Source organism: Rhizobium sp. 22-785-1, from assembly GCF_053521965.1.
Genome location: NZ_JBNWDI010000002.1, coordinates 113823 through 171493 on the forward strand (window position 1 = coordinate 113823; position 57671 = coordinate 171493).

The window sequence follows — 57671 nt, forward strand, 5'->3', positions numbered from 1 at the left end:
TATAAGAAACGATGCCGCTCAAGGCTCGCGACGATAATGCCGCATCTGCCTGTACGGGATTGCCAAAGCCAGCACGCGTATTGCCACCGATGATGGCGATCGGACGTCCTGCTTCTGCGCGTTCACCAATGATACCTGCCGCCTCTAATTCCGATTGGGGCGTAAAAATGGGGTATGCGGTTTCCATCAAGCTCTGCTCTCCAAAGGGAAGACCTTGGACGGGTTCAATATCCAGTCTTCGTCAAAGGCGGCGCGAACTGCCATCTGCTGCGCCAGATCGGCGTCTGAATATTGATGCCGCATCAAATCGCGCTTCTCGATGCCGACACCATGCTCCCCGGTCAGACAGCCGCCTGCATCGACGCAGAGTTTAAGTATCTGGTTGCCCGCCTCTTCGGCGCGCGCCGCATCGTCTGGATCATTGGCGTTGAACAGGATCAGTGGATGCATGTTGCCATCACCGGCATGGAAAACGTTGGCGACGCGAAGGCCGAGCGCGTCGGTGATCTCGCTCGTCTTCTTCAGCACATGAGAAAGCTGGCTGAGCGGCACCGTGCCATCCATGCAGATATAATCGGCAATCCGGCCAGTTGCACCGAAAGCGGATTTCCGGCCCTTCCAGATCGCAGCCGCCTCCATCGCCGACTGACACTCGCGCACGGTCTTCACTGCATGCTGGCGAGCAATTGCGACGATATCGGCCAGCATGGCATCCATCTCATCTTCAGAGCCCTCAACCTCGACGATCAAGAGCGCGCCGACATCGAGCGGATAACCTGCGTGGGCAAAAGCCTCACAGATTTCGATGGCCGGCTTGTCCATGAACTCGATCGCCACAGGAATGATCCCGGAACCGATAATGTCGGCCACGCAGGAACCAGCCTCTTCCGAGCTTTCGAAACCGAAGAGCACCGGGCGCGCGCCTTCGGGCTTGGCGATCAGGCGCACCGTGGCTTCGGTGACGATGCCGAGTTGACCTTCCGAGCCACAGACGAGACCCAAAAGATCATAGCCTGATGCGTCGAGATGCTTACCGCCAAGTTCCAGCACCGTGCCATCCACCAGCACCATTTTCACCCCAAGCAGATTGTTGGTGGTGACACCATATTTCAGGCAATGCGCTCCACCGGAATTCATGCCGATATTGCCGCCGATAGTGCAGGCCAATTGCGAACTCGGATCGGGCGCGTAGAAGAACCCTTGCGGACTGGCTGCATCGGAAATGGAGAGGTTGGTGACACCTGCTTGGACGGTTGCGGTGCGGTTGAACAAGTCCAGTTCAAGGATCGAAGACATTTTCGAGAGGCCGATCACCACCGCATCTTCCTGCGGGATCGCACCGCCGGAGAGCGACGTACCGGCACCTCTTGGAACGACGGGTATGCCGTAGCGATGACAGTATTTCAAAACAGCGGAGACCTGCGCCGTGTTTCTTGGAAGCGCTACAGCCAATGGCAGCCTGCGATAGGAAACAAAGGCGTCCGTCTCGAAAGGTACGAGCTCTCTCGGCTCGTGGACGAGACACTCGGGGGGAAGCAGATCGGCAAGATCGGCAATGATCCTTCCCCGGCTGGAGAGCACAGAGGCGCGTGGCTTCAAGAATTCTATTGCTTGTGACATGATTTGCCGATGCCTCCCTCATCTCACCCATCCTATGCGGAGTTTAGGCCTTGGTGGCAAGCTGCGCAAATGCTAGAGATTATTTCCAATTTGGAAAGAATGGCTGGGACCGATGACAAATCTTGGTGATCTCGAGGTCTTTGCCAGCGTTGCTGCCTCCGGCAGCATGTCGGTGGCAGCGAAGGAACTTGGCTACTCGCCCGCCGTGATTTCAAAGCGCATCAAGCGTCTGGAGGAAAAGCTCGGCGCGCGGCTGTTTCAGCGCACGACACGCCAGATCTCGCTAACAGAGGCGGGCCAGGGATTTCATCAGAGAATTCTATCCGTCCTGGAAGGGCTGGAGGAGGCGGAAGACTTCGTCTCAGGCCGGTCAAACTCTCTGGCCGGAACGTTAAAAGTGTCAGCCTCCACCTCGTTCGGGCGAATGCATGTGGCACCGCATCTCAAAGGCTTCATGGACAGGCATCCATCGCTCTCCATCAACCTGACGCTCAGCGACGACTTCATCGATATCGTTGCTGGTGGCTACGATCTCGCCATCCGCATTGCCGATCTCTCGGATTCCAGCCTTGTCGCACGACGGCTTGCACCTGTCCGCCGCGTGCTGTGCGCCTCGCGATCCTATGTTGAGGAACACGGGCTGCCCGACACCATTGAGGATTTGAAGAACCATCGCTGCCTACCAGCACACAACAACGATCTTTGGCGGCTGGAAGGACCGGACGGAGCGTTCAATTTGCGCCCTGAAGGCCTGCTTGTGACCAATTCGTCGGAGGTGATACGCGAGGCGGTAATTTCCGGGCTTGGCATTGCGCTGCGATCCACCTGGGATATCGGGCCGGAGTTGAAATGCGGCGCGCTCATTCAGGTGCTTCCGGCCTATGAAGGATCGAAGAACGTGGCACTCTCGGCGGTCTATTCCAGTCGCCGGTTCCTGCCAGCGAAGGTTCGTCTCTTCATTGATTATCTGGCGAACCTCTATGGTCCCGTTCCCTACTGGGACACGGATGCATTTTAGGGTCAAAACCTGATCAGAATAGGAATCTCGGTCTAATGCGGAGCGTCCGCCGCGTGGTGCTTGCGGATATTGCGCACCACCCACCATACGCCGATCACGGCAATGGGAACCGATGCGCCGGTGATCACGGCCGGATCGATCGGCAGCAGGTCATGCGTCACTGCCTTGGTGAGATAGCCGATCAGCCCGACGACGTAATAGGATATGGCAGCGACAGAAAGGCCTTCGACTGTTTGCTGCAGCCGCAATTGCATGGCAGCACGCCTGTTCATATTGTTTAAAAGCACGCTGTTCTGCCGCTCCAGCTCGACATCGATCCAGCTGCGCACCAGCGATGTGGCACGATACAGCTTTCGAGACAGGTTGGCCTGGCGTTCCTCAACCGACTGGCAGGTGCGCATGGCAGGCGCCAGCCGCCGTTCCAGAAAGGTGGCCATCGTTTCGTGCCCATGGATCGGCGTTTCAGCCAGTGTGCGAATGCGCTCGCGGACAATGACGTCATAGGCGCGGCTTGCGCCGAAGCGATAGAGGCTAAGCGCCGCGTTGGCCTCCAGTTCTGCTGCAAGGCGGGTCATTTCGGCCAGAAGCGCATCGGCTTCTTCTCGCGCACCGTTCTTCATCCGCTGCGTGATCGCGGTCAAACCGTCTTCTATACGACGGATTTCCGGCGACAGTGTCTGAGCCAACGGCAATCCGAGCATGGCGAGCGTCCGGTAGGTTTCGATGTCCAGCAGACGCTGCACGATACCCCCACGCGCCGAATCGGTCAGGCCTCTGTCGAGCAGAAGAAACTGCGTCAGCCCATCGCGATCCTGCCGAAAGTCGGTAAGGATGGACGCCTGCCCTTCGCGAACGGTGCTGTGGCATAGACTGATCGGATCGAAATGGCTTTCTGCGTTGGCGGTTTCCGGTCCATCGTCACGAATTTCGAGCCTGACCGCAGAGATCAGTGAGCCGGGGGGCGAAAAGCCATCTCCAAAAGGATCGCCAACGATCTCGCCGCCAACCTTCTCCGGCGCCGGCCCATCCCAGAACCAGGTAGAGAACTCGGTATGTCTTTCCCATCTGAGCGTGCCCAGGCCGCAAGGCATGGCGTGGTGACGGGCATCGCGTTCCGGTGGCGCGACACCACGGCTACGCGACATTTCCGCAATCGCCGAATGATGTACGGAGGCGCCACCATCCATCATGAAGGCCAACTGGATGATAATGCGTGACGAGCCGAGCAATACGGTCGGCCTCGCATGAATTTCCCCTAGCGCCAATGACCTCTCCGGCGCACTGGCAAATGCAAATCGTCCCCTCGCCATCAGCCCTCTCCGTCTCAATCATACAGATTTATCAAATCGCAAGCCGCATGGGCAGATGCCGAGTTGCCGCAGGCGAATTGCTAAAACACCCCTTGCCCAGAGATATAGTCTTTGGCGACTGAAGAAAGAAAATCCTATTAACGCAATTTTTCCGGGAACTTTATCAACTTTGAAACGTTCTTGACGGGTTATTGGAAAATTCTACCAAGATGGGACGCTATGACTACCACGAGCGAAACTGAACGCTATCCGCGGATAGCACTCATATCGACGCATGGCTACGTCGCCGCACACCCGCCGCTTGGCGCAGCCGACACGGGAGGACAGGTCGTTTATGTCCTCGAACTTGCAAAAAAACTCGGTCAACTCGGCTACACGGTCGATCTATACACCCGCCGCTTTGAGGACCAGCCAGAGATCGATGAGGTGGACGAACGTGTTCGCGTCGTGCGCATTCCCTGCGGCGGAAAGGAATTCATTCCGAAGGAATATCTCCACCGCCACCTTCTGGAGTGGTGCGAAAATGCGCTGCGCTTCATCAAGAAAAACGCCCTCACCTACTCCTTCATCAACAGCCACTACTGGGATGCGGGCGTGGCCGGCCAGAGGCTGTCTGAAGCGCTGAAGATCCCGCATCTTCACACGCCACACTCGCTCGGTATCTGGAAAAAGCGCCAGATGGAAACCGACTACCCGGAGAAGGCGGATACGTTCGAACTCGAATTCAACTTCAAGGAACGCATCCAGCACGAGCTGATCATCTACCGTAGCTGCGATATGGTGATCGCCACGACGCCGGTACAGCTCGACGTGCTCCTCGAAGACTATGGACTAAAGCGCAAGCAGGTCCACATGATCCCACCGGGATATGACGACAACCGCTTCTTCCCCGTATCGGAAGCCTCACGGCAGATGCTGCGCCAGCGCTTCGGCTTCAGGGGCAAGACCGTGCTGGCACTGGGAAGGCTCGCGACAAACAAGGGTTACGACCTACTGATCGACGGCTTTTCAGTTTTGGCCGAGCGTGAACCCGATGCGCGCCTCCATCTTGCCGTCGGCGGCGAGAATATGGACAACCAGGAAACTACGATCCTCAATCAACTCAGGGAGCGAGTGAAGGAACTCGGAGTTGAGGAGAAGGTCGATTTCTCCGGTTACGTCTCAGACGAGGATTTGCCCGATATCTATCGGGCAGCCGATCTTTTTGTTCTGTCGAGCCGCTACGAGCCTTTCGGCATGACGGCGATAGAGGCTATGGCGAGTGGTACGCCCACGGTCGTTACGATCCACGGCGGACTGTTTCGCGCCGTGAGCTACGGGCGTCATGCACTTTTCGCCGACCCCTTCGACAAGGAAGATCTCGGCATTACAATGATGAAGCCGTTCAAGCATGAACGCCTTTACGGACGACTGTCACGCATGGGCGCGCACAAGGCCCGCAGCCTGTTTACCTGGACCGGCATTGCCCAACAGTTGCTCTCGGTCATCGAAGGGCGTCCGATAATGCCCGTGCTGGAAGAGTCCGATTGGGCCGAACCATGGAATGATGGCGATTGAAACCTGTAAGGCTTTTTTCCTCCGATCTCGACGGGACTCTCGTCGGCAATAACGAGGCGACGGCACGCTTTCGCGATTACTGGCATTCGCTTCCGGATGCCGAACGCCCGCTGTTGGTTTTCAACAGCGGTCGACTGATCGATGATCAACTCGATCTGATCGAGACAGTGCCGCTGCCCCGCCCCGACTACATTATCGGCGGCGTGGGCACGATGCTGTTCTGCTCCAATGACCCGACACTGTCGAAAGATTATGTGTCTTTCCTCGGATCGGGGTTCGACCCGCATGAAATTGCCCGCGTGATGCAAGGTGTGCCCGAGATCCGTCGACAGCCTGATCAGTATCAACATGGACTGAAGTCGAGTTGGTATCTACACGACGCGGATCAAGGGATGTTGACCGACATCGAGCGGCGTTTGAGTGACAATGGAATCATGGCGCGTATCGTCTATTCCAGCGATCGCGATCTCGACATCCTGCCGCGCGCAGCAGACAAGGGTGCGGCAATTCGCTGGCTTTGCGATCGGCTCGGCATTGAGCTTGGTGAAACCGTCGTAGCAGGCGACACGGGAAACGACCGTGCTATGTTCGAACTCCCTGAAGCCAGAGGCATCGCCGTCGGCAACGCGCTTCATGAACTGAAATCCTACGCAACCGGAAGACACAATGTAGTGATTTCGGTTGAAGCAGAAGCGGATGGCGTTATATCGGGACTAAAACACTGGATGAACCCTGCCACCATGCATCAGTAATTACAAAAATACTGGTGCAAGAGCAGCAAATCCGCATTGACCCGACTCCTTCGGAAAGAGAAAATGAAACTTGCCGAACACGGATCGGCTCGAGATTTCATTCACGTTCTTCGAAAGGAATACTTAGCGTTGAAGCTCCTGAGCCGATTGGCCAAAGATGTCAGCTTGATGCTGCGTCGTCCCCCACGCCAGCAATATGGCGCCATCTGCCACCGCCGTAACAAACACAATGGCGATGTGGAGGTGCTGTTGCTGACCAGCCGGGACACAGGTCGGTGGGTTATCCCCAAGGGTTGGCCAATGCAGGGCAAGAAGGCTCATGCAGTTGCCGAGCGCGAGGCCTTCGAAGAGGCTGGCGTCCGGGGCAACACACAGAAAGAGCCTTTCGGATTTTTCCACTATGAGAAGAAGCTGAAAAACGGTGTGAAGGTTACCTGTCTTGTTCAGGTTCACCTTCTGGAAGTGACGGATCTTATCAAAAACTTTCCCGAGAAGGAAAGCCGGACACTCGAGTGGGTTTCGCCTGAGGAGGCGCAAAAGCGGGTCAACGAGACCGAGCTGAAGCAGCTTTTCGTCGTATTCGGCAAACAGATGGCTCGGGGAACGCCGTCGGCCCTGCAACACGCTGTCGGCTCTCAATGACGACGATGTGGTGCCACTACGACAGGCACTCGCGACCATTGGCGCCATAGAGCGTTTCCATGGCGCAATCACCTGAAAATCGCAAAAAACCAACGCTCGACAAGGATCTCGACAAGATGACCCGCGTCGAGGAGGCGGTCAATCATCTTGGCCAGCGATTGGTAGCACCGGGCGCTGCACTTCTGTTCCTGGTCGTGACCGCGCTGGTCGCCAGTTCCTATGCCGGCAGTACGCCAGGCGCGGTCATCACGCTCGCCGCAGCCATCATCGGCGCCTATATGGCGATGAATATCGGCGCCAAGGACGTTGCCAACAATGTGGGACCGGCCGTCGGCTCAAAGGCACTGCCGCTGACCGCTGCTCTCATCATCGCCGCAATCTGTGAAATCTTCGGTGCGCTCGTCACCGGTGGTAATGTTGTCGAGACGATTGCCAGCGGCATCGTCGATGTCAGAACCGTACCAGACCCGCATGTCTTTGCCTGGGCGATGCTCGGAGCCATCCTAGCAGCCGCTCTTTTGGTCAATATTTCCAACCTGCTCAAGGCGCCAATTTCTACCACGCACAGCATCGTTGGCGCGGTGGCAGGTGCCGGCACCGCAGCCTTCGGCATTGGTGCGGTGGACTGGACGTCGCTGCTCGGCATTGCGCTGACCTGGGTGCTCACCCCATTCATCAGCGCCTTCTTTGCCATCGCCCTTCTCGCATTCATCAAGGAGTTCATCATCTATCGCGATGACAAGATCGCCGCAGCCCGCAAATGGGTACCGGTGCTGCTTGGCGTGATGGGAGGAGTGATGACCTCCTATCTGATGCGCTTCGGGCTGCATCGGGTCATCGATGTTCCAACCGGCGTATCGCTCGCAGCAGGTCTTTCCGTTGGCCTCATCGGCTGGCGCCTTTGTATTCCGCTCATCCGCAACCAATCCGAGGGTCTGGAAAATCGCAATCAATCGCTTCGCACGCTGTTTCAATGGCCGCTGATTTTCGCAGCAGCACTTATGTCCTTCGGTCACGGCGCCAATGATGTGTCCAACGCTATCGGGCCAGTGGTCGCCATCGTGCGTGCGGATTATGGCAACCTAACCGAGGTTTTTGCACCGGCACCGCAATGGGTCATGCTGATTGGTGCTTTCGGGCTGTCTTGCGGCATCCTGCTGTTTGGACCGCGCCTGATCAGGCTCGTCGGCGAGCAGATCACCAAGCTTAACCCGATGCGTGCCTTCTGCGTGTCCACCTCGACGGCACTCACCGTTCTCACAGCCTCGCATTTCGGCATGCCGGTCAGCACAACGCATACTGCAATTGGCGCTGTCTTCGGGGTCGGCTTCTTTCGCGAGTGGTATACGCAGCAGGGCCGAAAGCAACAGGAAGCGCTGCGAAAGAGCCTTGCGCCAGCCAATTCTTCCGCGGACGAACCAGACGAAAACACCTCGGAGACGCGGCGGCGTTATCTTGTCCGCCGGTCGCATTTTATGACGATCATCGCCGCCTGGGTCGTAACGCTGCCAGCAAGTGCGGCCTTGGCAGCAACGCTCTACGCAATCATGCATCTTCTGTTTATATGAGCGGACAGATCATCAACCTATCGAAGTACCAACATGCGCGCCAATTTCAGAATGCAGCGGCTTTTCGTCAGCCAGTCCTTGCGGCTCGGCGAGCCCGTGGAAGCAGACAGCTACCAGTTCAACTACCTCGCTAATGTACTGCGCATGGGCGATGGCTCAGAAATCCTCCTCTTCAACGGTCGCGATGGAGAATGGAAGGCCAGCCTGTCATTCCCAACGCGCAAGAAGATCGTGCTGAGACCTTTCGAAGAGACACGGCCTCAGCCGGAAACACCCGACCTGCATTATATCTTTGCGCCGCTGAAGACCGGACGCATGGACTATCTCGTGCAGAAAGCGGTGGAAATGGGTGCCGGCTTTCTGAGGCCGGTTTTCACTCAGCATGTACAGGGCAAGATCACCAATCTCGACAAGCTCAGGGCAAACGTCATCGAAGCTGCGGAACAATGCGGTATTCTGGCCGTGCCGGAGGTCGAAGAACCTGTCCGGCTGAAAGACCTGCTTGAAAGCTGGTCGCCTCACCGCCGTATCATCTATTGCGATGAAGGCGATACCGGGCAAAATCCCCTGCCCGCGCTTCGAGCGATCAACGAAAAGCAACTGGCCCTTCTCGTCGGACCGGAGGGCGGCTTTTCAGAGGAGGAAAGGCAGTTGCTGCGCAGCAAGGCCTGGGTGACGCCCATACCACTCGGACCCCGCATATTGCGGGCCGATACGGCAGCGGTCGCAGCGCTTGCAGTCATTCAGGCAAGCATCGGCGACTGGGAATAATCCAGCGGAAGATGTCGCGCTCGTACAAATTTCCGGCATGAATTCATGCTTAAAAGAAATTCATTTGCTTGCACCGTGGCGGCACCCTATCAGCGATGGCAACATCGCTGCGCAGGCGGCAAAGACAACAAGGTAATTTCATGGCCCGCGACACCACTGACCAGACGCCGATTTCCTCCGTACAGGAACTGACAGACTATCTGGCCGAAGGCTGCAAGCCGAAAGAGAAATTCCGGATCGGTACGGAGCACGAGAAGTTTGCCTTTTTCCGTGATGGCAACAAGCCAGTACCCTATTTCGGTGAGGCCAGCATCTCCGCACTGCTGAAGGGCATGCAGGAAAAGCTCGGCTGGGAGCCGATCATGGATGGGCACAATATCATCGGCCTTGGCGAACCGAGCGGCATGGGCGCAATTTCCATCGAGCCCGGCGGCCAGTTCGAGCTGTCCGGCGCGCCGTTGGAAAATCTGCACGAGACCTGTCGGGAATCCAACCAGCACCTGGCGACCTTGCGCGAGATCGCCGAACCGATGGGCATTCGATTCCTCGGCGTGGGCGGCAGCCCGCTCTGGACATATGGTGAAACACCGCAGATGCCGAAGTCGCGCTATGCGATCATGACCAACTACATGCCCAAGGTCGGCACCAAGGGTCTGGACATGATGTACCGGACCTGCACCATCCAGGTTAATTTGGACTTCTCCTCGGAAGAGGACATGCGCCGCAAGATGCGCGTTTCGATGAAGCTTCAGCCACTTGCAACCGCGCTTTTTGCCTCGTCGCCCTTTACCGAAGGCAAGCCGAACGGGCTGCTCTCCTGGCGCGGCGATATCTGGCGCGACACCGACAACCAGCGTTCCGGCGTTCTTCCTTTCACGTTCAAGCCGGATTTCGGCTTCAAGGACTATGTCGAATGGGCGCTGGACGTGCCGATGTACTTCATCGTGCGCGACGGCAAATATCGCGACTGTACCGACATCACCTTCCGCCAGTTCATGGCGGGCGCGCTGAAGGGTGTGATTGCCGACTGGGAACCCAATCTGGGTGACTGGACGAACCATCTCTCCACGCTGTTCCCGGACGTGCGTCTCAAGCGTTTCCTCGAAATGCGCGGCGCCGATGGCGGTCCATGGCGGCGCATCTGTGCGCTGCCGGCCTTCTGGGTCGGCCTCCTCTACGACGACGATGCTTTGGCTGCAGCCGACCAGTTCACCGCGGACTGGAAAGTGGATGATGTGATCGCGCTTCGCGATGCCGTTCCAACGGCAGGCCTGAAGGCGACGATCGCGGGACGCGACCTGCTGGACGTGGCACGCGACGTTGTAGCGATATCCCGCAAGGGCTTGCAAAGCCGGGCGCGACTGAACCGTGATGGACAGGATGAAAGCGTCTTCCTCTCACCGCTGGAAGAGGTTCTTGCCAAAAAGGCGACGCTCGCAGACGACATGCTGGCGCTCTACCATGGCCGCTGGCAGCAGTCGGTTCTGCCCGTATTCGAAGACTATCAGTATTAAGTGCGCTGCCCTCACGGGCAGCGGCGCGACATTCACGATCCGGACGAAAAAAAGCCCGGTGCGGCTTGGGACCTGACACCGGGCAAAGGCAGGGCTATTGGCAATCACCCTGCGGGGAAACTTGATGCCGGGATCCCGTTCTCGGCATGGGACGTCACGGCTTGCGAAGCCGCGTAAATCGCGTACCTGAATGGGTCCTGGCCGCCCGCGCCAGATGCATACTTGGATCATCTAGAAAGCCGGCCTCCAGCGCGCTCACCACATCGCCACGCGTCAGTCCGATATCTGTGAGCTGCTGATCGGTCATGTCCGTCAGCTTGTTCACGGCCATACGGTTCATGATGGAACGCGCGAGTTTCGCCACGCGATTGAGAGCCACGTTCCAACGCGTCTCAATCGAGACTCCGGGGGCGACAATCTGCAATTCCATTTTCCGTTCTGCCGTGCGCATGACAAGGTCCTTCCGATTGGGCACGTAAATATATTGCTTCATGCTCTCGCACGAAGACACTGGTGAGGTTGAGGCCGCCGCTCGAAAGCGTTGACCGGGTTGATCGGATGTCTTGAGCGTCAAAATGTCGCAAGTCTATTGATCAGTCCAACGAATGTTTCTAATGTCAGATATCAATTGCTCTTATGGATGGCCGCTTTGACCGCTCCGCTCGATATTGACCAGCTTCATACGTTCATCGCCATTGTTGATACGGGCAGCTTCACCAAGGCCGCGGACAGGGTATTCAAGACACAATCGGCAGTCTCGATGCAGATGCGAAGGCTCGAAGAGCGGCTAGGCAAGCAGCTTTTCGCCAAGGACGGGCGTGGCAACAGGCTGACGGCGGAGGGTGAGAAGCTGATGCATTATGCTCGCCGTATTATCCGCCTTAACAACGAGGCGGTTGCAGCCTTCGATGACAACCGGCTGGAAGGGACGTTACGCATTGGCACGCCTGATGATTATGCCGACCGCTACATGCCCGAGATCATAGGACGCTTTGCCAAGACGCATCCGAATGTCGAGCTCTATATCGTTTGCGAGCCGTCGATCAGCCTTGCGGAGAAGATGGCGCGAGGCGAACTCGACATCGCGCTGGTGACGCATAATCCACGGACGCGAGTATCGGATATCGTACGTACCGAGCCTCTTTGCTGGGTCACGTCGGCAAACCATCCCTTGCGCGATGATGCGCCCGTGCCGCTCGCTGTCGGGCGACGCGATTGCCACTGGCGGCAGCTTGCCTGCTCGGCTCTCGATGCTGATGGCCGGGATTATCAAGTCCTGTTCACCAGTTGGTCTTCCACCGTGATTGCCGCTGCCGTCCTTGCCGGCATGGCGGTCTCGGTTTTGCCGGAATCAACACTTCGAACGGGCATGCGGGTGCTGACGTCGGCCGATGGCTTTCCGCCTCTGCCGCCGGTACAGATCGGCCTGATGAAGCGTCCCGGGCTGTCGCCCTCGCTCATCAATGCCATCACCGATCACATCACTGCGTGCCTCGACAATATCACGCTCAGCCCTCTCCCTGAGGAGTTGGACTCACGCGTGAAGATGCTGCCCGGTATGCAAAAGCTCAAATCCACCTACGTCGCACCGGGCTGGTAAGCTCTCGCGCCTCTTTCTTGGTTGATAATTCCAGCTTTCGAAGATGAGCTTTTATTGATAGGAAACTCCTATCATGCTTACGCTTAGACAGATGCGATATTTCGACTGCCTCGCACGCACCCTGCATTTCGGCAAGGCGGCGGCCGAAGCCCATATCAGCCAGCCGGCGCTTTCCGTGCAGATCATGGATATGGAGGAGCATCTCGGTGTCAAACTTGTGGAGCGCAGTCGCGGCGATATCACCATCACCCCCAAAGGCGACGAGGTCTTGCAGCACGTGCGGGCCATTCTTCTGGAGGTGGAACGGCTGGAAGAAGCGGCGCGAAAAACCTCAGGCGCCCTGGAAGGATTGGTTCGAATTGGGATCATTCCTACCATAGCGCCCTATCTCGTGCCGAAACTCGTACCGCATCTTCGCGCGCATCATTCCCTGATCGAGATCGAACTGAAGGAGACCGTCACCGACCGTCTTTTATCGGATCTTTCCGCTCGCAAGCTCGATGCGGTGATTGCCGCAATTCCGGTGGAAGGGGAAGGGCTGGAGACGTGTCACCTGTTCACCGATCGCTTCTTCATGGCGACAGCAAAGAGCGACGACAAGGTTCTTGTCTCCCCCGTCAATGAGGGACAGGTCGACATGGACCGGCTGCTGCTGCTGGAGGAAGGGCACTGCCTTCGCGATCAGGCACTGGCGGTCTGCGGCACCGCGGGCAAGCGCAGCCTCGTCAACTACGGCGCAACCTCGATGGCGACATTACTGCAGATGGTGTCGCATGACATGGGAATGACGCTGATTCCGGAAATTGCCATTCCCACGGAGACGATGCGAAACAATCTCCGCATCGTTCCCTTTGCCGATCCGGCCCCAGCAAGGGAGATCGGCCTTGTCTGGCGCATGGCGAGCGGACGCAAAGGCGACATCGCCGCTCTTGCCGATGCCATCAGGCAATCTATCCGCTAGGCTCGCAATTCCTACTCTAGCGCGAGCCAGATGAAGAGCCATCCCCACATCAGAAGCAATGCCACGAAACCTGTGATGAAGGCCGGACCGCGGTAGCGCAGCCGGTTGCTGGTGACGTGGATGTAGGAATGGAAAATGCGCGACAGAACGAAAATCCAGCCGAGCACGATGGTAACGATATTGTCCGCATCCGTGATATATAGCAGCAGACACGCCGCGTGGAAGAGCATCGGCAGCTCGAACTGGTTGGCAATGTTCTTGTTGACCAGCTTGCTTTCCGGCGCCTCCTCGCCCGCATCACGGAAACGGCGCACGGCGTCGCCATCGACAAAGGTAAATTTCTTGCGGCGATATGCCAGCAGCCCATAGAGCCAGAACACCAGAAATGCGTGAGCGATCATTGGCCAGAACATGGCAGTCGTGGGCGACATACTTCTTCTCCTATCAACAAAGACGCTCTCCAAACAGGGTTTGGAGAGCGTTCAAATCATCTCAGTCTTTTACCCGAAGCAGGCAGCAGATCAAACAGCGCCCGGATAGTTCGGGCTTTCGCGGGTGATGGTCACATCATGCGCGTGGCTTTCACGCAAGCCGGCGCCGGAGATGCGCACGAAAGTGGCACGCTCCTGGAAATCCTTGATTGTGCCACCGCCGACATAGCCCATTGCCGCCTTCAGGCCACCAGCCAGCTGGTGCAACACGCCGGAGACAGGACCCTTGTAAGGAACCTGGCCTTCGATGCCCTCCGGCACGAGCTTCAGCGTATCACGCACTTCCGCCTGGAAGTAACGGTCTGCCGAACCACGCGCCATGGCACCTACGGAACCCATTCCACGATAGGCCTTGAAGGAGCGGCCCTGATAGAGGAACACTTCGCCTGGGCTTTCATCCGTACCCGCCAGCAGCGAGCCGATCATCACGGCGGATGCGCCTGCCGCTATTGCCTTGGCAAGGTCGCCGGAGAACTTGATGCCGCCATCGGCGATCACCGGAATGTCTGCCGCATGCGCTGCTTCGACGGCGGACATGATAGCCGCCAGTTGCGGAACGCCAACGCCTGCGACGATGCGCGTTGTGCAGATAGAGCCTGGGCCGATACCGACCTTGACGGCATCCGCACCCGCATCGATCAGCGCCTTGGTGCCAGCCGATGTCGCAACGTTGCCGGCAATGACGCGAACCGAGTTCGACATCTTCTTGACGTGGCTCACCGCATCGAGAACGCGCTGCGAGTGACCATGCGCCGTGTCGACCACGAGAACGTCAACGCCTACCTCGATCAGACGCTCAGCGCGCTCGATGGCATCGTCACCGACGCTGATGGCTGCTGCGGCACGAAGGCGGCCCTGCGCATCCTTCGTGGCATTTGGGTTCAACTGCGACTTCTCGATATCCTTGACGGTGATGAGGCCAACGCAGTTGCCCTTGCCGTCCACCACAAGCAGCTTTTCGATGCGGTGCTTGTGCAGAAGGCGGCGGGCTTCCTGCTGGTCGACGCTGCTTTCCTTGACGGTGACCAGGTTTTCGCGCGTCATCAATTCGTAGATCTTCTGCGCAGGGTCGGAAGCAAAACGCACGTCGCGGTTGGTCAGGATGCCGACGAGACGACCAATCTTATGGCCGCCGCTGCCACCATTTTCCACGACCGGAATGCCGGAAATGCCGTGTGCCTTCATCAGCAACTGGGCTTCAGCCAGCGTTGCATCCGGGCCGATGGTCACGGGATTGACGACCATGCCGCTTTCGAACTTTTTAACCTGACGAACTTCTTCGGCCTGTTCGATCGGGGTCAGGTTACGATGAATGACGCCGATGCCGCCGGCTTGCGCCATGGCGATCGCCAGGCGGCTTTCGGTGACCGTGTCCATCGCGGAAGATAGAATGGGAAGGTTGAGCTCGATATCGTGCGCAATGCGGGTCGCGATATTCGTCTGGCCGGGCATGACTTCGGAGTGCCCCGGCTGGAGGAGAACGTCATCGAACGTCAGCGCGTCGAGACCAGTGGGAGTTTCAATGATGCGTGCCATGGCCAAATTCCTTCAGTATGAAATGCATGGCCGATCCGGAACGAATGTTCACCCCGACGGTCCTGCAAAGGATTGCTTGGAAGTTGGCGAGGGCTGGTAACACGGTTATGACGGGAAGGGAATAGAGAAAACCGGGAAACATGTGCGATGCACCATGTTGCCGATAAGCCGCGGCTTTGTCGACCGCGGCTTAGGAGTTCTCTCAGATGCGTCTGCCGATCAGATGTCGAACTGGTAGGATTTGGGCACGAACCTGTATCCAGTCTCGAGCTTCTCTACATAGCCGACAGACGGGAACGGCATGTGATAGCCGAGGAACGGCACGCGATCGGTCGACACCATATCAAAGACTTTCTTGCGGGTCGCCGCAGCGGCGGCTTTATCCATATCGAAGCGGACTTCCCAATCTGGCCGCTGAAGCGACAGGACAAAGTGGTTTGCCGTGTCAGCCGTCAGGATCAGCCGCTTGCTGCCGGATTCCACGTTGAAAATCATATGGCCCGGCGAGTGGCCAAAGGCTGCGATGGCGGTGATGCCAGGAACCACCTCAGCGCCGTCATCGATGAATGTCGCCTTTTCCGCCAGCGGCTTCACGTTAGCGAGGACCGCCTTGTGACCACTTTCAGCGGGCGTGCCGGCACGCTTTTCATCCGTCCAGAAATCATACTCTTTCTGGCCGAAGACATAACGGGCCTTCGGAAAGGCTGGCTTGCCCTTCTCCATCAGTCCGCCGATGTGATCTCCGTGCATGTGGGTCAGGACCACGACGGTGACGTCGTCCGGAGTATATCCCGCAGCAGCAAGACCCTCGAGCAGACGGCCATTGCCGGCTTCGCGGCCCTGTTCGCCGAAGCCGGTATCGAAGAGCACAAGGTCCTTGCCCGTATTGATCATGGCAGGAGAAAAGCTGTTGACGAACTGGTCGGTGGGCAGGAAATTCTTTTCCAGCAACTCCGCTACAGTTTCCGGGCTCTGGTTCGTTCCGAAGGTTTCACCCGGCTTGCCGGAAGGACGAGCACCATCCTTGACAACCAGAACTTCAAATTCTCCCAGCTTGAAACGGTTGGTTTCCGGCGGCATCGCGTGATTGATCTCCATAGATGTCTGGGGCTGTGAAGTCTGAGCAACCGCTGCTCCGCTCAATACGAACGGCGCGACGGCGCCCGCCCCTGCCGTTCCCAGAAGTGTGCGTCGGCTGATATTCATCCTGTCCATCGTGAAAGTCTCCGCTTGTGGGGTCCAAGGAGCTTAACGAGCGTCTAGGTATTTCGGTTCAGTGGCAAGCTCTCACAGCGTCGTGAAGGCGGTAGCGTGTCAATCCTTGCCAAATGTTTAGTTGGCAAGTCGAGATACCAGGAGTAGTAAGTGGTTCGAACTTTTGCCGGTGCGGGGTGGGCCGCAGTCAAGCCATGAACAGAATCATTCCGCTAATCCTTGCCGTCGCCCTTTTTATGGAGCAGATGGATTCCACTGTCATTGCGACCTCACTGCCTGCAATTGCCAAGGATCTGAATGTCGGACCCATCACGCTGAAGCTCGCACTGACCGCCTATATGGTTTCGCTTGCTATCTTCATTCCCATCAGCGGGTGGATGGCCGACAAGTTCGGCGCAAAGAAGATTTTCCGTTTTGCCATCGCAATCTTCGTGGTCGGTTCGATCTGTTGTGCGGTCTCAGGCTCTGTCGTCGAATTCGTCGTATCACGTTTCCTGCAAGGCATGGGCGGCGCGATGATGACGCCGGTCGGTCGTCTCGTTCTGCTGCGCACCACCAAGCGCACCGATCTCGTTTCCGCCATGGCGCTTCTGACCATTCCGGGTCTTGTCGGCCCGCTAACGGGACCACCCGTCGGTGGCTTCATCACCACGTACTTTTCCTGGCACTGGATTTTCCTGATCAATGTCCCGATCGGCATTATCGGAATCTGGCTTGCGACGATCTACCTGCCGGAAATCGAAACTACCAATCCGCCACCGATGGATATCGCCGGCTTCGTGCTGTCCGGCCTTGCGGCCTCCGGGGTTGTGTTCGGCTTTTCTGTGGTCAGCCTCCCCGCTCTGCCGCCCTTTGTGGGCATTGCCTCCATCATCATCGGCTTCGTCTGCGGCGCGCTTTATGTTCGCCATGCAAAAATCCATCCCGCGCCGATCCTGGATTTCAAGATCTTTCACAACGCCACATTCAGAACCGCCTCGATCAGCGGCACAGTGTTTCGCATTTCGACCGGGGCTATCCCGTTCCTAATGCCGCTGATGTTGCAGATCGGGTTTGGCCTCAACCCGTTTCAATCGGGCATGATCACCTTCGCGGGCGCCATCGGCGCGATCACCACCAAGTTCATGGCACGGCGTGTTTTCGCCGCAACCGGTTTCAAGGGAACCCTGCTCAGCGCTGGCATCGTCGGCGCCTGTACAACGCTTGCCAACAGCTTTTTCACGCCCGAGACGCCTTATTCGCTGATCATGATCTGTCTGGTAACGGCAGGTTTTGCTCGGTCGTTCTTCTTCACTGGCACCAATGCGCTCAGCTATTCCGATATCGACGATCGTCAAGCCAGCCAGGCGACATCGATGGCGTCCGTTTTGCAACAGATCAGCCTGGCGCTTGGCGTAGCCTTTGCGGCATCGATCCTTGAGGTCAGTGCCTACTTCTCAGGTCGCCACCTCGAGCTTGCCAACTTCCATCTGGCATTCATGATTGTCGCGCTGGTATCGCTGTTTGCCACACTGCCGCTTATGGCGATGGATAAAGGGGCGGGCTCTGAAGTGTCAGGCCACAGACGCAAAGTCTCACAGCCTGCAGAATAATTCTAAGCGTCCGTCGCCTCTGACGTGACCGTCTTGCGGCCCTTGAAGTGCTTGGCGAGCAGGAACATCTCCACCGATTCGGACCGCGACGAGGCGGGCTTGATGTGGATGACCTGCTTGAAGTTCTGCTTCAGCATATCGAGCAGCTGCTTCTCCGTGCCGCCCTGAAAGGTCTTGGCAAGAAAATGCCCGCCTTCGGCCAGAACCTGAACGGCGAAATCGGCTGCGACCTCGCACAGATGCATGGTGCGGATGTGGTCGGTCTTCTGGTGGCCGGTGGTGGGCGCTGCCATATCGGAAAGCACGAGATCTGGCGTGCCGCCGACGGCTTCCATCAAAAGCTCCGGTGCTTTCGGATCGAGGAAGTCGAGTTGCAGAATCTTTACGCCAGGTATGGGATCGAGTTCCAGAAAGTCGATCGCGGCAACACGGATATCATCCTCGGTGGAATCAGTCACCTTGGCAGCGATCTGCGACCAGCTGCCCGGCGCTGCACCCAGATCGATGATGCGATGCGCATCCTTCAGGATCTGATGCTTATCGTTGATTTCCAACAGCTTGAAAGCCGCGCGCGCACGGTACCCTTCAAGCTTGGCGCGCTGCACGTAAGGGTCATTGATATGACGCTCCAGCCAGCGGCGAGACGAGGCCTTCAGCTTCGTCTTCTTCACCTTCTGGCCAATCTTGCGTCCGGTACGGTTGGTGCTCGTGGGCGCCTTGCTCATATCAACCCTTCCGCTCTGTTCTGCCATGCGTCTGTATACGGCGTAACCTGTTACGGCGCCATGCGCCATCATCTGCCATCATATCGGTCAACAGGCCTTCGCGCAGCCCGCGATCTGCAACCCGCATGCGCCGGGCGGGCCAGCGTCTGCGGATCGCTTCCAGGATTGCGCAACCGGCCAGAACGAGGTCTGCACGATCCGGCCCGATGCAGGCATTGGCAGCGCGACCGGCAAAGTCCCAGGCCAAGAGTTTTTCCTGCATAGCCGTGACTTCGGCATCGGATAGCCACAGCCCATCGACCTTGCGGCGATCGTAACGCGGCAAGTCGAGGTGAACTCCGGCAAGCGTCGTCACCGTGCCGGACGTACCGATCAGATGGAAGTCATCAGGCGTCGACTGATCTGAAAGCGGCGGGCAGTGAAATGCGCCGAGCAGTCCTTCGACTTCCGTTACCATCGCCTCAAAGACTTGAGGCGTCACATCGCGACCACCATGGCGCTCCGAGAGCGTCACCACGCCGACCGGCAATGAGGTCCAGTGGGTGATGTGGTTGGCAAGCCGGTTCGAGCGGTTTTCGTTCAACCGAATGACAGCTATTTCCGACGAGCCGCCGCCAATATCGAACAGCACGACGGAGCGGGCTTCACGTCCCACCAGGGAAGAGCAGCCGGAGACGGCAAGGCGCGCTTCCGTCTCACGACTGATAATTTCGAGGTTGAGGCCTGTCTCACGCGTGACACGTTCGAGAAACTCTTCGCCATTCGTCGCCGCACGGCAGGCTTCGGTGGCAATCAGCCGCATGCGACGGATAGGCCGTCCGGCAAGCTTTGACGCGCAGACCTTCAAGGCTTCAACAGCCCTATCCATCGCGTCATCGGAAAGGCGACCGGTGGAAACCAGACCTTCCCCGAGGCGAACGATTCTCGAAAAAGCATCGACCACGCGGAACTGGCCCGGGCGTGTCGGCTGCGCAATCAGAAGGCGGCAGTTGTTGGTGCCGAGATCGAGCGCGGCATACATGTCGGCGCTGGGTTCGAAGGCCTCGCGTCCGCCCGCATGCCGCGAATGCGCAAAGCCTGTGTGCTCGACTGCCACCGCTGCACCATTGGCGCCTGCGCCATTCTGCCTCGCAACAGGCCGGGGCGCCTGGCTCGGCACCAGTGGCCTTCCCTGCGGATCACGATGCGGGCGCTTGCGATTGCGCGATTTTTTCTTTCCGGATGGAAACTGGTCGGTACGCGCCGATAGGTCCGGCTTCAAACCGTCTGCCGCAATGCCTGGATGTGCTTTCTGAGCGCCCTGCCCGCCGGAACGCCGGCGGCGTTTGCGTTTGCGCGGCTCCGTTCCAGGCTCGATACCGCCTGGTGGTGGAGCATCCTGACGGGAGTCGGCAATATGCAGCTGCGGCAAAGCAGACGCGGAACGGTTCTTGCCGCCTCGCTTGCCCTTGCCACGACGGGAACGCTTCGCCTTCCCTTTTTCTGCCACCGACGCCCCTGGTTCCGACGGCTTTGAGCCGTTGCCGGGGTCAATCACTGTTTTTTCCACTCCGCCGCGCAAAAGCCCGAAGGCATGCCGCTGGCGTTCATAAGGTTACGTTGGGGAGACCTTACCAGTATGTGACATTCTAGCCAACCGATTTTTGGTCGCGCGCAAAATCGTGCATGTCATTTCGGACAAGGATGAACAGTCTGCAGGGGATAGATCAAAAAGAAAAATTCTCTTCTCCCCGCAAGTCGGTGTGACGAAATGACTAACGGGGAGAAGAGAATGGTACGGTTGAGTGGGGTCGAACCACCGACCTCAGGTGCCACAAACCTGCGCTCTAACCAACTGAGCTACAACCGCACAAGAGACGCTTTCGCGTTACGGGGCTCACATACGGGGAGTTTTTCCCTTTTGCAAGTCCTTCTCTAATTTTTGCGAAAAAACCCATGGAAAGCAAGTCTGTTTTCCCGGGTTGGGCCATCACCCGCAACGGTGGAGCTCCGGTCCATGTGATATTAACTCTATTTCCCAATTCCCAGCGGCGATTATGGACCCAGCGGCCCTGTGAAGTTATTTAAGATTCTGTTAACGTCACGCCGATGCAGGCTGTGTTGTGCCTCATGAGGAGGCCGTGCGGCAGCGAAGGTCACGTAGTGCCAAAGTAGGTTCCGACATGCCCGCCGTTCAGTACCCGTTTATCGACATAGCCGTGCATGAGCGCGTACGGGAAAAGTTCGCCAATGGCGAGGCGCTTGCGCTGTTCTCCATGGACCTCAAAAATGCGCTTTGGGCCAATGGACGCGGTGCTGCTCTTTTCGGCGCAGCGATGATCTATGATTTCATCGAGCATGGGCCGAAGGTGCAGGACGTGGCGTTCCGGCAGGTCGCCGGTGCGGCAAGCAGGCTGCATGCGATCGGTGATCGTCAACAATTCATGATCCGCATTCTATCCGGCTTCCGCAGCGTGGCGGTGTCTGCGGCTCTCGAAGTCATCGAAGTGGGGCCGAAGCAGCCGCTATTGCTGTTTTCGGCCGTGCTGGACCAGTCGATTTCGTCGCTCGAAGATCGCGCGAAACGGATGATCGAGGGTTTCGACGATCCCGATATTCATATGGCGGTGATGGATGATACCGGGGCGACGATCGCTGCCTCGCCCAGGTTCGGCGATCTTGCGATCGCGCCGCAGACCGCCCGAACGCTGATCTCCATGGCGGCGCGCCACGGGAGTAAACTGGTGAAGCGTCCCGTTCCTACCGGCAAGGGATATATGCCCGCAGCGACCGCGCAGTTGACACAGGACCCGGCCCTCAATCTGGTCTTCGTGGTTGAAACCGCGCTCGGCACGCTCGACCCGTCCTCCGATTTTATGGAGGTGCGGCCCGAACCCCAGATCGAGGTTGCCGAAGAGAGAGCGGAAACAGCGCCAGAACCATCGCCGGAACCATCCCTCGCGCAGCAACTGGCGTTCGAAAGCGTTCTCGATGCAGTCCAGCAGATCGAAGAAACGGACGAAGCGCGGCAGGACACGGATGATGACGGTATTGCCGACGCGCTATTTGACGAGGACGACCTGTCGGTTTCACTGGCCTACAAGCAGGATACGGACGAAGAGTTGGAGGTGTCTGAGAGAGCTTCCCCCGCAGACGATGTTGCGACGGTAGACGACGACGAGCGGCAAGTGGCTACGACACGCGACGAAGGTTCCAGCTACAGCGAGCCTGTCAGTGTCGACGAGGATATGCGGACGCCGGAAGAAGGCTCTTCTCAATCGGAGAATGACAAGGCGGTTGAAGATGTGCCGCCTACGGGTGCGCGGGCCGAAACGCAAGTCGATGACAAAGGTCCGGCGAGCTCTTCGCGCTTCGAGTTTGACCCCAGCGGTCGAGCAAGTCGCTTCGTCTGGAAAATCGACGCAGCCGGATGCTTCAGTTCCATTTCGCATGAATTTGCAGAAGCCGTCGGACCGAAGGCGGCTGCCGTCGAAGGCATGAGCTTTTCCGATCTCGCCGCGCTCTTCAATCTTGATCCGGAAGGCAAGATTGCCGAGCTGCTGAAGCGTCGCGACACGTGGTCGGGCAAGACGATCTTTTGGCCGGTGGAAGGCACTTCCCTCGCGGTCCCCATCGATCTAGCAGCGCTTCCAACCTATACTCGCACGCGCGAGTTCGATGGCTTCAGAGGATTTGGTATCGTTCGTGTCGCGGATGCGGTCGAAGATCCGCATGCGGCAGGGCTTGCCTTGAGTGGAGAACCCTATCCGGAAGATCAGGAAAGTGAGGAGACCGAGGAGCGCACGGTCGATACGGGTGCATCTGAAACCGTTGAGTCACCAGCTCAATCTGAAACCGTTCCTTCCTCTTTCGAGAGAGAAGCAGATGACGTTTCGGCTGAAGCGGAAACCGGGCACCCTGTTCAAGCCACGCAGCAGAAGCGTTTTCACCAACCGCCGGAGCATGAGGTTCCGGTGCTGAAAATAGCTGAGACACAGGGCCGGCGCTATTCCGACAAGGTCGTGCGCATCGAGGAGCACCGCAATCGCCGCGATGGTCTGAGTGCCAGCGAAGAGGCAGCGTTTCGTGAAATCGGACGGACCTTGAAGCCCGTCGAGGCTGAGGACGATAAAACTTCTGTTTCCCAAGCGGCAAAGTCGGATTCTCCTCTGAGCGAAAATGCGGTCGAAGCAGCTGTTGACGACGCCGTCGCAGCGTCGCCAGAGGTCGAAGAGCCGCATATCGAGGCGGATGATAACGCGCCCATCGACGTCATTGCCGACGAAGAGGCAGCGACGAAGACCGATGACGATGCGTTCAAGGACTACACGCGCGGCGACGCGCCTGTCGCTTTTACTCATCCGCCAATCGGAAACCGCATGATCGGCAAGGATGGCGACAGCGAGGAAGCGCAGGTCGCGCCAGACAATGAAGAGCAAGGCCATGGCGAAGATGAAGTAGCAGTCGCGCTATCCTCTCGTTTGACGACGGGATTAACGGCCGAAACCGTCGACCAGATGCCGGTTGCTCTTCTCATCCACAGCGGCGATCAGTTGATCCACGCCAATCCGGAATTTCTGCGTCTAACCGGCTATGGAGATGTTGAGGAACTGGCGGCGCTCGGCGGCCTGGATGCGCTTCTTCAGCGGGATGAACTGGAAACGTTTTCCGAACAGAGCGGTGGCATGGTGGCCGTCAGTGCCGAGAACGAACTCATCCCTGTGAGGGCAAAGCTCCAGTCGGTCCGGTGGGAAAACGCCAGCGCCCTGATGCTGTCTCTCATCCCGTTTGAAGGCGCGCGTGATTCCGTCACCCCGCTCGAGGCTTCTGCGCCTGAAGAGGCACATGATGCCGCGCGGATGAAGGGAGAAATCGAGGAGCTTCACTCCATCCTCGAAACGGCGACGGACGGCGTGGTTCTGGTGGGCGAAGACGGGAATATTCGCTCGCTCAACCGCTCTGCCAGCGCCCTCTTCAATTACGACAATGCCGAAATCGCCAACAGGCCATTCGTTACGCTGTTTGCGCATGAAAGCCAGCGCGCCATTTTGGATTATCTTTCGGGCCTTGCCAATAACGGTGTCGCCAGTGTGCTGAATGATGGTCGCGAAGTCATTGGCCGCGAAGCCTCCGGTGGCTTCCTGCCATTGTTCATGACGATCGGTAGGCTCAAATCCACCAACGGATATTGCGCAGTCATCCGCGACATCACGCAATGGAAGCGCACAGAGGAAGACCTGCGCAACGCAAAGCGCGCTGCGGAAACCGCCAATGCGCACAAGACCGATTTCCTGGCCCGCGTCAGCCATGAAATCCGCACACCGTTGAATGCCATCATCGGCTTTGCCGACATGATGGCGACCGAGCGGTTCGGACCGATCGGCAATCCGCGCTATATCGAGTATTCGAACGACATCGTGCGGTCCGGCCGCCACGTCCTCGATATCGTCAACGATCTCCTGGACATCTCCAAGATCGAAGCCGGGCAGATGGATGTGGACTTCAAGGCGGTGGTCCTCAACGAAACCATAGCAGAAGCGGTTTCTCTTGTTCAGCCACAAGCCAACAATCAGCGTGTGATCATCCGCACGGCATTGTCGCAATCGGTACCGCCTGTCGTGGCCGACCTGCGCTCAATCAAGCAGATTCTGCTCAACATCCTGTCGAACGCTATCAAGTTCACGCCGTCCGGCGGCCAGATCGTCGTGTCCACAGCCTATGAGGCAAATGGCAGCGTGGTCCTGCGCGTCCGCGATACAGGCATCGGCATGACGCGCTCGGAACTGGAACACGCCATGAAACCGTTCCGTCAGGTGTCGGCATCCAGCAGCCGGGTGCGCGGCGATGGCACGGGTCTCGGACTCCCTCTGACAAAAGCGATGGTGGATGCCAATCGCGCCAATTTCGCCATCACCTCGACGCCGAATGAAGGAACTCTGGTGGAAATCAGCTTTCCATCGCAGCGGGTTCTTGCGAATTGACACGGTGAGGGACTAGCAACATCCGTGGTCGACGAATGCACGACCACGGAAGGACAAACGCCTTGCAGCCATCCGAACATTCAACCCTCGCATCGATGCGGAGTGGACCGCGTTTCAGCCCGCTGACGATCGCGGCGATGCTTCTCTCTGCGCTGGTCGCAATGCCGCTCATCGCCATTATCGTCATCGCCCTTACGGGCGGCTCCGTTGGCTGGCAGCATCTGCTCGTCAACGTGCTGCCTCGGTCGGGTGAACAAACGCTCCTCCTGCTGGCGATGACCGGTGCCTTCACCACGATTGTCGGCGTGACGACGGCCTGGCTCGTCACCATGTTCGACTTTCCCTTCCGGCGGCTGCTGTCGTTTGCTCTGGTGTTGCCGCTTGCGATCCCATCCTACCTCGCAGCTTATGCCTTCGGCGAGTTTCTGGATTTTGCCGGACCAGTGCAAAGCGGTCTGCGCGCGCTTCTCGGCTATCAGACCATCCGCGATTACTGGTTTCCCGATATCCGCTCGCTCGGTGGGGCCGTGCTGGTGCTGGGCTCCGTGCTCTATCCTTACATCTACCTGTCGGCGCGTGCGGCCTTCGGGTTGCAGGGGCGGTTCGCAACAGATGCGGCAAGGACACTTGGTGTGGGGCCGCTACGGCTTTTTCTATCGGTGCAGTTGCCGATGGCACGCCCTGCGATCATCATCGGCTTCGCGCTGGTGATGATGGAAACGCTGAACGATATTGGTGCCGTGGAGTATCTCGGTGTCCATACGCTGACGTTTACGATTTACGAGACGTGGCTGAACCGCGGCAATCTTGCAGGTGCAGCGCAAATTGCCGCGTGCCTTGTCTTCATCGTCGCGGCTTTGATCGTCATCGAGCGCAGAGCCCGCAGACAACAGCGCTTCGCCGCCGGCAAGGCGACAACGATGCATCAGCGGGCGGCCAGAGTTAAGCTCGCGCCCATGAAAGCGTGTCTCGCCAGCCTCGCCTGCACCCTGCCCTTCCTTTCAGGCTTTGCGGTTCCCGTACTCGTTCTCGGCAGCTATGCGCTCAAACGCCTGGATAGCATCACCGATCCGAAACTGTTCAAAGCGCTCCTCCATAGTTTCGAGGTTTCCATTCCCGTCGGGCTTCTCACTCTTTTGGGCGGATTTCTGTTGGCCTATGCGCAACGGGAGCGTCCCGCATGGCCAACACGTTTTGCGGTTCGCCTCGGTTCGCTTGGATACGGCATTCCCGGCACGGTACTGGCGATAGGCGTATTGATCCCACTTGCCGGTCTGGACAATGCCGTGGACGGACTGATGCGCGCCGATCTTGGCATTTCGACCGGCCTTCTCCTATCCGGCACGGCCTTTGCCATTATCTATGCCCATGGAGTGCGTTTCATGACGCTTGCAGAAGGCACGGTCGATGCCGGCTTCCAGAAGCTGTCGCCGCATCTCGACATGGCATCGCGAACACTTGGTCGCACGCGGCTTCAAACATTGTTGGGTGTACTGCTTCCCAACATCCGGCCCGCCGCAATTACAGCATCTCTTCTGGTGTTCATCGAGTCGCTTAAGGAACTTCCCGCTACGATGATGCTGCGGCCGTTCAACTTCAATACGCTGGCAACGCTGGTCTATGAAAGCGCTTCGCGCGCGCGCGTCCAGGATGCGGCACTTCCGGCGCTCGTCATCATCGCTGCTGGACTTGTCCCGGTCGTTTTCGTTTCGAGCGCTCTGGATACTGACGCGCAAAAAAGAGGCAGCTGACGCTGCCACTGAATTTGTGCTTTCAACGAGAGTAGGATCTAAAAATACATCATGTTTTTTGGAGCCACCGGCTCTCCATCCGCTCATTGAATGGACCCGCGTTGAATCCAGTTTTGGACAATTCAATTTAAGAGAAGGTTAAAAGCACAGCCAACCATTGACGGGCAACAAATCCTAGCGAGTGCCAAATCGCCGCGAACAGAGTGGATCTATCGAATATTTGCGAAGCTTCAAGCTTGATCAGCTCTGCAGCACAGCGATGTTTTCGAAATGCGAAAGCGCTTCCGGATTGGCCAGCGCTTCCTTGTTCTTGACCGGGCGTCCATGGACGACATCACGAACCGCAAGTTCAACGATCTTACCCGATTTGGTTCGCGGGATATCGGCAACGGCAATGATCTTCGCCGGAACATGGCGCGGCGAAGCGCCCGTTCTGATACGATTCTTGATCCGTGCAGTGAGGGCATCACCGAGCGCGACGCCTTCTTTCAGACGAACAAAGAGTACCACGCGCACATCGCCGTCCCAATCCTGGCCGATGCACAACGCTTCCAGCACCTCATCGATCGTATCGACCTGGTTGTAAATCTCGGCTGTACCGATGCGCACGCCGCCCGGGTTCAGGGTCGCGTCCGAGCGTCCGTGAATAATCAGCCCGCCATGGGCGGTCCATTCGGCGAAGTCGCCATGACACCAGACATTCTCGAAACGGCTGAAGTAGGCTGCGCGGTATTTCTCTCCATCCGCGTCGTTCCAGAACATGATGGGCTGGCAGGGAAAGGGAGCGGTGCAGACGAGTTCGCCTTTTTCGCCGTGAACAGACTGGCCCGCGTCGTCCCAGACGTCCACAGCAAGACCAAGCCCCGGACCCTGAATCTCACCTTTCCAGACCGCCTTTACCGGATTGCCGAGCACGAAGCAGGAGACGATGTCGGTTCCGCCTGAGATAGATGCAAGCTGTATGTCGCTTTTGATACCATCATACACGAAGGAGAAGCCTTCCGGCGACAGCGGCGACCCCGTAGACGTGACGAGCCTGAGCGCCGAAAGATCATGCGTCTTTCCAGGCTCAAGACCGGCCTTGCGTACCGCGTCGATATACTTGGCTGAGGTGCCGAAGACCGCAAACTGTTCCTTCTCCGCATAGTCGAACAGCGCGTTGTCGTCGGGTGCGAAAGGCGAACCATCGTAAAGACAGAGCGTGGCGCCGGAGGCAAGCCCGGTTACGAGCCAGTTCCACATCATCCAGCCGCAGGTGGTGAAGTAGAAAAGCCGCTCCCCCTCCTTCAATTCACAGTGGAAACGATGTTCCTTCAGGTGCTGCAAAAGCGTTCCGCCGGCCGAATGCACGATGCATTTCGGCACTCCGGTGGTGCCGGAAGAAAAGAGAATGTAGAGCGGGTGGTTGAAGGGCTGACGGCTATAGCGCAGCTTTCTACCGCGATAGGCCCGAATGAAATCGTCATATCGAACAAGGCCCGGCTCATCCGTCCGATCTGCATCGGCGGCAGAACCTGCATAGGGCACGAGAAGTAGCGTCACGCCAAGTTTCTCAGCCACGGCTTTCGCCTTACCGACGACCTCCTGACGTTTGCCATTGTACCAGTAGCCGTCACAGGCGATGAAGAGTTTCGGGCCGATCTGGCCGAAACGGTCCAGCACACCCTGCTCGCCGAAATCGGGCGAACATGACGACCAGACCGCACCGAGCGATGTGGCTGCCAGCATCAGCGCGACCGTCTGCGGCATGTTTGGCATCATGGCGGCGATCCTGTCGCCGGGCGCGATACCCTTATCGCTAAGCGCTTGCTGCAACCGCGAGACTTCCTCGCTTAGCCGATCCCAGGACCAGCGCTCGTCGGCCTTATCTTCGCCACGAAAGATAATGGCATCTTCAGGCCCGCTGTGGATCAAGAGATTTTCGGCGAAATTCAGCTCGGCATCCGGGAAGAAGCGCGCCTTCAACATATCCCCGCGTTCGATCAGAACGCGTAATCCCGGCTCTCCGATGACACCGCAATAGGCCCAGACAGCGCTCCAGAAGGCTTCAGGCTCATCCACTGACCAACGGTGAAAAGCATCATAATTTGCGAAGCTCGATGCGTATCGATCGGCGCACCATTGCATGAATTGCGTCATGGGCGATTGCGCAATACGCTCGGCCGAGGGCACCCAGAGTGGATTTGTATCAGTCATTGGTAGCCTCCTCCCGCCCCAGTCACGATACGCCTTTGTCGGGCATGCTGAATATCATTCAGCCTTTGGCAGCGGCATGCTCATCTCTCATACGCTGGAGCTCGTTCCGCTTGGATGTGATCGAAGCGCAGATCACCCCTATCGTCACCAACGCAATGAGGATGGTGCAGATCGCGTTGATTTCCGGTGTCACCCCCAGTCGGACCTGCGAATAGATCTTGATCGGCAGCGTTGTGGCGCCAGGCCCCGTGGTGAAGCTTGCGATCACGAGATCGTCCAGCGACAGGGAAAATGCCAGCATCCAGCCTGCAACGACCGCTGGCAGAATGAGAGGCAGAGTGATGCGGAAGAAGGTCTTGACCGGCGGGCAGCCGAGATCGAGCGCTGCCTCTTCGAGGCTACGGTCGAACGTCAGAAGCCTGGACTGAACGACGATCGCTACGTAGCACATGGTGAAGGTCGTGTGAGCGATGACCACCGTCCAGAAACCGCGATCGACACCAATAGACACGAAGAGAAGCAAGAGAGACAGGCCGGTGATAACTTCCGGCATGACGAGCGGCGCATAAATCATTCCGGAAAACAATATGCGTCCCGGGAAGCGCGCAAAGCGTGTCAGCGACAGGGCGGCTAGCGTCCCAAGGATCGTTCCGATGGTAGCGCTCAGAACTGCCACGCGCACGGTGATCCATGCCGCATCCATCAGCCCTTCATTCGACCACATGGCTTGATACCAGTGAAATGAAAACCCGCCCCAGACGGTCACCAGCTTCGAGGCATTGAAGGAATAGATCACCAGGATCAGGATCGGGATGTAGAGAAAGGCGAAGCAGAGGGTGAGGATGGTCGTGTCGAACTTACCGCGTTTCATCGCTCATCCCGCCTTTTTCTGCTGGTTCTGGAAGATGGCTATCGGCACGACCAGCAACAGCAAGAGCAGGACGGCTACCGCCGAGGCAAGCGGCCAATCGCGATTCCCGAAGAATTCGGTCCAGAGTGTCTTGCCGATCATCAGCGTCTGAGCGCCGCCGAGAAGATCGGGAATGACGAACTCACCGGTGATCGGAATGAAGCAGATCATCGAGCCTGCCACCACACCTGGCAATGATAATGGGAAGGTAATTTTCCAGAAGGCCTTCCAGGGCGGGCAGCCAAGATCGGCGGCAGCTTCCAGAAGCGTGTTGTCGAGTTTCTCCAGAGCCGAATAGAGCGGCAGCACCATGAAGGGAAGATAGGAATAGACGATGCCGATGAAGACGGAAATCTCGGTGCGGAAGATGTTGACCTGCTCGTCCGGGCCGAGAATTCCAAGCGTTTGGAACAGAACCGTCAAAAGCCCTTCCGGCTTCAAAATGCCGATCCAGGCGTAGACGCGGATCAGAAACGACGTCCAGAACGGCAGGATGACAAGCATGACCAAAGTCGGGCGAATGTGGCTCGGTGCCCGCGCCATGGCGAGCGCCATGGGGTAGCCGATCAGAAGAAGCAGCAGCGTCGAAATGACCGCAATCCGCAACGAGGACAGATAGGCCTCGATATAGAGCGGGTCTTCGGTCAGAAACAGGTAATTGTCGAAATCGAGTTGCGAGAAGAACTCCCCGATCCGGCTGAAGCCTTCGAAGACCGGCACATAGGGCGGCATGGCAATGGCCGTATCGGAGAGCGATATCTTGACAATGATGAAGAAGGGGGCCGCAAAGAACAGCAGGAGCCAGAAATAGGGAACAGCCACCACCAGCCATTGCAGTGGATTCCGGCGGCTTTCAGGAGAAGGGATCGCCATCTGTCACTCTCCTATCGGGTCAGAACAAGGCCGGAATCGGTTTTCCAGGTTAGCCAGACTTTGTCGTCGAATGTGATGGGGCGATCGACGAGGCGCGAGACATTGGCCTGGGCGGCGCGCATGATGCGACCATCATCCAGCTTGACGATGAAGATGGAGAAATCCCCGAGATAGCCGATATCCCAAACCTCGCCATGTGCGACATTCATCGTTCCATCGGCAGGCGCATCGAGCGAGATGCGAACCTTCTCCGGGCGAACGGCAAAAGCGACCGGGCTGCCGACGCCGGCGGCGCAATCCTGCTCCACCGTCACCTTCAGGCCTTCGCAATCCAGCACCACTTGCGCGGGCTTAACTTCGGCAGGCGTTTTGCTCTCGACTTTCGCTTCGAAAATATTGATGTCGCCGATGAAGTCCGCGACGTAGCGGCTATTCGGCGCCTCATATATTTCGGCAGGCGTTGCCACCTGAACGACGATGCCCTTGTCCATAACCGCGATCCGGTCCGAAACCGTCATGGCTTCCTCTTGATCGTGGGTAACGATCAGGAAGGTGAGGCCGAGCGTCTGCTGCAGATCCATGATCTCGAACTGGGTTTCTTCACGCAGCTTCTTGTCCAGCGCGCCAAGCGGTTCGTCCAGAAGAAGAACCTTTGGCCGCTTGGCAAGCGACCGCGCAAGAGCCACACGCTGTCGCTGACCACCCGAAAGCTGGCTCGGCTTGCGCTTGGCAAATTCGGTGAGCTTGACGAGGCGCAACATTTCGTCGACGCGCGCAGCGATGTCGGCTTTCGGCAGACCATCCTGCTCCAGGCCGAAGGCGATATTCTTCTCCACCGACATGTGAGGGAAGAGTGCATAGGACTGGAACATCATATTGGTCGGACGCTTATAGGGCGGCACGCCGGAAATGTCCTTGCCCTGCAGCAGAATGCGACCAGACGTCGGCTCCTCGAAGCCTGCCAGCATGCGCATCAGCGTGGTCTTGCCGCAACCCGATGGTCCCAGCAGCGAGAAGAATTCGCGCTCGTAAATGTCAAGCGTCAGATTATCGACGGCGGTGAAATCACCAAACCGCTTGGTCACGTTTTCGAACCGGATGAAAGGTACCGAGGAAGGGTCTGTCCAGGGAGAGAATTTGCGTTTTACCGGACCGAGTGATTTCGCCATGACCTGCTCTGTGTTGTTTCGCGAAAAGGGCGGAACGTCAAAGGGGCAGGCTTTCACTGCCTGCCCCTTCTGTCCAAATACGGATCAGCTTCCGGTTTTTATCTGGGTCCAGACGCGGTTCAGAACGCGCTGCTCACGCGGCCCATAGGGCGAGATGGTGAAGAGCTTCTTCATCGTCGCCTCGTCTGGATAGACGGAAGGGTTTTTCGCAACCGCTTGATTCATCACCGCCTGCGAGGCTAGGTTGCCGTTTGCGTACTGGACGAAATCGGAAGCCTTGGCAGCCACTTCCGGCTTCATCATATAGTTGATGAAGGTGTGTGCCGCCTCGACATTCTTGGCATCAGCGGGAATTGCGAAGGAATCCATCCAGATATAGGTGCCTTCCTTCGGAATCACATAATTGACCTCGACACCGTTCTTGGCTTCTTCTGCACGGGTCTTGGCCTGCAGGATGTCGCCGGACCAGCCGATGGTGATGCAGCTATCGCCATTAGCCAGTTCATCGATATAGGCCGATGAGTTGAACGTCTTCACGTAAGGGCGGATCGCTTTGTAGACATCGCCGCCAGCCTCGAGATCGGCAGTGTCCTTGCTGTCGGGATTCTTGCCGATGTAGTTCATGGCGATCGCAAAGGTCTCGTCGGAAGCGTCGAGAATATTGATGCCGCAGGATTGCAGCTTCTTGGCATTTTCCGGCTTGAACAGGACGTCCCAGCTGTCGATCTTCACGTCACCCAATGCGGCCTTCACCTTGGCGACATTATAGCCGATGCCGGTGGTGCCCCACATATAGTTGACGGCATATTCATTGCCGGGGTCGTACTGCGCAAGACGCGTGGTGATTTCCGGCCACATGTTCTTCAGGTTCGGAAGCTTCGACTTGTCGAGCTTCTGATAGACACCGGCCTTGATCTGGCGTGCAAGAAAGGGCGACGTGGGGGCTACGACATCGTAGCCGGAATTGCCTGCCAGGAGCTTCGTCTCCAGCACCTCGTTACCATCATACACGTCATAGACGACCTTAATGCCAGTCTCCTTGGTGAAGTCCTCAAGGATCGAAGGGTCGATGTAGTCCGACCAGTTATAGACGTGGACGACCTTTTCCTGGGCAAAGGCAGCGCCGGCAGAGAGAACGGCCGTGGCAAAAGCCAGAGTGAAACGAAGCGATCGGTAACTCATGATTTCTCCTGATGTGGCGCATGACGAGAAACTGCGCAAACCCCTTTGTTTTGTCGTGAGACTAAAAAGGAAAAGCTGCCTCGGCAAGCAGAAATGTGCAGTGCGAAAATTTCGAGCAAAGGACGCTGTGGAGCAAATATGCACGACCCACCACCCATCACCGCCAAAGCCCCGCGGCGCCGGTTTTGCCGGGCCACCCGATGGTATCGTTGCGAAAGCCGGGGCCCTATTTTTGCGCCCATAAGTCGATCCAAAAGGGTCGGGCGTCGTTAATGTGTCCAGCAGAAGACACGGCGTTCTATTGGAAATCGAAGACGCTGAGACCGGTCACCATTTCGTCGAGACCAAGCGGGCGCGTCAAAGGCGCCTCCGCACGCGACAGACATCCCTGCCTCTCGCAAAGCCTGCACGACGGCCCAATAGCGATGGCAAGGCCCGACGCGCCGGCGGCATCGCCATAGACGATATCTTTGGCATGCGCCATCTCAACCACCAACATCAATGCAGTACGGCGCACCCGCTCGCCGAAGCCCGCCTGCGGTCCTTCAAGTGTGCGCGAAATGGTCACATAGGTTTCACGATCCGGCATCTGCACGCTTTCGACCAGAACCTGTCCCGGTTGAGCAAAAGCGGCATGAATATTCAGACGGGGACAGAGGCCCCCGAATTTTGCCTGCGGAAAGCCTTGCGCCCCAGCCTTGCGGAAGCGGTTCCCTGCACTGTCGGTTTCCATCATGAAGAACGGTAGCGCGTGCGACCCCGGTTTTGCCAGGGTAACGAGGCGATTGGCCGCCTGTTCAAAAGACACATTGAAGCGCCCGCGCAGTACATCGATATCGTAGCGCCCCCGTTGGGCCGCAGCCAGATAGGGCGCATAGGGCATCATCAAGGCATGTGCGGCATAGCGCGCCAGCTCGAACCGGGCAATGCGCCGGGCTTCCTCACCGGAAAGCGCAAGGCCTTCCAGCTCCTGCGCTATTTCCGAAGTCAGCGCGAGCAGCGAGACCTCCATGGCCAGTTCGCGAAGCTGATCGTGGCCGGAGAGCCGTTCGGAGAGAAACAGACGCATGGAGTGCCGGTCATAGCGGCGTCTAAGGTTCGGCATGGCATGCACGGGCAGACTACGCACGACGATGCCATGGTTTTTCTGCAACCACGACCTCAACGCCGAGGTCAGATCGTCGCCAGCGCCGAGCGTGGCGTGGAAAGCCTCTGCCGCCGTGTCGATGACAGGGAAATGTCCGGGCCTGCTTTCGAAGACTTGCCGGACCTCATCAATGGGCAGGCGGGCAGCCGATAGGGTCGTCTGATGCCCCTCGCGCGCCAAGAGTTCGGAGAGATCGCTTAAACGCTTCGCCTGCTCGCTATAGGCTCTGTAAAGCTTGACGACACCTATGGCAGCATTCGGCGCGGCTTCCGCAACTTCAACCAGCTCCTGGGGTGAAGGGATCTCATCCGCAAGCAACGGATCTGCAAAGACTTCCCGCAGCTGGCTGGTAATGCCACCGCTTTCGCCTTGCAAATCGTCGAGATCGACCTTGTAGACGGATGCGAGCTTCAACAGCAGCTGCACCGTGAGCGGCCGCTGATTTCGTTCGATAAGATTGAGATAAGACGGAGAAATGGACAATGCCTCCGCCATGGCAGTCTGCGTCAGCCCCAAGCCGTTGCGCACCCGTCGCACCCGCGGCCCCGCGAATATCTTGGTCTCTGCCATCATCCCCCACTTTTAACAAAAGCTAACAACGTTACGGCACAGATCATATTTACTAAATTTACATTTTTACACGCGCCTTCTGTCAAAGACAATACATCATAACTCGTTTCAAGTCACTGTTTTTCCTTTTCATATAGCCATTCGAATCGAGAGATGTAAATTCTGTTACATCAGATCGATGCAGCTCAAGATAAGCAGCGGCGACGAAGATCGACAGCACATAGACATGGGAGAGAGATATGACTGATTTTTACAAGCTTGTTCCAAACGCTCCACAGGGACGCTTCGATGGCGTCGAGCGCACCTATACGGCGCAAGACGTTTTGAAGCTGCGCGGCTCGATCGACATCCGCTACTCGCTGGCCGAAATGGGCGCGAACCGCCTTTGGAAGCTCATCAACGAGGAAAGCTTCGTCAATGCTCTCGGCGCGCTCTCCGGCAATCAGGCCATGCAGATGGTTCGCGCCGGGTTGAAGGCGATCTACCTGTCGGGTTGGCAAGTCGCTGCCGATGCAAACACGGCATCGGCTATGTATCCGGACCAGTCGCTCTATCCGGCGAATGCCGCACCTGAACTTGCCAAGCGCATCAACCGCACGCTTCAGCGCGCCGACCAGATCGAGACCGCCGAAGGCAAAGGTCTTTCGGTCGACACATGGTTCGCGCCGATCGTTGCCGATGCCGAAGCCGGCTTCGGCGGTCCGCTCAACGCCTTCGAAATCATGAAGGCCTTCATCGAGGCGGGTGCGGCGGGTGTTCACTACGAAGACCAGCTGGCTTCGGAAAAGAAGTGCGGTCATCTGGGCGGCAAGGTTCTGATCCCCACGGCAGCGCATATCCGCAATCTGACGGCAGCGCGTCTTGCAGCAGATGTCATGGGCGTTCCGACCCTCGTCATCGCCAGAACAGACGCGGAAGCAGCAAAGCTTCTGACATCCGATATCGACGAGCGGGACCGCCCCTTTGTCGATTACGATGCCGGTCGCACGGTCGAAGGTTTCTATCAGGTGAAGAACGGGCTTGAGCCCTGCATCGCCCGCGCCAATGCCTACGCGCCCTATTGCGACCTGATCTGGTGCGAAACCTCCAAGCCGGATCTGGAGCAGGCCCGCAAATTCGCCGAAGGCGTTCACAATGTTCATCCCGGCAAAAAGCTTGCGTATAATTGTTCGCCATCTTTCAACTGGAAGAAAAACCTGGACGATGCGACGATTGCCAAGTTCCAGCGCGAACTTGGCGCCATGGGCTACAAGTTCCAGTTCATTACGCTTGCCGGTTTCCACCAGCTGAATTACGGCATGTTCGAATTGGCACGCGGCTACAAGGATCGCCAGATGGCCGCCTATTCGGAGCTTCAGGAAGCGGAATTCGCAGCCGAAATTAACGGCTACACCGCAACAAAGCATCAGCGGGAAGTCGGCACAGGCTACTTCGATGCGGTCTCCGTCGCAATTTCCGGCGGCACCTCATCCACCACTGCCATGAAGGAATCGACCGAGCACGACCAGTTCCGCCCGGCCGCAGAATAACCGCTGAAGCTTAGACGCTTTAGATCTTGTTTTAACGCATGCCGTCATTCAGCCAGTTTGCAGCATGCTCTTTGAGGAGGAAAGACAATGGCTTCGATTTCGAGAGTTAGAGAACGGGCAGAAGAACAGTCCTCTGCCATGACGCAGGACCAGCAGGCTGCCATCCGCATGCTGGCAAACGATCTCCACCGCCTCAATCAGGCGGTCATGAATGCGGTCGAGGCAGGCATCTCCGTCGAGCTCGTCCGCTCTGCCCGCCATCATGGCGGCGACGGGAACTGGGGCGATCTGCTGATCCCGGTCATCGTCGCGCAAAACAAGGCTGCGGCCTAAAGCACGTCGCGCATATATATGGAGCGGTTTTAGCGAAAACGACAGGCGGCTGAAGAAGGACCTGAAGCGTTAAAGCGCAACTGAGAGATCGCGATCCGCTTCAACGCGCAGCAGTCCGACCGGCGTAGAGGTCTGAATTCTGCCTGATCAACTTGATCATTCGATCCGCCACCGTCCGTATATCGCGGCGGTGGCGGTCCTCATTGTTCATCACCACCCACTGCTGATGACGAAGCTCCTCAATTTCAGCACCCTCCCGCACCAGCCGTGCATCCGCATCGCCGATGAAGCACGGCAGGACAGCAGAGCCTGCCCCGGACAGAATGAGTTCCCGCAGCGCTGAGGGGCGGTTTACCGTTACCAGGATCTTGTCTAGCGCAGCCTCATGCGGCCACCGCAGGTAGGCGGAAATCGCATTCTCCTTGTCGACCGCAATCCAGCGATCCCCGACCGATTGAGGCGCATTGCGCAACCGATAGGCCGCATAAGCCACATCACCGGTCTTGATCGCCGCCAGATTGCGCTCATGCGGCTCAAAAGCGCGGATGCCGATATCGTTTTCGCGGTGTGCGAGCGTCGCTCTTTGCTCGGCAATGAAGAGGTCGATGCGAAAGCCGTCTCGTTCGCTGCAAATGGCTGCGAAGTTGCTCATCATCAGCTGCGCATTCCATGTGCCAAGCGCGATCCGGACGAGAGACGTGGCGACGCTCGATTTTAGCCAGCCATCGATCGTTCCGGCGGCCTCCTCCATAGCAAGGAGACTATCGAAAAGAGTGCGACCGTCGCCCGTCAGCGCATATCCCGTCTGGCTCCTGACGAAGAGTGCCTTACCAAGCTTCTGCTCAAGCTCAAGCATTTTGCGACCGATCGTCGCAGGGCTAAAGCCCGAGGTGCTTGCCGCGCCAGTCAGCCCGCCTCCCCGTGCAACGTCAAGAAAAAGCTGAAACGTGTCCCATCCAATGTTTTTCATAAATGAAAAACATAAGGCGCTTTCGGCGGCAGATAAAGCAGAAATGGCGGTGCAACATGATGAAGCTCATCGGAAGGAGTTCATCATGCAGCATATTTTTGTGGCCTTTGCCCTCATCAAGGTGCCAGCACCTGAAGGTCAGAAAGCAAGACGGGAAGCAGAGGAAAAATTTTACGCTGAAACCTGCGCACCAGGCATCATCCGGCGCGCATTTGCAGCACTGACGTCTTGCCTTGAAGCCTTAAAACGCAATGGCCAGCAATGCCGCGACAGCACCAGCCGCGATCAGGCTGAGACGAAAGGCAAAAAGGAGGTTGTCATTGCGGGCACGGGCAATAGCGACGGCGCGAGCGCGATTTCTGGACATCATCATGAGCGGCTTCCAACGAAAAACTTGACCGTTCAATGCCGGGTTCCGGCGTCCAGCGAGACCTCATGTTCCAACTCGCGTTGTGCTGGCATAGAGGTCAGCATGACTCGGGCCTCTTAACAAGATGTTAAAGGATCGCGGCACTGCAGCAATTCTGACGAAAGTGGTTTTCGCTCTACATTAGGGATGCGTCAGAGAAAGGCGTTCGAGCAATTCCCTGGACACCGACTGACTGGAATTGCCGCTAGACGGTCTCTCCTGCGGCGTAACCGGACGCCCATGCCCACTGAAAATTATAGCCTCCAAGCCAGCCAGTCACATCCACACCCTCGCCGACGAAATAGAGCCCGGGCACCGATTTTGCCTGCATGGTCCTGGAGTCGAGGTCGCTGGTATCGACGCCGCCGAGGGTAACTTCGGCAGTGCGATATCCTTCTGAACCAGAGGGCGTGATCTGCCAATCCTGTGCGCTTGCCGCAAGAGCACTCAGCATCTTGTCCGAAAGATCGGCAAGAGGTTTGGTGAGGCCCGATTGCTCTACGAGATACTGCGCAAGCCGCTTTGGCAAAATCTCTCCAAGCGCCGTCTGGGCGGATTGACGCCCATTGGCTTTCTTGGCGGCTTTGAGCTTTTCGGCAATGTCCTGTTCCGGCTCAAGCTTCAGGCGAACCGTATCCCCTTCCCGCCAATAAGAGGAGATCTGCAAAATGGCCGGGCCACTCAAGCCGCGATGGGTAAAGAGTAGCGCCTCGCGAAACTCCGTTTTCCCGTGCGAGACATCTGCCGGGACCGCAACGCCAGAGAGAGGCGACAGCCGTTCCAACTGTGCCGGATCGAGAGTCAGTGGCACAAGACCAGGGCGCGGCTCGACCAGCGAGAGACCGAATTGCTCGGCGAGACGATAGACGAAACCGGTGGAGCCCATTTTGGGTATGGATTTCCCGCCCGTGGCGACGACGAGGCTTTTCGCCTCGATCGCTCCCTGCGACGTCGTCACGCGGAAACCGCCCGTTGCCATACCTTCGACCAATGTGATCTCGCACTTGAGCCGCAGCTTGGCATTCACCGCCTGCATCTCCGTCAGCAACATGCGGATAATGTCTTTGGCGCTGTCGTCGCAGAAAAGCTGACCGAGTGTCTTTTCGTGCCACGCGATCTTGTGCTTCTCGACCAGATCTAGAAAGTCACGCGGCGTATAGCGGGCGAGCGCCGATTTGGCGAAGTGGGGGTTTTTCGACAGGTAGTTCTTAGGTCCTGCATGGATGTTGGTGAAGTTGCAGCGCCCGCCGCCGGAGATGCGGATTTTCTCGCCCGGCGCCTTGGCGTGGTCGAGAATGATGACGGAGCGGCCGCGCTGACCGGCGCGGATGGCGCACATCATGCCTGCGGCGCCCGCCCCCAAAATCAGCACATCACATTTTTCCGTCATGGATTTTCCTTATCGTTGTTGCACTCCCTCTTTTCGAAGTCAGGCTTCTTGTCAATGCGCATTCCCCTCTCGCCAATTGTCAAAGTCTGACTATTATGGCCCCAGTCGAAACAGACCCCGGTGATTTATGCCCCCCAAGAAAACCATGCTCCGCCCGAAGAAGCCGGCAACCATGGCGAAGAAACCACCCGTTGAGCTCTCCTCTACCCGCGGCGTCTCCACCTGGCGCGAAGCGGCGCAATGGCTGAAGGCACGCGGCATCGAAGACATTGAATGCATCACCCCCGACCTCGCTGGCGTGCCACGCGGCAAGATGATGCCGACGGCGAAGTTCACCGGTGACACATCTCTTGCACTCCCATCCGCACTTTATCGCCATACGATTTCCGGCGATTATCCGGACGAGACCGCGAATTTCCGCTACGAGCCACGTGACAGTGACCTGAAGCTGGTCCCCGATCTCTCCACGCTCTCGGTCGTTCCATGGGAGAGCGATCCGACTGCGCAGGTCATCTGCGACGTGGTGGATCAGGAAGGCAAACCCGTTTCCTATACGCCTCGCAACGTCTTGAAGAACGTGCTCGCTCTTTATCAGGAAAAGGGCTGGAAGCCGGTCGTTGCGCCGGAAATCGAATTCTATCTCGTGGCAATGAACGACGACCCCGATTACCCACTGCATCCGCCGAAGGGCCGTTCAGGCCGCTCCATCGTCGGCGGACAGAGCTATTCGATCGCCGGCATCAACGAGTTCGACGAGTTGATCGATGACATCTATCACTTCTCCGAGAAGCAGGGGTTGGAGATCGACACCCTCATCCACGAAGAGGGTCCGGCACAGCTGGAAATCAACCTTCGCCATGGCGATCCGGTCGAGCTTGCCGATCAGGTATTTCTCTTCAAGCGCACCATTCGCGAGGCGGCGCTTAAACACGGGATCTACGCGACCTTCATGGCCAAGCCCATGCAGGCCCAGCCCGGTTCGGCCATGCATATTCACCAGTCCGTCATCGATATCGAGACCGGACAAAACGTGTTTTCCAACAAGGACGGCAGCCCGTCGAAAGAGTTCTTCTCCTTCGTCGGTGGTATGCAGCGCTACGTTCCCAACGCGCTGGTGATGCTTGCCCCCTATGTGAATTCCTATCGACGCCTGACGCCGGACATGGCTTGCCCGGTCAACAATGCCTGGGGTTACGACAACCGCACCACCGCGTTTCGCGTGCCGATCTCGGGCCCGCAGGCGCGGCGCGTGGAAAACCGGCTGCCAAGTTCGGACGCCAACCCGTATCTCGCGCTCGCGGCCTCGCTCGGCTGCGGCTGGCTCGGCATCATGAACAATATCGAGCCGACCGAGCCGACTTACGAGACGGCAAATGAAGGCTCGATCGAGCTACCGCGTGGTCTGCTCGAGGCTGTTGCGTTGCTCGAGCAGGAGCAGCAGTTCGAGCGCATCTTCGGCAACGAATTCGTCGGTCTTTACGCTGGCCTGAAGCGTGGCGAATTCGAAACCTTCATGCAGGTGATCAGTCCCTGGGAGCGCGAGTTCCTACTGCTGAACGTTTGAGGTGAACGATATGGCATGGCAGAGCCCGATAGCGCCGGGCGTTTCATGGTATCAGGATACGGTTGCCGAGAGGCCGACCTATCCGGCGGTGGATGGTTCGCGGACTGCGGACGTCGCCATTATCGGCGGCGGCTTCACCGGTCTTCAGGCGGCCTACACTCTGGCGCGTGCAGGCATTTCCGTCACGCTGATCGAAGCGCATCGGTTTGGCGATGGCGCCTCTGGTCGCAATGGCGGGCAGTTCGGCACCGGGCAGCGCGCCTGGCCGGATGAGCTTGAAGAGAAGATCGGCTTCGAGCGCTCCAAGGCGCTCTTCGATCTTGCAGAAAATGCCAAGCACTATGTGCTGGATTTTGCCCGTGACAACCAGATCGACATGGAGTTTCTGCCCGGCCAGTTGAACGTGTCGCACAAGCGCGCCTACGAGAAGAGCTATCGCGACAGCGTTGATGCCATGACAGGCCGTTATGGCTATGAGCAGATTGCCTTCATGGAGAAGGCGGAAACTGCAGATCGCTTGGGGTCGTCCCACTATCATTGCGGTGTGCGCGATACCGGCACCGGCCATATTCACCCATTGAAACTGCTGGTCGGACTGGCGAGGGCCGCAAAGGCGGCGGGCGCCGACATTTTCGAAATGACGCCGGCCACGGCGATCCGCCAGTCGGGCGGCAAGACGCTGATCGAGACACGTACCGGCACGATCACCGCAACCCGGGTATTGATCGCGACCAATGCCTATATCGGCAATCTGGAGCCTGTCACCGCAGCACATGTTATGCCGATCCGCTCCTTCATCGGGGCAACGGCACCGCTCGACGAGTTCCCATCCATCATTCCGGACAAGGAAGCGGTCGCCGATTCGCGCTTCGTCGTGCGATACTTCCGCAAGACGCCGGACAACCGCCTGCTCTTCGGCGGGCGTGAAGCATACACGGCCGATTCGCCGCGCGACATCTCCAAGCACATCCGCAAGCAGATTGCAGAAATCTATCCGGCACTTGGCAATGTCGAGATGACCCACGCCTGGGGTGGCTCCGTCGGAATAACCATGACACGCCAGCCATTCGTGCGCGAAGTCATGCCCGGCGTGCTCTCCATTGGCGGCTATTCCGGCCATGGGGTAATGCTGTCCAACTATTGCGGCAAGCTTTACGCCGATATGGTGATCAACAAGGACAAGGCGCTGGATCAGTTTGCCGCGCTCGACGTACCATCGTTTCCGGGTGGGGCATCGCTGAGGGCGCCACTCCTGTTCCTGGCACTGACGTGGTATGCGTTGAGAGACAGGTTTTAAACTGGTCTGCCTCCGCATTGTGCAAAAGTGCCGGTTGGACCCCTCAGTGGAATAACTGGCCAGCGGCAAAATTCATTATTTGTTACATCAACTCTGGCATTTTTAAATCGATTAGATTATGGATGCCCCTAACGTGTAGAGATCGAGAGAATCGACATGAGCAGTCAAATTATTCCCGTTGACCCCTTTGATTGCGTCGTCTTCGGCGGCACTGGCGATCTGGCAGAACGCAAGCTTCTGCCTGCCCTTTACCACCGCCAGGTGGAAGGCCAGTTGACTGAGCCGACCCGCATCATCGGCGCCTCCCGCTCTGTCATGACACATGAGGAATATCGCAAATTCGCACAGGACGCTCTGAAGGAGCATCTGAAGTCTGGCGAATATGATGAGGAGCAGGTTGCCAAGTTTTGCGCGCGCCTCTTCTATATTCCGGTCGATGCCAAGTCAGACGATGGCTGGGACAAGCTGAAGAAGCTTCTTGACGAAGGCAAGGATCGCATCCGTGCATTCTACCTTGCAGTCGCACCGGGAATTTTCGGCGATATCGCGTCCAAGATCCGTGACCACAAGCTGATCACCAAATCCACTCGCATCGTGGTGGAAAAGCCGATTGGTCGCGACCTGGCTTCCGCGCTGGAGCTGAACGACACGCTCGGCAACGTATTCAAGGAAGAGCAGATCTTCCGTATCGACCATTATCTCGGCAAGGAAACCGTTCAGAACCTGATGGTTCTGCGCTTTGCCAACGCCCTGTTCGAGCCGCTGTGGAATTCCACACATATCGACCACGTGCAGATCACGGTCGCGGAATCCGTCGGGCTTGAAGGCCGCGCAGGTTACTACGACAAGGCTGGCGCGCTTCGCGATATGGTGCAGAACCATATTCTTCAGCTGCTTTGCCTTGTGGCAATGGAGCCCCCTTCCTCGATGAACGCCGAAGCGGTGCGCGACGAGAAACTGAAAGTGTTGCGCGCGCTCAAGCCAATCAACCAATCCAATGTCGAAAAGAACACCGTGCGCGGACAATATCGCGCAGGCGCATCGGCAGGCGGCGCGGTGAAGGGCTATCTGGAAGAGCTTGAAGGCGGCGTTTCCAACACGGAAACCTTCGTCGCTATCAAGGCGGAAATCGGCAACTGGCGCTGGGCAGGTGTTCCCTTCTACATCCGCACCGGCAAACGGCTTGCCACGCGCGTGTCGGAAATCGTGGTCACGTTCAAGCAGATCCCGCACTCGATCTTCGACGACGCCGCTGGCAAGATCGAAGCCAACAAGCTGGTGATCCGCCTGCAGCCGGATGAAGGCGTTAAACAGTCCCTGCTCATCAAGGACCCGGGTCCGGGCGGTATGCGCCTTCGCCAGGTGTCGCTCGATATGAGCTTTGCGCAAGCCTTCAACGTGCGTAACCCGGATGCCTATGAGCGTCTGTTGATGGATACTATCCGCTCGAACCAGACGCTCTTCATGCGCCGCGACGAAGTGGAAGCGGCGTGGAACTGGGTCGATCCGATCCTGAAAAGCTGGGAAGCCGTCAATCAGGGCGTCCAGGGTTATACGTCGGGCACCTGGGGACCGAGCGGCGCGATTGCGCTGATCGAGCGCGACGGACGTACCTGGCATGAGGCCGATTGAGTGGAGACGCGGATGGAACCGAACATGCACGTCTTCACCAACGGGACTGAACTGGCGGAAAAACTCGCCAGCGATGTCGTTTCTCAGCTGAAGGCCGCGATCGACGAGCGCGGGTCTGCCAGCATGGCAGTTTCGGGCGGCTCTACACCGAAGCTCTTCTTCCAGACGCTGTCAAAGCAACAGCTGGAATGGCCCCGCGTCAGCATCACGTTGGTGGATGAGCGTTTCGTGCCTGCCGACAATGATCGCTCGAACCACAAGCTGGTCGCAGACAACCTTCTTCAAAACGAAGCCAAGGCCGCCTATTTCGTTCCACTCTATCAGTCTGCCGCTTCACCTGAAGACGCAGCAACCCTGGCGACAGCGAAGACCGCAGACATTTGCGATCCTTTCGATATCGTGATCCTGGGCATGGGCAACGATGGACACACCGCGTCCTTCTTTCCCGGCGGTGACAATCTGGAAGAAGCGCTCGATCTCGACGAGCCTCGCACCGTCCTGACCATGGCTGCGGAAAACGCCGGTGAGGAAAGACTGACCTTCAACCTCTCGGCTCTCCACGATGCGCGTTTCCTCGTTCTGCACATTGAAGGTGCGGCGAAAAAGGAAACGCTTGCGAAGGCCAAGTCCGATCTGGATGAGGACGAGATGCCGATACGATCCGTGCTGAACAGGGCGGATTCGACACTAAACATCTATTGGGCGCCGTAACGATCCGCATTCGTGCGGCGTCGCTGCCAGTATTTCAATGAAACAAGATCGTCGGCCCGCTCTCCCAAACCTGTGGCCGACGCTCCACAGAAGGACAGGATGAAGCCCATGGCTGCCGACTCACGCGTTCAGGCAATTACCGACCGTATCATTGAACGTTCGAAACCTTATCGCGAGATCTATCTCGAGCGGCTTCGTCTCCAGGTCTCCAAGGGCGTTCATCGCTCCACCCTGTCCTGTGGCAACCTCGCTCATGGCTTTGCCGTCTGTTCCCCCGCCGACAAGGACATCCTTGCCGGCGACCGGGTTCCCAATCTCGGCATCGTCACCGCCTATAACGACATGCTTTCGGCCCATCAGCCTTACGAGGTCTTCCCACAGATCATCCGGGATGCGGCCAAGGACGCAGGCGGCATTGCGCAGGTGGCGGGTGCAGTCCCCGCCATGTGTGACGGGGTCACACAGGGCCAGCCCGGCATGGAGCTCTCGCTGTTTTCCCGTGACGCCATCGCCATGGCAGCCGGCATCGGCCTGTCGCACAACATGTTCGATGCCGCCGTCTATCTCGGCGTCTGCGACAAGATCGTGCCAGGCCTGGTGATCGCAGCACTGACGTTTGGCCATCTGCCAGCCGTCTTCATTCCGGCCGGCCCGATGACGACCGGCCTTCCGAATGACGAGAAGTCGCGCATTCGCCAACTCTATGCGGAAGGCAAGGTCGGTCGCGCCGAACTGCTGGAGGCCGAGTCCAAGTCCTATCACGGCCCCGGCACCTGCACCTTCTACGGCACCGCAAATTCCAACCAGATGCTGATGGAGATCATGGGTTTCCATATGCCCGGCTCCTCCTTCATCAATCCGAATACGCCGCTGCGAGACGCGTTGACCAAGGAAGCCGTGAAGCGGGCGCTGGCGATTACCGCGCAGGGCAACGAATTCACGCCTGCGGGGGAGATGATCGATGAGCGCTCGGTCGTGAACGGCGTGGTCGGCCTGCATGCAACAGGCGGCTCCACCAACCACACCATGCACCTGATCGCCATGGCGCGGGCCGCGGGCATCGTTCTGACCTGGCAGGATATCTCCGACCTCTCCGACATCGTGCCGCTTCTGGCGCGGGTCTATCCGAACGGTCTTGCGGATGTGAACCATTTCCATGCCGCTGGCGGCATGGGCTTCCTGATCAAGCAACTGCTGAAGCAGGGCTTCGTGCATGATGATGTGCGCACGGTTTTCGGTCACGGGCTTGAAGCCTATACGATCGATGCCAAGCTTGGCGAAAACGGCAGCATTCAGCGCGAAGCAGCGCCGGAAGAGAGCCACGATCCGAAGGTTCTTTCGCGCATCGAAACGCCGTTCCAGCCAACGGGCGGCTTGAAGATGCTGACCGGCAATCTGGGCAAGTCCGTTATCAAGATTTCCGCCGTCAAGCCGGAGCGTCATATCATCGAAGCTCCTGCCATCGTCTTTCACGATCAGCAGGAGTTGCAGGATGCCTTCAAGGACGGCAAGCTGAACCGCGACTTCATCGCCGTCGTGCGTTTCCAGGGACCGAAGGCCAACGGAATGCCGGAATTGCACCGGCTGACCCCGCCGCTCGGTGTGCTTCAGGATCGCGGCTTCAAGGTGGCGCTCGTCACCGATGGACGCATGTCGGGAGCATCTGGCAAGGTGCCCGCCGCCATTCACGTCACACCGGAAGCATGCGATGGTGGGCCGATCTCGCTCATCCGCGATGGAGACATTATTCGTCTCGATGCCGTATCGGGCACATTGGAGGTTCTGGTTTCGGCGGCAGAGCTTTCCAGGCGCGAGCCAGCACGGGCCGATCTCTCTGCTAATGAGTGGGGCATGGGCCGTGAGCTTTTTGCTCCCTTCCGCCGCAACGCCGGTCCGGCAGATCAGGGCGCGAGCGTCTTTCACTGATTTGCCCAGTCATCCCCCAGCCAGAGCATCCGCCATGCTCTGGCGCCACGCCTTGACATCCCCTCTCCAGTTCTCCCCTATTGACGTGAAGGCTCACGCCTCTGCTGTCATGCGTCTGTGATAGTCGCCCTATAGGGCGTGTGCAGCCAGCCGCGGGGGCGGTGCCGCAGCCTGAATTGATGGGGGCAGTATGACGTTTTTCTCACGCACGCGCCGTAATGCGCTGAAGCTCATGGCCGGAACTGCCATGCTGCCGCTCATGCGTTTGCCGGCCTCCGCCGATCAGAAGGCTCCGCTGCGTGCCATCGTCATCTCCGACCTGCACTCCGCCTACGAGCGTATGGGACAGCTTCTCGCAGCGATCGAGACGCGCATTTCCGCGGACAAAAGCACACACATCATTCTCCTGAATGGCGACCTATTCGAAAGCGGCAATACGGTTGCGATGCGGTCTCAAGGTGAGATCGAGTGGAGCTTCCTTGCTGCACTTGCCAAGCTCGCACCCACCGTGGTGAACATCGGTAACCATGAGGCGGATATCGACAACGACCTTGGCCGTTTCGTCAGCCGGGCCAAGGGGCTCGGCATCACCGTACTTTCCAACATCATCGACAAGCGGATCGGCGCGCCCTACGCGCCAGCAAGCAAGACGTTCGAAGTGGACGGACGCAAGGTCATCGTGGCCGGGCTCGCCACCAACGCCATAAACACCTATCCGAAGGTAGCGCGCGATGCGCTGACCATCCCGGAGCCGGTGGAATGGGCGAAGACCAACCTTCCCGAGATCGCCAGGCCGGATGCCATCAACATCGTCATGAGTCATGCCGGTGTGGTGGCGGACCGCGACATCCTGCCTGTGCTGCCAGATGGCACGCTGGTCGTGGGCGGCCATGACCACCTGAACTTCCTGCATGAGGTCGGTGCCACGCGCTACATTCACACCGGATCGTGGTGCACCTCAATGGCAGTTGCAACCATCGAAGCGCCCGGCCAAGCTGCAGCCATCGAGACCATAGCGGTCGATCGCAACGCAGCGGCCTCCCCTTCCCTTGGCGCGCAAATCGAAAAGACGCTTGCCCAACATCTGACACCAGAAGAACTGGAAGTTGTCGCCAAAACGGCAGAAGCGATGACTGTGGATGAGGCAGGGCGTCGCGTGGCCGAGCTTATTGCCGCAAAGGCGAGAGCGGATGTAGGATTCGTGGGCCACACCTCCTTCGGTGCTGGCCTGCCAAAAGGCGACATTCGCCGCTACGATTTCAACGCGTGCCTGCGCTTCGAGGGCAAAATGCTGGTGACAGAGGTCGATGGCGAAGTGCTGGACCGGATTCTGAGCCGTTGCAACCAGGATGGCGATATTCCACTCGCCAAACGCACCGGCGACTATCTTTACGCGATGCCGGATAAGCCCGCAACGAAAGAGCGTTACAAGCTCGTCTGCAACGATTGGTCAGCCATCAACCAGAAGTCCTATTTCGGTCGTGACGATCTTGTTTTCAGCGAGGTCGAGAATGTGAAACTCAAACAAACGGTGCTTGAAGGGCTCGCGTAAGGAAGGCAAGATCTCACGCAAGATCCGAGTTTCGTTTGCCGGAAAGTCTCTGGCAGGCCACAGATCAAAAGGATCGCAGATCCAACGTCCGGTCACGATGGGCGGGATGGGTGCTGAAGACGAAGATGCGATCCATTTCCTTCTGATTGAGAAGGCGAAGGAAGCGAACCTGCACAGTGTTGTTGGCATTTGTCTTCATCAACACGCAGCCGATCTTGTTGATGCGGGCGTCTGGGATGTCCAGATAAAACTCAGCAGGCAAGCTACACTGCGTGATAAATGCGAGAACGGCTTCGGACCGGGAAATCCTGACGACGTCGCAACGGCGGGACGCCATGTTCATGACGGCTTTCTCGGTATATTCGATGCGCGCCGCGTTCATCGTATCTTCCATCTTGAACCGACCTTCACGGTCGTACATGAAAGATTCTTCCTTGCTCAAGTAGGTCGGCTTACCGAGATTTGCCCGCACGTTCAACGCGACGTTCCTTTCCAAGTCTTTGCCGAAGAATCCTAAAACAGAAGAGTTTAATTTTCTCTCAAATGACGACGACGGGGTGACAGCCAGACCTCCCTCGTAAAGGTCACTATTTCAAACCGCCTTGCGACTGGAAAAGCCTCGTTTCCCGACGAAGGCTTCTCCAGAAGAGCAAGCAAAATGGACGATGCCGAAATAGGTTTCATATTGGAGCGTATCGTTTGCAAGTCAGCCCTCTGCAAACGAGATACACACCTAAAGCGACTTCCGCTTCTTGGCGCAGAAACGTCTTTGAAACCAGTAGGGCAGATATCGGCGAACTATCGCCGATATGTTTTACCGAGTGCATCGAAAAGATGTAGCTTTTCGGACGGCGCAGAGAAGCGCAATGTTTCGCCTTTCTTCACAGGCGCTATGCCAGGAATTTTGACGATGATCGGCTCCTCACCTGACGGGGCCTCCAGGTAGAGCAGTGTCACTTCACCCAGAGCTTCTACGATGGAAACCTTGCCCTCGAAGAGATAGTCGTCGCCGGTCGCAATTGACAGGTCTTCGGGACGCACGCCGAAGGATGCCGCCTTGCCCTGTTCGCTTTGCGTGGTCGGGATGTGAACGGCAAGCGGCTTGCCGTCGGCAAGTTTGAGCATGGTCGTCTCACCGGCACTTTCTACTGTAGCGGCAATGATATTCATGGCCGGCGAGCCGATGAAGCGCGCGACGAAGAGGTTGGCGGGGTTTTCGTAAAGCTCCAGCGGTTCACCCACCTGCTCCACGCGACCGCCATTCAACACCACGATCCGATCTGCCAGCGTCATGGCTTCCACCTGATCGTGAGTCACGTAAATCATGGTGGTGTCGGCCATCTTTTCGCTGAGCTTGGCGATCTCGATGCGGGTCGCAACGCGAAGTGCGGCATCGAGGTTCGAGAGCGGCTCGTCAAAGAGAAAGACTTTGGGGTTACGGCAGATAGCGCGACCGATGGCAACACGTTGACGCTGGCCACCGGAGAGTGCTTTCGGAAGACGCTCCAGATATTGCGTCAACTGCAAGATTTCGGCGGCAGCGCGAACACGGCGATCGATCTCCTGCTTGCTTTCCTTTGCGATCTTCATGCCGAAGGCCATGTTGTCGTAGACCGTCATGTGCGGATAGAGCGCGTAGGACTGGAACACCATGGCGATGCCGCGCCGTGACGGCGGGATCTCATTCACCAACTGGCCGTCGATATACATTTCGCCGCCAGTGATTTCCTCCAGACCGGCGATCATGCGCAAAAGCGTGGACTTGCCGCAGCCGGACGGACCGACAAAGACAATGAACTCGCCCTGCTTGATATCGAGGTCGATCCCATGCAGGACCTTGACCTCACCATAGGATTTACGGATGCCCTTGAGAATAAGTCCAGTCATGCGGTGCTCCTCCCTATCCTGTTACGCGTGCCGGGCGAAAAACGCGCCCCATGCCGGAAGTTCTACGGTCGTCCCATTCCGTTCAGCCGAAAAGCCGTGACCATCCAAGACGTCCCACTCACCGTCCGGTAATTTTGCCGTTGCTGCGACTGCGGAGAGGTTGAAGAGGCAAAGCACGGTTTCGTTGCCAAGCGTGCGGGTATAGCTCGAGACAGTCGCATCCGCGTCCTGGAATTCGATCTTGCCCTTCGCAAAGGCAGGGTGTTGCTTGCGGAACGCCAAGAAGCGGCGATAGTGCTCCAGAACGGAGCCTTCGTTGCCCTGCTGCGCGCTGACTGCGCGCATCTTGTGTTCCGTTGGGATAGGAAGCCATGTCTTGTCGGAAGTGGAGAAGCCTGCCTGCGCGTGGCCGGCATCCCAGACCATTGGCGTGCGGCAGCCATCGCGGCCCTTGAATTCCGGCCAGAACTGAATGCCGTAGGGATCCTGCAGATCTTCGAAGGCGATGTCGGCTTCCGTCAGGCCAAGCTCTTCTCCCTCATAGATGCAGACAGAGCCGCGCTGCGTCATCAACAGAGCCGACAGCACCTTGGCAAAGGCATCCTTGTCCTCGACCGTCTCACCCCAGCGCGTGACATGGCGCACCACGTCGTGGTTGGAGAAAGCCCAGCAGGCCCAGCCTTCAGGTGCCGCTTGAGCAAAGGCTGCCTGGACTTCTGCAACGCGCGCCGGGGTCAGCGCATCCGGTGCCAGGAATTCGAACGCGTAGCACATCTGCATCTTGTCATCGCCCGACGTGTATTCGCCGACGATTTCAAGACCGCGTTGGCTGTCACCGACTTCGCCGACAGCGGCGATATCCTGGAACTCGTCCAGAACGGCGCGGAAGCGCTTGAGGAATTCCAGGTTTTCCGGGCGGTTCTTGTCGTAGATATGTTCCTGGAAATTATAAGGGTTCACGGCAGGCGCGGTGGAGGCATTACGGCGTTCCGGCGCAAGCGCCGGGTTGTCTCGCAGTTCCTTGTCGTGAAAGTAAAAGTTGATCGTATCGAGGCGGAAGCCATCGACGCCGCGCTTCAGCCAGAAGCGGGTGATGTTCAAGAGCTCTTCCTGTACCTGCGGATTATGCAGATTGAGGTCCGGCTGCGAGGTCAGGAAATTGTGCATGTAATATTGCATGCGGGTCGGGTCCCACTGCCAACCGGAACCACCGAAGATCGACAGCCAGTTGTTGGGCGGCGTGCCGTCCGGCTTGCCATCGCTCCAAACATACCAATCCGCCCGCGGATTGCTGCGGCTGGACCGGCTTTCCACGAACCAGGGATGCTGGTCGGAGGTGTGAGACAGAACCAGATCGATCATCACGCGGATACCAAGGCGATGTGCCTCAGTAATCAGGCCATCGAAATCCGCCAACGTGCCAAACATCGGATCAACATCGACGTAGTTCGAGACGTCGTAGCCGAAGTCCCGCATGGGCGAAGTGAAGAAGGGCGAGATCCAGATGGCATCCGCGCCGAGATTGGCAATGTGTTCCAGTCTGGAGGTGATGCCCTTCAGGTCTCCGATGCCATCGCCGTTGGAGTCCTGATAGGAGCGCGGATAAATCTGGTAGATCACAGCGCCGCGCCACCAATCCTTGTCGGGAGTGAGAGCGGAAGAAACGGTCGCGGTCATGGCATTGTCCTGTTGATTGAAAGCATTCATGGGTTCGATCAGCCTCCCTTGACGGAGCCAGCCAAGAGGCCGCGCACAAGGTAACGTTGGAGCGCAAAGAAGACGCAGAGCGGCACGATAATGGTGACGAAGGCCGACGCGGTAAGAATTTCCCAGTTGCCGCCACGCGAGCCGAGCAGCGCATTCAACGCACCAGTCAGCACCAGTTCATCCTTCTGTGTGCCGAGGAACACCATGGCGACGAGCAGGTCGTTCCAGGTCCAAAGGAACTGGAAGATGGCAAAGGAGGCGAGCGCCGGGAAGGACAGCGGCAAGACGATCTTGACGAAGATTTCAAAATCGCTGGCGCCATCGACGCGAGCGCTCTCGATGATTTCCTTCGGCAGACCGGAGATATAATTGCGCAGCAGATAGATGGCGAGCGGCAGACCGAAGGCTGTGTGTGCCAACCAGATGCCGGCATAGGTCTTGGACGGCACGCCAAAGACGTTGCCGATCCAGTTATAGAGCTGGAGCAGCGGAATGAGCGACATCTGCAACGGCACGACGATCAGACCGACCACAAGTGCAATCATCAACGAACGGCCACTGAAGCGCATCCAAGAGAGCGCGTAGGCGGCGAACGCTGCAATCAATATCGGAATGATGGTTGCGGGAATGGCGACTGTCAGAGAGTTGACGAAGGACTGGCCGATGCCTTCGGAGAGGAGCACGGTGCGATAATTGTCGAGCGTGAAGATCGGCGGCGTGGAAACGACGACATAGACGCGTTTTGCGCGCGATCCTTCGAAGCTGGCATTCTTGCTATATTGATAGCTGCCGTCCTCGTTGAGCTGGAGCGTCTCGCCATCACCGAGATCTGCAGACGTACCGGCCTTGAAGGCTGCCGGTTCCTGAACACGCACGCCGAAGGCGGAGACATGGCCGCTCTTGCCTTCACCAAAGACGTTCCCGGCAATAACGAAGCGATCGCCCTGCTGGGTCTGGGTCGATGGATCGCCAAGGCGCAGTGCCTGCGTCTGGTTGGAACTGGAGAAGGCCGTCCACCAGCCGGAGACGACGATCTGATCCTTGTCGCGCAGCGAGCTGACCAGAATGCCGAGCGTCGGCAAAAGCCAGAGCAGAACGATGAAGAGAACGCTTGCATGGACGATAAGACGGGGCAGGCCGATGCGGCGCAGACGGGTTGCGATGGTCATATCAGCGGCCCTCCATCTCGCGGTTTGCCTGGCGGATGTTCCAGATCATGATCGGCGTGACGGCTGCCATGATGACAAGCGCGATAACGGCACTTCGCCCGCTATCTCCACCGCCGCGGAACATCCAGTCGAACATGAGATTGGCAAGAACCATGGTGTTCCACTGACCGTTGGTCATGGTCAGAACAATATCGAAAACCTTGAGAACGAGGATGGTGATGGTGGTCCAGACGACGGCGATCGTTCCCCAGATCTGCGGTACCATGATCTTCCAGAAAATCTGCCAGCCATTGGCGCCATCGATGACGGCAGCCTCGATGGTCTCTTCAGGGATTCCACGAAGAGCCGCCGACAGGATGACCATGGCAAAACCGGTCTGGATCCAGATCAGGATGACCATCAGGAAGAAGTTGTTCCAGAAGGGCATGGAAATCCAAACCTGCGGATTTCCACCGAAGAATTCGACGAGGGCATTGAGAAGGCCGATCTGCGTTTGCCCCTCGCCGCGATACTCATAGATGAATTTCCAGATGACGGACGCGCCGACGAAGGAGATCGCCATCGGCATAAAAACGATGGACTTGGCGATGTTGCCCCACCAGATGCGGTCGGTCATGACGGCGATGACGAGGCCAAGGAAGGTGCAGGCGGCGGGCACAACGGCAAGCCAGAGAATGTTGTTGAAGATCGACTGGCGGAAACCGGCGTCGTAAAAAGCCCAGACGTAATTGGCGGAGCCGACGTAATTGGTGCCTGTGCGATCGTAAAAGGACAGGATGAAGGTCGCAACGACCGGGTAAACAAGATAGACGGCAAGCAGCAGCAGGGCCGGCCCGACGAAGAGCCAGGGACGAATCGCCGCGCGGCGGTTGAGATTGCGCGAAGCGTGAATGACATCGCCGTCCCGCACCGGAAAAATAAACTGCAACGCCTTGTCCGACAGCCAGTAATAGGCGGCGCAGGCAAAGACGCCGACAATAACGACACCCAGCGCGGATACGATTTGCGTGATCATCATTCCCTCCCCGATCTTGCGTGTATTCGGCCCGTGTGGTCCGCGCCGTTCTATCTGAACAGCCCGGCAGCAATGACTGCCGGGCTGGATCTGAGGATTACTTCAGGCCGTCCCAGGCCTTCTGAATGTCGTTGGCGACCTGTTCGGCAGACTTGCCACCGACGAAATCGACCATACCGGTCCAGAACGCGCCAGCGCCGATCTTGCCAGGCATGAGGTCGGAACCGTCGAAGCCAAAGGTAGTGGCCGTCGTCAGAATCTCGCCCTGACGCTTCACCTGATCATTGGCATAGGCGTCCTTGTTGACGCCCTTGAACGGTGTCAGGAAGCCGGACTGCGCCATCCACACTTCGTGGGCAATCGGCGTCTTCAGGAATTCGACGAGCGCGCGCGCAGCCTTGGAATCCTTGGTGATGGTAAAGAGCGTTCCAGCACCCAAAACCGGCTTGCCAAGATCTGCCTTGGAAGCGAAGGTCGGCATGTAGAAGAAGTCGACATCCGTTCCGACTTTCGTTCCCTCGGGGAAGAAGGATGGGATGAAGGAAGCCTGACGGTGCAGGTAGCACTTCGGTGGAATGTCGAAGAGGCCCTTCGGGCTGTCACGGAAGTCGGTGGAGGCAACAGCGGCAACACCGCCCGAAACATACTTATCGTTCTTGGCGAACTTGCCGAATTCCTCGATTGCGGCAACGACACGCGGATCGTTGAACTTCACCTCGTTCGTCGTCCACTTCTGGTAGACGTCGAGCGGCTGCGTGCGCAGCATGAAGTCTTCGACCCAATCGGTTGCCGGCCAGCCGGTCGCGCCACCAGAGCCGAGACCGATGCACCATGGCGTGCCGCCATCGGCCACGATCTGGTCGCTGAGCTTGACGAGATCTTCCATGGTTTCCGGCACCTTGTAACCGGCTTCCTCGAAGTTCTCAGGAACGTACCAGACCAGCGACTTGACGTCGGCCTTGAACGGGAAGGCGAAATAGGCCTTGTTGCCGTCCTTGTTCTTGTACATGCCAAGATCGACCCAGGACTGGCCCGCGCCGTAATTTTCCTTCACCCAATTTGCCGTCTCGTCACCGAGCGGAGTGAGAAGTCCCTTGGCGGCGAGGTCAGCCAGAAGGCCAGGCTGCGGCAGGATCGCGACGTTTGGCGGCGAGCCGGCCTGCGTGTCGATGACGATCTGCTGCTCGTAATTTTCCGAAGACGAATAACGGACATTGACGCCGGTCGCATCGGCGAAATAGGCCAGCACGGACTGGAACAGGGCTTCGTCTTCGCCGCGCCACGGTCCGAAGATGGTCAGCGTTTCGCCCTTCAGGCTGGAATTGGCGGCCTTGAAGGCTTCGTAGCTCTTCCAGTTGAACTTGCTGTCTTCACCCGGCTTGAATTTGAGATCGGCGGCAAAGGATGCGCCCGACAGAAGCGTGGCTACGGCAACGGTCGTCAAAAATAATTTTTTCATGTGATCTACCTCCCATCACATTAATCGGCTTCGGCGTATCTTTTCAAAGCGCTTTGGCTGCCTATTCATCTCATTGAGAATTGCTCAGAGTCAAGAGGGTTGATGATCATCCCAAATTTGGTCCTCTTTTGCTGCGCGGAAGACTGTATTTGCGCTGCAGCAGAGTTTTTTGAATTGTCTAGCGCTTCAACACTTGCTAGCCTTCAAAGCGGTTTGGAGACGGTGGAGGAGCTGTCCCTTTCCAGAGTCCGCGGGCTTGAGCAGCAGAGGGAGGCTGGGCATGAATCTGAAACAACTATCGCAGTTGCTTGGCATCTCTCAGACGACGATCAGCCGCGCCCTGAACGGCTATCCCGAAGTCAATGCCGAGACGCGCCGAAAGATCATCGAGGCGGCGCGCCAGAACGGTTATCGACCCAACGCGGCAGCGCAGCGGCTGGCGACCGGCAAGGTCGGCTCCATCGGTCTCGTGATGCCCACGGGTGCAGAACATCAATCCGACGTTCACTTCGGGGAGTTCCTCAACGGGCTTGGGGAGGTCTCGGCGAGAAACGGGTTTCACCTCGTTATCATGCCGACCGATCCGCGTGACGAGGACGAAGCGTTGCAGGATCTCGCCGCCAATGGCACGGTGGACGGCATCTATCTCGCCTATATGAAAAAGAACGATCGTCGCATCGCGATGATGAAGAGCCTGTCGATCCCCTTCATGGTGCACGGCCGCTCCTGGGGAATCGAGCCGGACTATCCCTTTCTCGACGTCGACAATGAGGGCGCCTTTCATGACGCCGCATCGCTGCTGCTCCAACTCGGCCATGAAAATATCGCGCTGATCAATGGGCCGGAGGGTTACGACTTTACCTTCCGTCGCTACCGCGGTGTGGAAGCGGCATTGGCCGCTCAGGGCCATTCACTCGATCCTGACAAGGTCAGCCACAGCGTGATGACCGACGAGGCCGGGTTCCTGATGATGGAGCGGCTGCTCGACCAGCCGCAGCAGCCGACCGCCGTTCTCTGTGCCTCCACCGCACTTGCGCTCGGCGCCATCCGCTCGCTGAACCAGCGGGGCCTGCGCCCCGGGCGGGATATTTCCCTCATCGCCCATGACGACGTGCTGCCACTCTTGAAGCCGGTGAACTTTTCCGTGCCGCTGACAACGACACGGTCTTCGCTTCGAGCAGCAGGCACACGCGTTGCCGAACGGCTGATTGCCCAGATCAAGACCGGGCAAAACGAGCCGTTTCACGAGTTGTGGAAGGCGGAACTGGTGGTGCGCGCCTCGACCGGGCCCGCTCCTCGTTAGATCTACCCCCCCCGGCTGTCTTAGTGGCCTCAGTAATTTGATGCAAACTGCAGCTGACCGCCTCAGTTAAAACCCAAGCCCCTATGGCCGGCGATGCCCAACTTTACGTCGCAGCCTCGAGTGTCGGCATCACTGGCAAACCCTCCGCGCGCATATATTCCCGCGTTAGCACAACCGATACGTAAGTGACGCTCACGGCCTCCAACGTGCTTAGGCAGATAGCAATTAGCAAAGAGGGGAAATTAATCACTCCAGCGACGAAGATGCTCCCGGAATCACCGCGAGCGAACATCAATGCGGTGACGATAAAAGAGATTGCGGCCGGAATCGCCATCGCGATGAAAATTCTGGCGAAGGTCTTTGCGAAAGTGCGAGATCCACGTCTAAGCGCGTCACCAAAGCGAGTTGCAGATCCGTAAAGCCCAGCAGGTAGCCACGTGCCGATCAAAGCGTAGAGAACAGAAGACACGATCAACGAAAACAGAATACCGTAAATCAACACCAAACCGGTAAAATTGCCCTGATTGCTTCCGAAGTAGACCGCCGTCGCGATGGCTGAGACGGTGGCCAATAGAATAATGAGAATATTTTTACCGAAGAAACCAAGATCTTTTGACAGTGAATAATATTGTCGACCCTGATCTTTAAATCTTCGATTGTATAGCATGGATACCTGCGTCCATCGTGAAAGCAAAATCCAGATGAAACCCGTGGTCTGACTCGATGTGTGAGAAAAATGATCATCCAGAATAATTGCAGCAATGATGAGAGAAACTGTAACGACGTAAAATAGGAAATTCTTGCGGATGATTGCGAAGGTTTCTGAAATCATTGCGGCGTCCTTATAGAAACGGCATGCGTGGCCGATCTTCAGGTTACGCCGCGTCGGTGACAAACACAAACGACTGATGGAGCATGGCAAGCAAAATCTGCCGCCACTCTTCGGAGCTAAAACCATTCTTGCAGAACAGCATTCAGCACAAACCTATCCGGTCTTGTGTCCGAATGTTTTTATATTTTCGGTTTTGAACTCAGAACGTCGGTGCGTCTTTGCCGAGCGCTCTGTGCGCAGCAATCACCGTGTTGGCCATCAGCATGGCAATCGTCATCGGACCAACGCCGCCGGGGACAGGCGTGATGGCCGCGGCGACCGCACTTGCCTCTTCGAACGCCACATCGCCGACGAGC

At 57.8% G+C, this 57671-nt stretch carries 47 protein-coding genes and 1 tRNA gene (2 of these 48 cut by a window edge); 22 read left to right on the forward strand and 26 right to left on the reverse strand.

Annotated elements, in window-relative coordinates:
• Together glcE and ACQZ5M_RS05340 are read right to left on the reverse strand one after the other, a co-directional pair.
• On the reverse strand, positions 1 to 169 hold the beginning of the coding sequence (gene glcE / locus ACQZ5M_RS05335; RefSeq protein WP_449079364.1) for a glycolate oxidase subunit GlcE. Its footprint begins 1028 nt before the window's first position; only the first 169 of its 1197 coding nucleotides appear in the window; the start codon lies at positions 167 to 169; its stop codon lies off the left edge, out of view.
• Between the two features lie 17 nt (positions 170 to 186).
• Positions 187 to 1620, reverse strand: a complete 1434-nt coding sequence (locus ACQZ5M_RS05340) for an FAD-binding oxidoreductase (protein WP_296039020.1) — start codon at positions 1618 to 1620, stop codon at positions 187 to 189.
• Between the two features lie 112 nt (positions 1621 to 1732).
• Between ACQZ5M_RS05340 and ACQZ5M_RS05345 the strand changes: the two genes are divergently transcribed.
• Positions 1733 to 2638, forward strand: coding sequence for a LysR family transcriptional regulator (locus ACQZ5M_RS05345; protein ID WP_296101951.1), 906 nt, complete (start codon positions 1733 to 1735; stop codon positions 2636 to 2638).
• Positions 2639 to 2670: 32 nt separating this feature from the next.
• Here the strand turns inward: ACQZ5M_RS05345 and ACQZ5M_RS05350 are convergent, their stop codons facing one another.
• A complete protein-coding gene (locus ACQZ5M_RS05350) occupies positions 2671 to 3948 on the reverse strand; it encodes a DUF3422 family protein (RefSeq protein WP_296097653.1) in 1278 nt (425 codons plus the stop codon).
• Positions 3949 to 4167: 219 nt separating this feature from the next.
• Between ACQZ5M_RS05350 and ACQZ5M_RS05355 the strand changes: the two genes are divergently transcribed.
• From ACQZ5M_RS05355 to ACQZ5M_RS05380, 6 genes are all read left to right on the forward strand, one after another.
• A complete protein-coding gene (locus ACQZ5M_RS05355; RefSeq protein ID WP_449079235.1) occupies positions 4168 to 5505 on the forward strand; it encodes a glycosyltransferase family 4 protein in 1338 nt (445 codons plus the stop codon).
• Entirely contained in the window at positions 5502 to 6257 is a 756-nt protein-coding gene (locus ACQZ5M_RS05360) for an HAD-IIB family hydrolase (RefSeq protein ID WP_449079236.1), read from the forward strand. The genes ACQZ5M_RS05355 and ACQZ5M_RS05360 overlap by 4 nt, the downstream gene beginning before the upstream one ends.
• Positions 6258 to 6425: 168 nt before the next feature.
• Positions 6426 to 6899: an NUDIX hydrolase gene (locus tag ACQZ5M_RS05365; protein ID WP_296016928.1), complete on the forward strand. Its 474-nt coding sequence runs from the start codon at positions 6426 to 6428 to the stop codon at positions 6897 to 6899.
• A gap of 59 nt (positions 6900 to 6958) precedes the next feature.
• On the forward strand, positions 6959 to 8467 hold the full coding sequence (locus tag ACQZ5M_RS05370; protein ID WP_296016929.1) for an inorganic phosphate transporter: 1509 nt from the start codon (positions 6959 to 6961) through the stop codon (positions 8465 to 8467).
• A 33-nt stretch (positions 8468 to 8500) separates the two neighbouring features.
• Positions 8501 to 9238: a 16S rRNA (uracil(1498)-N(3))-methyltransferase gene (locus tag ACQZ5M_RS05375; RefSeq protein WP_449079237.1), complete on the forward strand. Its 738-nt coding sequence runs from the start codon at positions 8501 to 8503 to the stop codon at positions 9236 to 9238.
• A gap of 140 nt (positions 9239 to 9378) precedes the next feature.
• A complete protein-coding gene (locus ACQZ5M_RS05380) occupies positions 9379 to 10752 on the forward strand; it encodes a glutamate--cysteine ligase (RefSeq protein ID WP_296097661.1) in 1374 nt (457 codons plus the stop codon).
• Between the two features lie 154 nt (positions 10753 to 10906).
• Here the strand turns inward: ACQZ5M_RS05380 and ACQZ5M_RS05385 are convergent, their stop codons facing one another.
• Positions 10907 to 11203, reverse strand: a complete 297-nt coding sequence (locus tag ACQZ5M_RS05385) for a DUF1127 domain-containing protein (RefSeq protein ID WP_296015636.1) — start codon at positions 11201 to 11203, stop codon at positions 10907 to 10909.
• A 198-nt stretch (positions 11204 to 11401) separates the two neighbouring features.
• Between ACQZ5M_RS05385 and ACQZ5M_RS05390 the strand changes: the two genes are divergently transcribed.
• Positions 11402 to 12352: a LysR substrate-binding domain-containing protein gene (locus ACQZ5M_RS05390; RefSeq protein WP_296074942.1), complete on the forward strand. Its 951-nt coding sequence runs from the start codon at positions 11402 to 11404 to the stop codon at positions 12350 to 12352.
• A 73-nt stretch (positions 12353 to 12425) separates the two neighbouring features.
• Positions 12426 to 13313 (forward strand): hydrogen peroxide-inducible genes activator, encoded by an 888-nt coding sequence (locus ACQZ5M_RS05395; protein WP_296074939.1) that lies wholly within the window; start codon positions 12426 to 12428, stop codon positions 13311 to 13313.
• A gap of 11 nt (positions 13314 to 13324) precedes the next feature.
• Here ACQZ5M_RS05395 and ACQZ5M_RS05400 read toward each other — a convergent pair whose 3' ends face one another.
• The 3 genes from ACQZ5M_RS05400 to ACQZ5M_RS05410 all read right to left on the reverse strand — a co-directional run bounded on the left by ACQZ5M_RS05400 (position 13325) and on the right by ACQZ5M_RS05410 (position 16555).
• Positions 13325 to 13726 (reverse strand): MAPEG family protein, encoded by a 402-nt coding sequence (locus tag ACQZ5M_RS05400; RefSeq protein WP_296015690.1) that lies wholly within the window; start codon positions 13724 to 13726, stop codon positions 13325 to 13327.
• A gap of 108 nt (positions 13727 to 13834) precedes the next feature.
• Positions 13835 to 15340: an IMP dehydrogenase gene (gene guaB, locus ACQZ5M_RS05405; protein ID WP_296015641.1), complete on the reverse strand. Its 1506-nt coding sequence runs from the start codon at positions 15338 to 15340 to the stop codon at positions 13835 to 13837.
• A gap of 219 nt (positions 15341 to 15559) precedes the next feature.
• Positions 15560 to 16555, reverse strand: coding sequence for an MBL fold metallo-hydrolase (locus ACQZ5M_RS05410; RefSeq protein ID WP_296080833.1), 996 nt, complete (start codon positions 16553 to 16555; stop codon positions 15560 to 15562).
• Between the two features lie 194 nt (positions 16556 to 16749).
• Between ACQZ5M_RS05410 and ACQZ5M_RS05415 the strand changes: the two genes are divergently transcribed.
• Complete coding sequence (locus ACQZ5M_RS05415; protein WP_296074933.1) at positions 16750 to 18147, forward strand: MFS transporter; 1398 nt, start codon at positions 16750 to 16752, stop codon at positions 18145 to 18147.
• 2 nt (positions 18148 to 18149) lie between these two features.
• On the opposite strand, the gene ACQZ5M_RS05420 is transcribed toward ACQZ5M_RS05415, so the two are convergent.
• From ACQZ5M_RS05420 to ACQZ5M_RS05430, 3 genes are all read right to left on the reverse strand, one after another.
• On the reverse strand, positions 18150 to 18872 hold the full coding sequence (locus ACQZ5M_RS05420; RefSeq protein WP_296039036.1) for an RlmE family RNA methyltransferase: 723 nt from the start codon (positions 18870 to 18872) through the stop codon (positions 18150 to 18152).
• A gap of 1 nt (position 18873) precedes the next feature.
• Positions 18874 to 20409 (reverse strand): Ppx/GppA phosphatase family protein, encoded by a 1536-nt coding sequence (locus tag ACQZ5M_RS05425; protein WP_365998840.1) that lies wholly within the window; start codon positions 20407 to 20409, stop codon positions 18874 to 18876.
• 235 nt (positions 20410 to 20644) lie between these two features.
• Positions 20645 to 20721, reverse strand: a tRNA-His gene (locus ACQZ5M_RS05430).
• A 313-nt stretch (positions 20722 to 21034) separates the two neighbouring features.
• Between ACQZ5M_RS05430 and ACQZ5M_RS05435 the strand changes: the two genes are divergently transcribed.
• Both ACQZ5M_RS05435 and ACQZ5M_RS05440 read left to right on the forward strand, forming a co-directional pair.
• Positions 21035 to 24832: an ATP-binding protein gene (locus tag ACQZ5M_RS05435; RefSeq protein ID WP_296074930.1), complete on the forward strand. Its 3798-nt coding sequence runs from the start codon at positions 21035 to 21037 to the stop codon at positions 24830 to 24832.
• A 95-nt stretch (positions 24833 to 24927) separates the two neighbouring features.
• Entirely contained in the window at positions 24928 to 26583 is a 1656-nt protein-coding gene (locus ACQZ5M_RS05440) for an ABC transporter permease (protein ID WP_296074957.1), read from the forward strand.
• Between the two features lie 240 nt (positions 26584 to 26823).
• Here the strand turns inward: ACQZ5M_RS05440 and ACQZ5M_RS05445 are convergent, their stop codons facing one another.
• From ACQZ5M_RS05445 to ACQZ5M_RS05470, 6 genes are all read right to left on the reverse strand, one after another.
• Complete coding sequence (locus ACQZ5M_RS05445; RefSeq protein ID WP_449079238.1) at positions 26824 to 28779, reverse strand: acetoacetate--CoA ligase; 1956 nt, start codon at positions 28777 to 28779, stop codon at positions 26824 to 26826.
• Positions 28780 to 28837: 58 nt separating this feature from the next.
• Entirely contained in the window at positions 28838 to 29650 is an 813-nt protein-coding gene (locus tag ACQZ5M_RS05450; RefSeq protein ID WP_296039041.1) for an ABC transporter permease, read from the reverse strand.
• A 3-nt stretch (positions 29651 to 29653) separates the two neighbouring features.
• Positions 29654 to 30562 (reverse strand): ABC transporter permease subunit, encoded by a 909-nt coding sequence (locus tag ACQZ5M_RS05455; protein WP_296015656.1) that lies wholly within the window; start codon positions 30560 to 30562, stop codon positions 29654 to 29656.
• A gap of 11 nt (positions 30563 to 30573) precedes the next feature.
• On the reverse strand, positions 30574 to 31731 hold the full coding sequence (locus ACQZ5M_RS05460) for an ABC transporter ATP-binding protein (RefSeq protein WP_296074925.1): 1158 nt from the start codon (positions 31729 to 31731) through the stop codon (positions 30574 to 30576).
• 84 nt (positions 31732 to 31815) lie between these two features.
• Positions 31816 to 32913 (reverse strand): polyamine ABC transporter substrate-binding protein, encoded by a 1098-nt coding sequence (locus ACQZ5M_RS05465; RefSeq protein WP_296039045.1) that lies wholly within the window; start codon positions 32911 to 32913, stop codon positions 31816 to 31818.
• Between the two features lie 298 nt (positions 32914 to 33211).
• On the reverse strand, positions 33212 to 34630 hold the full coding sequence (locus ACQZ5M_RS05470) for a helix-turn-helix domain-containing protein (RefSeq protein WP_449079239.1): 1419 nt from the start codon (positions 34628 to 34630) through the stop codon (positions 33212 to 33214).
• 239 nt (positions 34631 to 34869) lie between these two features.
• Between ACQZ5M_RS05470 and aceA the strand changes: the two genes are divergently transcribed.
• Positions 34870 to 36159 carry an isocitrate lyase gene (gene aceA / locus ACQZ5M_RS05475; RefSeq protein WP_449079240.1) on the forward strand — a complete coding sequence of 430 codons (1290 nt, stop codon included), beginning with the start codon at positions 34870 to 34872 and terminating at the stop codon, positions 36157 to 36159.
• 87 nt (positions 36160 to 36246) lie between these two features.
• Complete coding sequence (locus ACQZ5M_RS05480) at positions 36247 to 36492, forward strand: SMc00767 family acetate metabolism repressor (RefSeq protein WP_296015665.1); 246 nt, start codon at positions 36247 to 36249, stop codon at positions 36490 to 36492.
• Positions 36493 to 36592: 100 nt separating this feature from the next.
• On the opposite strand, the gene ACQZ5M_RS05485 is transcribed toward ACQZ5M_RS05480, so the two are convergent.
• Positions 36593 to 37462, reverse strand: coding sequence for a LysR family transcriptional regulator (locus tag ACQZ5M_RS05485; RefSeq protein WP_296039050.1), 870 nt, complete (start codon positions 37460 to 37462; stop codon positions 36593 to 36595).
• Here ACQZ5M_RS05485 and ACQZ5M_RS05490 point away from each other — a divergent pair.
• Positions 37452 to 37952 (forward strand): hypothetical protein, encoded by a 501-nt coding sequence (locus tag ACQZ5M_RS05490; RefSeq protein WP_296039051.1) that lies wholly within the window; start codon positions 37452 to 37454, stop codon positions 37950 to 37952. The genes ACQZ5M_RS05485 and ACQZ5M_RS05490 overlap by 11 nt on opposite strands.
• A 124-nt stretch (positions 37953 to 38076) precedes the next feature.
• Here ACQZ5M_RS05490 and ACQZ5M_RS05495 read toward each other — a convergent pair whose 3' ends face one another.
• The gene (locus tag ACQZ5M_RS05495; protein WP_296039053.1) at positions 38077 to 39261 is read right to left on the reverse strand and encodes a BaiN/RdsA family NAD(P)/FAD-dependent oxidoreductase; all 1185 of its coding nucleotides are present in this window, start codon (positions 39259 to 39261) and stop codon (positions 38077 to 38079) included.
• Between the two features lie 127 nt (positions 39262 to 39388).
• Here ACQZ5M_RS05495 and ACQZ5M_RS05500 point away from each other — a divergent pair, with 127 nt between their 5' ends.
• The 6 genes from ACQZ5M_RS05500 to ACQZ5M_RS05525 all read left to right on the forward strand — a co-directional run bounded on the left by ACQZ5M_RS05500 (position 39389) and on the right by ACQZ5M_RS05525 (position 47943).
• The gene (locus ACQZ5M_RS05500) at positions 39389 to 40825 is read left to right on the forward strand and encodes a glutamine synthetase family protein (RefSeq protein WP_296015671.1); all 1437 of its coding nucleotides are present in this window, start codon (positions 39389 to 39391) and stop codon (positions 40823 to 40825) included.
• 10 nt (positions 40826 to 40835) lie between these two features.
• On the forward strand, positions 40836 to 42122 hold the full coding sequence (locus ACQZ5M_RS05505; protein ID WP_296074924.1) for an NAD(P)/FAD-dependent oxidoreductase: 1287 nt from the start codon (positions 40836 to 40838) through the stop codon (positions 42120 to 42122).
• Positions 42123 to 42278: 156 nt separating this feature from the next.
• Positions 42279 to 43754: a glucose-6-phosphate dehydrogenase gene (zwf, locus tag ACQZ5M_RS05510; RefSeq protein ID WP_449079241.1), complete on the forward strand. Its 1476-nt coding sequence runs from the start codon at positions 42279 to 42281 to the stop codon at positions 43752 to 43754.
• Between the two features lie 12 nt (positions 43755 to 43766).
• The gene (pgl, locus tag ACQZ5M_RS05515) at positions 43767 to 44465 is read left to right on the forward strand and encodes a 6-phosphogluconolactonase (RefSeq protein WP_296074921.1); all 699 of its coding nucleotides are present in this window, start codon (positions 43767 to 43769) and stop codon (positions 44463 to 44465) included.
• 108 nt (positions 44466 to 44573) lie between these two features.
• On the forward strand, positions 44574 to 46391 hold the full coding sequence (edd, locus tag ACQZ5M_RS05520) for a phosphogluconate dehydratase (protein ID WP_296074918.1): 1818 nt from the start codon (positions 44574 to 44576) through the stop codon (positions 46389 to 46391).
• A gap of 190 nt (positions 46392 to 46581) precedes the next feature.
• The gene (locus tag ACQZ5M_RS05525; RefSeq protein WP_296074916.1) at positions 46582 to 47943 is read left to right on the forward strand and encodes a metallophosphoesterase; all 1362 of its coding nucleotides are present in this window, start codon (positions 46582 to 46584) and stop codon (positions 47941 to 47943) included.
• A gap of 64 nt (positions 47944 to 48007) precedes the next feature.
• Here the strand turns inward: ACQZ5M_RS05525 and ACQZ5M_RS05530 are convergent, their stop codons facing one another.
• The 6 genes from ACQZ5M_RS05530 to ACQZ5M_RS05555 all read right to left on the reverse strand — a co-directional run bounded on the left by ACQZ5M_RS05530 (position 48008) and on the right by ACQZ5M_RS05555 (position 55180).
• A complete protein-coding gene (locus ACQZ5M_RS05530; RefSeq protein WP_296039111.1) occupies positions 48008 to 48364 on the reverse strand; it encodes a hypothetical protein in 357 nt (118 codons plus the stop codon).
• A 377-nt stretch (positions 48365 to 48741) separates the two neighbouring features.
• A complete protein-coding gene (locus ACQZ5M_RS05535; RefSeq protein ID WP_296039062.1) occupies positions 48742 to 49830 on the reverse strand; it encodes an ABC transporter ATP-binding protein in 1089 nt (362 codons plus the stop codon).
• A 21-nt stretch (positions 49831 to 49851) separates the two neighbouring features.
• Positions 49852 to 51507, reverse strand: coding sequence for a beta-galactosidase BglA (bglA, locus tag ACQZ5M_RS05540; protein ID WP_296074912.1), 1656 nt, complete (start codon positions 51505 to 51507; stop codon positions 49852 to 49854).
• 38 nt (positions 51508 to 51545) lie between these two features.
• Complete coding sequence (locus ACQZ5M_RS05545) at positions 51546 to 52706, reverse strand: carbohydrate ABC transporter permease (RefSeq protein ID WP_296015689.1); 1161 nt, start codon at positions 52704 to 52706, stop codon at positions 51546 to 51548.
• Position 52707: 1 nt separating this feature from the next.
• Positions 52708 to 53721 (reverse strand): carbohydrate ABC transporter permease, encoded by a 1014-nt coding sequence (locus tag ACQZ5M_RS05550; RefSeq protein WP_296039068.1) that lies wholly within the window; start codon positions 53719 to 53721, stop codon positions 52708 to 52710.
• 97 nt (positions 53722 to 53818) lie between these two features.
• Positions 53819 to 55180, reverse strand: a complete 1362-nt coding sequence (locus ACQZ5M_RS05555) for an ABC transporter substrate-binding protein (RefSeq protein WP_296075852.1) — start codon at positions 55178 to 55180, stop codon at positions 53819 to 53821.
• Between the two features lie 274 nt (positions 55181 to 55454).
• Here ACQZ5M_RS05555 and ACQZ5M_RS05560 point away from each other — a divergent pair, with 274 nt between their 5' ends.
• Positions 55455 to 56483 carry a LacI family DNA-binding transcriptional regulator gene (locus ACQZ5M_RS05560; protein WP_296075856.1) on the forward strand — a complete coding sequence of 343 codons (1029 nt, stop codon included), beginning with the start codon at positions 55455 to 55457 and terminating at the stop codon, positions 56481 to 56483.
• A gap of 103 nt (positions 56484 to 56586) precedes the next feature.
• Here ACQZ5M_RS05560 and ACQZ5M_RS05565 read toward each other — a convergent pair whose 3' ends face one another.
• Positions 56587 to 57315 carry a hypothetical protein gene (locus ACQZ5M_RS05565; RefSeq protein WP_296075854.1) on the reverse strand — a complete coding sequence of 243 codons (729 nt, stop codon included), beginning with the start codon at positions 57313 to 57315 and terminating at the stop codon, positions 56587 to 56589.
• Between the two features lie 199 nt (positions 57316 to 57514).
• Positions 57515 to 57671, reverse strand: the 3' end of a protein-coding gene (folD, locus tag ACQZ5M_RS05570) for a bifunctional methylenetetrahydrofolate dehydrogenase/methenyltetrahydrofolate cyclohydrolase FolD (RefSeq protein WP_449079242.1). 743 nt of this gene lie beyond the right edge of the window; only the last 157 of its 900 coding nucleotides appear in the window; its start codon lies beyond the right edge, outside the window; its stop codon occupies positions 57515 to 57517.

Coding starts and splice junctions, on each gene's coding strand:
- aceA (WP_449079240.1), top strand. CDS start 34,870: ATGACTGATTTTTACAAGCTTGTTCCAAACGCTCCACAGGGACGCTTC.
- ACQZ5M_RS05415 (WP_296074933.1), top strand. CDS start 16,750: ATGAACAGAATCATTCCGCTAATCCTTGCCGTCGCCCTTTTTATGGAG.
- ACQZ5M_RS05385 (WP_296015636.1), bottom strand. CDS start 11,203: ATGCGCACGGCAGAACGGAAAATGGAATTGCAGATTGTCGCCCCCGGA.
- ACQZ5M_RS05470 (WP_449079239.1), bottom strand. CDS start 34,630: ATGGCAGAGACCAAGATATTCGCGGGGCCGCGGGTGCGACGGGTGCGC.
- ACQZ5M_RS05365 (WP_296016928.1), top strand. CDS start 6,426: ATGCTGCGTCGTCCCCCACGCCAGCAATATGGCGCCATCTGCCACCGC.
- ACQZ5M_RS05440 (WP_296074957.1), top strand. CDS start 24,928: ATGCGGAGTGGACCGCGTTTCAGCCCGCTGACGATCGCGGCGATGCTT.
- ACQZ5M_RS05495 (WP_296039053.1), bottom strand. CDS start 39,261: ATGACGGAAAAATGTGATGTGCTGATTTTGGGGGCGGGCGCCGCAGGC.
- ACQZ5M_RS05525 (WP_296074916.1), top strand. CDS start 46,582: ATGACGTTTTTCTCACGCACGCGCCGTAATGCGCTGAAGCTCATGGCC.
- ACQZ5M_RS05485 (WP_296039050.1), bottom strand. CDS start 37,462: ATGAAAAACATTGGATGGGACACGTTTCAGCTTTTTCTTGACGTTGCA.
- ACQZ5M_RS05445 (WP_449079238.1), bottom strand. CDS start 28,779: ATGACTGATACAAATCCACTCTGGGTGCCCTCGGCCGAGCGTATTGCG.
- ACQZ5M_RS05505 (WP_296074924.1), top strand. CDS start 40,836: ATGGCATGGCAGAGCCCGATAGCGCCGGGCGTTTCATGGTATCAGGAT.
- ACQZ5M_RS05400 (WP_296015690.1), bottom strand. CDS start 13,726: ATGTTCTGGCCAATGATCGCTCACGCATTTCTGGTGTTCTGGCTCTAT.
- ACQZ5M_RS05375 (WP_449079237.1), top strand. CDS start 8,501: ATGCGCGCCAATTTCAGAATGCAGCGGCTTTTCGTCAGCCAGTCCTTG.
- ACQZ5M_RS05340 (WP_296039020.1), bottom strand. CDS start 1,620: ATGTCACAAGCAATAGAATTCTTGAAGCCACGCGCCTCTGTGCTCTCC.
- ACQZ5M_RS05490 (WP_296039051.1), top strand. CDS start 37,452: ATGTTTTTCATAAATGAAAAACATAAGGCGCTTTCGGCGGCAGATAAA.
- zwf (WP_449079241.1), top strand. CDS start 42,279: ATGAGCAGTCAAATTATTCCCGTTGACCCCTTTGATTGCGTCGTCTTC.
- bglA (WP_296074912.1), bottom strand. CDS start 51,507: ATGACCGCGACCGTTTCTTCCGCTCTCACTCCCGACAAGGATTGGTGG.
- ACQZ5M_RS05370 (WP_296016929.1), top strand. CDS start 6,959: ATGGCGCAATCACCTGAAAATCGCAAAAAACCAACGCTCGACAAGGAT.
- ACQZ5M_RS05465 (WP_296039045.1), bottom strand. CDS start 32,913: ATGAGTTACCGATCGCTTCGTTTCACTCTGGCTTTTGCCACGGCCGTT.
- ACQZ5M_RS05500 (WP_296015671.1), top strand. CDS start 39,389: ATGCCCCCCAAGAAAACCATGCTCCGCCCGAAGAAGCCGGCAACCATG.
- ACQZ5M_RS05550 (WP_296039068.1), bottom strand. CDS start 53,721: ATGATCACGCAAATCGTATCCGCGCTGGGTGTCGTTATTGTCGGCGTC.
- edd (WP_296074918.1), top strand. CDS start 44,574: ATGGCTGCCGACTCACGCGTTCAGGCAATTACCGACCGTATCATTGAA.
- ACQZ5M_RS05395 (WP_296074939.1), top strand. CDS start 12,426: ATGCTTACGCTTAGACAGATGCGATATTTCGACTGCCTCGCACGCACC.
- guaB (WP_296015641.1), bottom strand. CDS start 15,340: ATGGCACGCATCATTGAAACTCCCACTGGTCTCGACGCGCTGACGTTC.
- ACQZ5M_RS05380 (WP_296097661.1), top strand. CDS start 9,379: ATGGCCCGCGACACCACTGACCAGACGCCGATTTCCTCCGTACAGGAA.
- ACQZ5M_RS05450 (WP_296039041.1), bottom strand. CDS start 29,650: ATGAAACGCGGTAAGTTCGACACGACCATCCTCACCCTCTGCTTCGCC.
- ACQZ5M_RS05530 (WP_296039111.1), bottom strand. CDS start 48,364: ATGTACGACCGTGAAGGTCGGTTCAAGATGGAAGATACGATGAACGCG.
- ACQZ5M_RS05350 (WP_296097653.1), bottom strand. CDS start 3,948: ATGGCGAGGGGACGATTTGCATTTGCCAGTGCGCCGGAGAGGTCATTG.
- ACQZ5M_RS05460 (WP_296074925.1), bottom strand. CDS start 31,731: ATGGCGAAATCACTCGGTCCGGTAAAACGCAAATTCTCTCCCTGGACA.
- ACQZ5M_RS05435 (WP_296074930.1), top strand. CDS start 21,035: ATGCCCGCCGTTCAGTACCCGTTTATCGACATAGCCGTGCATGAGCGC.
- ACQZ5M_RS05545 (WP_296015689.1), bottom strand. CDS start 52,706: ATGACCATCGCAACCCGTCTGCGCCGCATCGGCCTGCCCCGTCTTATC.
- ACQZ5M_RS05420 (WP_296039036.1), bottom strand. CDS start 18,872: ATGAGCAAGGCGCCCACGAGCACCAACCGTACCGGACGCAAGATTGGC.
- pgl (WP_296074921.1), top strand. CDS start 43,767: ATGGAACCGAACATGCACGTCTTCACCAACGGGACTGAACTGGCGGAA.
- ACQZ5M_RS05535 (WP_296039062.1), bottom strand. CDS start 49,830: ATGACTGGACTTATTCTCAAGGGCATCCGTAAATCCTATGGTGAGGTC.
- ACQZ5M_RS05555 (WP_296075852.1), bottom strand. CDS start 55,180: ATGAAAAAATTATTTTTGACGACCGTTGCCGTAGCCACGCTTCTGTCG.
- ACQZ5M_RS05480 (WP_296015665.1), top strand. CDS start 36,247: ATGGCTTCGATTTCGAGAGTTAGAGAACGGGCAGAAGAACAGTCCTCT.
- ACQZ5M_RS05410 (WP_296080833.1), bottom strand. CDS start 16,555: ATGGACAGGATGAATATCAGCCGACGCACACTTCTGGGAACGGCAGGG.
- ACQZ5M_RS05565 (WP_296075854.1), bottom strand. CDS start 57,315: ATGATTTCAGAAACCTTCGCAATCATCCGCAAGAATTTCCTATTTTAC.
- ACQZ5M_RS05355 (WP_449079235.1), top strand. CDS start 4,168: ATGACTACCACGAGCGAAACTGAACGCTATCCGCGGATAGCACTCATA.
- ACQZ5M_RS05455 (WP_296015656.1), bottom strand. CDS start 30,562: ATGGCGATCCCTTCTCCTGAAAGCCGCCGGAATCCACTGCAATGGCTG.
- ACQZ5M_RS05345 (WP_296101951.1), top strand. CDS start 1,733: ATGACAAATCTTGGTGATCTCGAGGTCTTTGCCAGCGTTGCTGCCTCC.